Here is a 57,671-nt window from a genome sequence, read left to right on the forward strand (position 1 = left end):
ATTAACTCGGCGAGGAGAGGATGCGTGAAGGGAACTGGGAAGGGAGGCACTCAGCCTGGAGGGGCTTGGGAGCCCGGGGGGTGGGCTCCATGCATCAGCAGGTCGATGAACTGGCGGACGAAGACGGGGGCGCTGCGCGTACGGGCCTCGGCGCTCGGGAGGCGGAGAATCTGACCCATCACGTAGTTCATCACCCCGCCGATGAGGGCGTGGGCGAAGAGGGCGGGGTCCATGGGGCGCACGCGTCCGCGCTCCACCTCGCCTCGGATGTAGTCGGTGACGGCCTGGGAGACCTTGGTGCCGGGGTGCTCGCCCCGCTCGATGGCCACCGGGAGGCCGCTCGGCCCGGGGTTGGACCAGGCCATCATCATGTAGGGCACCCGCACCTTCAGGAAGCCGATGAGGGCCACGCAGGCGTCGTGGAGGTTGTCCGCCACCGTGCCCTGGCCCACGCGCGACGGCAGCTCCACCACCTCCAGCGGCTCCTCCAGCTCCAGCTGGAGCGCGGCGCGGAACAGGCCCTCCTTGGTCTTGAAGCGGCGGAAGATGATGCCCTCGGACACCCGCGCCCGCTCGGCCACCGCGGCCGTGGTGGCCCTCACCCCCTGCGCGAGGAAGACCTCACGGGCGGCCCCGAGGATGTCTTCGTCACGGATGGAGGGTGGACGCGCCATGTCATTCCTGAGTGGGGACTCAATTTCCGCGCAAAGTGATAGCCCTTCGCTTGCGAGGGCACAAGAGCGCGACCCCCGCCCAAATATTTCTTAATCCTGGCTTCATGCTCACCCGGGAAGTCAGGAAGGATTTCCGAGCAAGAAATGAACTTCCGTAAATAACCGTGGGTGGCTGGTCTTTCGCGTCCATCCGGATGCCGGTGTAGATTCTCGGGTTCCGATGGCTGGGACGACGTTGCCGCTCGCGCTGGAGGGATTCCAGGGCCGGCAGTTGGGCAAGTATGAGGTGCTCTGCCGCCTGTCCACGGGCGGGATGGCGGAGATTTTCCTCGCGTCCCTGCGAGGTCTGGGCGGCTTCCGCAAGCTGGTGGTGCTCAAGCAGATCCTCCCGGACATCCGCGGCGAGGAGGAGTTCGTCCGGATGTTCCTGGACGAGGCGAAGGTCACCGGCGCCTTCAACCAGCCGCACATCGCGCAGGTCTATGACCTGGACGTGGCGGAGGGGGAGCTGTTCCTCGCCATGGAGTTCGTGCCGGGCGCCACGCTGGTGGAGGTGGCCCGCGCGGTGCGCGGCGTGAACGAGTCCATCCCCATGGGGTTCAGCCTCATGGCGGTGCGAGACACGGCGGTGGCGCTGCACTACGCGCACACCTTCACGGACCCGCTGGGTCACCCCTCGCCCGTCATCCACCGGGACATCGCCGAGAAGAACATCATGGTGACGTACGAGGGCGTCACCAAGCTGCTCGACTTCGGCATCGCCAAGAGCCTGGCGAGCGCCAGCCGCACCGCGGTGGGCATGGTGAAGGGCACCAGCGGCTACATGTCCCCCGAGCAAGTGTTGGGCGAGCCGCTCGATGCGCGCAGCGACCTGTTCAGCCTGGGCGTGGTGCTGCACGAGTGCCTCACCGGCATGCGGCTGTTCTACGCGAAGCAGGCGGACGCCATGCTCAACGCGGTGCTGCGCTGCGAGGTGACCGCCCCCTCGCGCATCAACCGCGCCGTGCCGCCGGAGCTGGACGCCATCGTCCTCAAGGCCCTGTCCAAGCGCCGGGAGGACCGCTACGCCACCACGCTCGAGTTCGCCCGCGCCCTGGAGCGCGCGGTGGGCCCGCTCATCTGGCACCCGGAGCAGAGCAGCGAGCTGATGCGGCGGCTGTTCGCGGACCGGCGTGAGCAGACCCGCCAGCTCCTCGCCAGCGGCACGCCCGCCGAAGGTGGAGAAACGAGCGTGGTGCAGCGGCTCACCCAGGGCAACGTGGAGAGCCCGGAGCCGGGCAGCGCCTCCGGGCGCCCCCCCACGCCTCGCCCTCCCGCCGCCGCGACGAAGTCCGCCCCTCCTTCTCGCCCGCCCGCGCCTCGCCGGCCGTCCCTGCAGACCCCCAGCGTGGACGCGGCGGCGCACCAGCCCGTGCTGTCCCCGCCGGGCAAGCGCGTGCGTCCCCCGGCACCGCCCGCGGAGCCCGCCGCCCCGCCTCAGCCGACTCCGGAGTCGCTGGCTCGCACGCAGCCCAACACCCCTGCCCTGAACTCCGAGCCGCATCCTCGGACACAGGGCAACGGCGCGGGAGCCCCGGCCCATCGAGAGGGTGAGACGGTGCTCGCGCCGCGTCCCCGCGCGCCGACTCGCGAGGTCAGCTCGGTCTCCGCTTCCGAGCCTCCCCCGCCGCCTCGCGCCGCGCGCGCCCCCACCTCGGACTCCGTGCGCGTGGCCGCGCCTCCCGAGCCACGCAACGACCACACCGCCGTGGTGCGGCTGCCCTCGTCGCCTCCGGGTGAGCTGCCTCCCGAGTCGCCGTCGGGCGTGCGCCGGCCCGCGCCCAAGCGCCGGCCCACGATGTCCGTGGAAGTGGCGCCCGAGCCTGGCAACGGACGCGTCACCGAGCCCATGCGCCCTCCGTCCCGCTACGCGGGAGAAGAGCCCGCGCAGGCCTCCCCCTCGGGCGCGAACAACCCTCGCAGCAACCACACGCACGCACGCATCCCGGTCCCCCGTCCTCCCCCGCCTCGGCGCTTCCCCTGGCTCGTCGTGGGGGGCGTGGTCGTAGCCCTCCTGGTGCTCGGAGGCGTGGCCCTGCGGATGAGTGGGGACGGAGACGCCGCGGCCTCTCCCGAGGCGGGCGCACCCCCGACTTCCCAGGTGGCACCGAAGACCGCGCGCGCCGCCAAGCCCCCTCCTCCCGAGGACTCGGCCGCCCACCCCACGCCTCCGGACGCGCCGGTTCCCGACTCAGCTACCGTGGTGGCCGTGGTGGCCACCGCGGCCACGCCCACCCAGGGCAATGCGGCGGAAGCGCCCACTCCCGAGTCCGCTCCCGCCGAGCCGCCCCCTTCGGAGCCCGTTGCTGGCGCAGCGCCCGTGGAGCCCGTCGCGGAGGCAGTGCCCGTGGAGCCCGTCGCGGAGGCGGAGTCGCGGACCGCGAAGAAGCCTAGGATTCCGGTCCGCCGAGCGAAGGCCCGGGACTCGGAGCCCGTCGCGGACCCGGACGCGCCCCCCGGCTTCCTGACGCTCGTCACCGAGCCCTCCGCCACGGTGTACCTGGGCGGTCGCTCGCTGGGAGAGACGCCGCTGTTCAAGCTGTCCCTGCCCGCCGGGAAGCACAGCCTGAAGCTGGTGAACGGCGCGGGCCGGCCGCTCAAGCTGGCGGTGGAAATCAAGTCGGGGGACACCACCGCGGTGCGCGTCCCCCTGGGCATGCTCGAGACCCAATAGACGGGCGCAATCGGCTGGCGCGACCTCCGTAGACAAGGCATTCCAGGGCCGTCGCCCTCCTTCCTACCCAGGGGTCCCCATGCTCACCGCCCGCGCTTCCCTCGTCGCCGCCTTGCTCGCCTGCGCCTGTGCCCATGCGGAGGACCGGGCCAAGCCCGACAGCTCCTCCCGAGGCGACACCCGCGAGGTGTCCGACTTCCGAGGCGTGGCCATCAACAGCGGGATGAAGGCCGAGGTGAAGGTGGGCCCCAAGTCCGTGCGCATCGAGGGGGACCCGGAGGCCGTGTCCCGCGTCCTCCTCGAGGTGAAGGACGGCATCCTGGAGGCGCGCGCGGAGCGCAACGGCCACTTCTTCTCCTCCGGAATGCGCGGCAAGGTGCGCCTCTACATCAGCAGCCCCAAGGTGACGAGCCTCGAGGCCAACGGCGGCAGCAGCATCACCGCCGAGGCCACCTCCTCCAGTGAGTTCACCGTGGAGGCCACGGGTGGCTCGGAGGTCGACGTGCGCGGCGTGGACACCGACGAGCTCAAGGCCGAGGCCAGCGGCGGCTCCAACATGACGGTGCGCGGCCGCGCCACGGAGATGGACGCCGAGGCCAGCGGCGGCTCGGAGGTGCACGCCCGTGAGGTCCGCGGCATCTCCCGGCTGGAGGCGGAGATCAGCGGCGGCTCGAGCGTGGAGGCGGACGCGCCCAAGCACGTCAAGGGCGAGGCCTCGGGCGGAAGCACGCTGTCGCTCACGGCGCGGCCGGATCACTCGAAGTTCGAGACGAGCGGCGGCTCGCGCATGACCTACTGAGCGTTTCGGCTCACCTCCGGAGAACAGTCCGGAGGTGGGCGCCAGGTGTGAAGCACCTCCGCGCCCGCGCCGAGCACGCTCGGGTCCGGAGGCAGCACGGCAGGGCACCCTTCATGGAAGGTCGAGTCCGCCGCCAGCAGCAGGTTTCGCGCGTGAACCTCTCCCACCGCGGAGGGCAGCGAGTACACCAGCGTTCCGGAGTAGGGACTCGCCACGCCGGGGACGAACCAGCGCCACGCCACCCGCGTCTGGTCCGTGGCGCCGCCCACGACCCCGCTCATCCTCCCCGTGCGCTCCCAGCCCCCGTCCTTCCACCACGTCACGGCGAAGTCCGCGGGGATGGGCACGCGCCACACGTCCGCGTGCACGTCCGCGCGCACCTCGTGGGACAGCACGAGCATCCAGGTCAGCTCGCGCAGCCGCTCCACCTCCGTCCGCCCCGCCACCACCGTCGCTTGCCCCGAAGGTTCCTTCGCGGCTCGCACGAGGTACGTGGCGCCGGTGCCCAGGTGGAGCACCTCCATCCGCCCCCGGCCTGATTCGTCGGCGCGTCCCTGGAGGACCAGCCAGCCCCCGGTGGGCGTGCGCAGGTTCCCCAGGGGCAGCACGTCGCGTTGCGGCCTCAAGTCCCCGAAGTCCGTCAGGCAGTAGCGCCAGGCCATGTAGCGCAGCGCGGCTGGCTTCGCGCGCGCCAGGCCCTCGCAGTCCGCCACGCTCCGCGGGACTCCAGGCTCCGGCGACTCCTCCGTCGCGGTGTCCCCGGAGCGCTCCCGTTCCTGCTTCCGCTCGCGAACGAAGGCCTCCTCGGCACGTGCGCGCCAGACCTCGGTCTGCGTGCCGCAGTCGCCGCTTCGCGCGGGGCACAGCAGCGCCGCCAGGGGATGCCCCGAAGCCCGCTCGGGCGTGAGCACCGGCTCGCGCAGCTCCGGCGGAATCACCGCCGTGTGAGGACCCGGCCGCCCCAGCTCCAGATAGGACTCCAGCCACGCGCGCCCACCGTCGCGCCACCAGGTCCTCAGCGCGAGCGCGGACACCTCACGTGCCGCCTTGGCACTTCGCGAGCCGGTGCTCACGCCCGCCGCCGGCGCGTCCCACTCCAGCGGCCATTCTCCCGCTCGCTCCTCACGGGCCAGCGCGAAGCAGCCGAGGCGCACGAGCGACTTCATCTCCAAGCGCGCGGCCCGCGTGTCCCCGTCCTCGGGCAGCGCGTCCAGCCGGTTCGAGTACGCGGTGAGCGCCTCCCGAGCCTTGCGCCACGCGGAGGAATCGGGCGCGCAGGGCACCTGGGGACTGCCAGTGGGAGGAGCCGCCGCCAGGAGGACTCCCAACGCGGCGGTGACGAGCAGGGGCGCGGACATGGGCGGGCCATGGCACCGTCCCGGGCCCGGGAGCGTCAAGCCTTCACGACAGGGCTTCACGCTCCGGGCCTCGGCTGAATCCATACATGTGGGCAACACATCGTGGGAGGACGAGGACACTCGGGCCCCGGGTCGCTAGTCCCCCGGGACCCGAGCGGGCCCCCCACGTTGCAACGGAGCCGCCGCACACCGGACCTCCAAGGTCATCCGGGCGACTGCCGCACTCCTTCCACGTGAGAGCCGGAGGCGCGGGGGCATCTCCGAGCGACCTGCACGTGGGCACCGTGGAACACGTTCACCTGAGCGAACGCTTCGCGGGGCGGAGAATATCGAGACGGAGCCAGAGGACAAATGTCTCGTGCGGGCTTTTGCCCTTCGTGACAGGTCGGTCCTGGATTTCCCCACACCGTGAGGCCCACCTGACCCAGGGCCCCTCCGACGCATGACGTAACAGGTCGGATGGCATCCGAGCGGGCGTCCTCTTCGGCCGGGCTTGCGCCTCGAGGACATTCCAGGAGGGGAAGCCACACCCGGGTGTGACTCCCCCTCCCAGCCTCTCCCGGGAAGCATGAGCGGGACTGGCTCTCATGCACCCGGACGAAGACGACGTCGTGGCGTTCCCCAGGACGCCCAGCGCGGGCGATCTTCCCGGGTGAGACCGACGGAATCCGTTACTTCGACGCGGGGACGCGGTCCGCGCCCTGCCGCTCCAGCATCCAGGCCGGGTACTCGGGGGTGAGCTTGGAGACGGCATCCAGCTTCGCGAGCTGCTCGGCGGACAGCTTGAGCGTGGTGGCCGCCAGGTTGTCGTCGAGCTGGGCCTCCGTCTTCGCGCCCATGATGACGGTGGTGACGTGCGGCTGGTGCAGCAGCCACGCCAGGGCGACGCGGGCCACGGAGGTCTGGTGCTCCTTCGCGACGCCATCCATCACGTCGATGACGTCGTAGGCGCGCTCGCGGTTGATGGGCGGGAAGTCGAAGGTGACGCGGCGGGCGCCCTCGGGGCCCTGGGCGCCACGGCGGTACTTGCCGGAGAGGAAGCCGCCGGCCAGCGGGCTCCACACCATGAGGCCCAGGCGCTGGTCGTTCATCAGCGGCACCAGCTCACGCTCCAGGTCGCGGCCGGCGATGGAGTAGTAGGCCTGGAGCGACTCGAAGCGGGACAGGTGCCGCGACTCGCTGATGCCCAGCGCCTTCATGAGCTGCCACGCGGCCAGGTTGGACGCGCCCAGGTAGCGCACCTTGCCCTGACGGACCAGGTCGTCCAGCGCGCGCAGCGTCTCGTCCAGCGGCGTGACGGCGTCGTACCCATGGATTTGGTACAGGTCGATGTAGTCGGTGCCCAGCCGCTTCAGGCTGTTGTGCACCGAGTCCATGATGTGCCCGCGCGACAGGCCAATGTCGTTGACGCCCGGGCTCATCCGGCCGCGCACCTTGGTGGCCAGCACCACCTGCGAGCGCTTCGCGCCCAGCGCCTTGCCGAGGATCGTCTCCGAGGCGCCGAACGAATAGATATCCGCGGTGTCGAAGAAGTTGACGCCCGCGTCCAGGCACTTGCCCACGAGCTTGTTCGCCTCGTCCTGGCCCTGCTGGCCAATGGCCTGCCAGTAGCCCTCGCCGCCGAACGTCATGGCCCCGAAGCACAGCTCCGAAACGTACAGGCCAGTGCGGCCGAGCTGACGGTAGTTCATGTGGGAATCACCCTTGGAAATCCTGCGATGTGAGGCCGCCCATCTAACGTCCGGGCGGCGGAATCGCATGATGGACCGCGCCTCCGACCCGCGCGGTTCCGCTCCGCGGGTCACCTCACCGGACGCCTTGGGAACGGGCCTGGACGGGGTTCTCGTGGTGGCTGTGCCCCGGCCCTCCGAAGGTCCCCGGCCACGGCTCGGAGGCGGGGCGGATGCCCGGCATCGTGAAGCGCTGGAAGCGCGCGCGGCTGTAGGCGAACGGCGGATCGCAGTCCCCGCACGTGGTCGTCCCATCGAGCAGCACCAGTTGGTCCGGCCCCAGCTCCATGAGGATCTCCGAGCCTCCGCGCGCCAGCGGCGGCGACGCGAGCGCGCACCGGAAGGCCTCGCTGCCATCGCGCGTCCGCACGCCCAGCAGCGCCGGCGTGCCCGAGTCCTGGTGGGCAAACCCCAGCGCCAGCGTCTCGGGCGGCGCGCCCACCTGCTCGGGCCAGGTCGCCAGCCGCAGCTCGCGCGAGATGAAGCTCACGTTGGCGGGCGCGGTGTAGCGCCACGTCGGGCCCAGCCCCGCCAGCCGATGCCCCTCCAAGGCCCAGCCGGACGCGCCGTTCGTCTGCGCCGTCGGCGCGGGCAGGCTCACCAGCACCTCGGAGGTCGCCACCGGCCGCCCCAGCCCCGAGGGGAAGGACGCGACATCCACCGCCGCGCCGTCCTGGGTGCGCAGCACCTGCGTGCCGCGCTCGTTGAGGAGCATGCCGTTGACCACCGCCAGCTCGCCCGCGGTGAAGGCCTCCGTCTTGCGCCAGCGCGGCACCCCGTCCTGGGAGAAGGCCATCAGCAGCGTGGGCGCCCCCGGCTGGAGCGGCGCGCCCTGGTTCAGCGTCTGGGAGAACGCGATGTACAGGTCGCCCACCGCGTCCGAGACCACGCCGAAGGGATGCGGGTGGTTGCACTCCGACAGCAGCGGATCCTCCAGCCGCTGCGCGGACACCATGTGCCCCAGGGCATCCAGCACGATGAGGAAGTAGCGGCGGCACAGCGAGTTGCGGTCCTGCCCCTCGGGATAGGCCTCGAAGAGCGCCGCCAGGCGATCCGGCTGGATCACCGCCAGCCGCGCCATGAACAGGGTGGAGGCCAGCGCCGCGAAGTCCGGCCGGTTCGTCGACAGGTCGAACGTCCACCGCGGCAGCCCGAAGCTCCGGTCCAAGAGCGACACCTGCCCGGAGGCCGGCAGGTCCATGCACAGCAGCCGGTCGTTCCACAGCATGCAGCGGCGGCCCGCTCGGCTCCCCAGCACCGGCTGCGTTCCCGCCGCGTCCATGATGGGGAACGCGAAGAAGCCCACCAGCGTGAAGTCGCCCTCGGGTCCGACGAGCACGTCGTGCAGGTCCTCGCCGGTGATGTTCGCGTCGTAGGTCCAGTCCGGCTTCAGGGCCAGCGCGGGCGGGCGCTCGCAGACGGGACCGCGGCAGTGGCCCGCGCCCTGGCAGGGGCTGGCCGGCGCGCACGTGAAGCCATCCGGCAGGTCGCGCCGCAGGCACGCGCCCTCGATGCACACGTCCGCGGCATCACAGCCGCGCGCGCTCCCACAGAAGGTGCCGTCCGGCGCCGGCGCGAGACCGCAGCCGAGCTTGGGGTCGCACGCGCCCACCTGACACAGGCCATCCCCGGGGCACGGCGGCGCGGGCACCGCCGTGCATCCATCCAGCGGATGACAGAGGTCCGTGGTGCACGCGTTCCCGTCGTCGCACACGCGCTCGATGCCCTTGCACCGGCCCTGCTGGCAGGTGGCCTGGGCGAGGCACGCGTTGCCCGGGTCGCACGCGGTGCCGTCCGGCAACAGGTCCTCGACGCACAGCTCGCTCGCCACGTCGAAGTGGGCCAGGTGGCAGGCCGTGGACACGGGGCAGGTGGGCACGGGCCGCGACTCGCCCTCGAGGACCAGCGTCACCGTGCCGCCCCCCGGCGCCGTTCCCGTGAGCGTGGCGGTGAAGCGGCCCTCGCCTTCGGGGAGGAAGCGCAGCGTCACGGGCGCATCCCCCGGGGCCAGCCGCGCGGGCAGTCCCTCCGCGGAGAAGGGCGCCTCCAGCGTTGACCAGGTGATGTCCAGCGAGGCGCGGCCGGCGTTCTCCACGCGGACCTCCACCTCGCGAGCCAGCCGCGGGTACGAAGGGGAGAAGGTGACGCGCTCCTGCGACAGCCGCAGCCGGGCCGAGGCGTTCGTCAGCGGCGGCGTCTCTCGGCACGCCGTCACCAGCACCAGGCCCAAGGTGAGGAGCAGGCCCGCGCGCGCTGCCTTCCCTGCGTTCGTCCCGTGAGACATGACGGCCTCCCTCCCCTGCTCGGTCGCGTATAGCCCTGGGACTCATGGGACGCGAGGGGCCCATCTTGAGGCATCCCGCTTCCCGCGGTGGGTTCCGTCCTTCCCATTCGGTCGGCTTGTGCGTTCCAAGGCCCCAGGGCGGATTCAAATGTCGAGGGTATGCTTCTGGCAGTGCCCGGGCGGCATGGGCCTCGTCGCATCCCTCCCATTCGCTCCGGCACCTGCCTTCTCGGTCCTCATCCCGCGCGCGCTCCAGGACGCCCTGGAGGCCCTGCCCGCGGAGGTCCGCCGCTCCCTGCTCGCCGCGCTGGTGGGCCTCGCCTCGCGGGAGGCCCGGCGCGACGGCCCGCCCACGGACCTGGAATCGATGACGCTGGAGGTCGCGGGGCATCGGGCCTTCGTCACGGCGGACCGCGAACGTGCCCGCTGGCGGCTCACCGGCCTCGTCCGTGCCCGACTCCAGCCCTGACACCCCGGCCTCGCCCACCTCGGTGCGGTCGCACTCGGAGTGGACCTGTTTCCCGGAGGCGGGGGGCGGAACCCCTTTTCGGCATCCGGTGGCCGTGCCGGCCCGCCTCGCGTTCGCGAGGGAGCAGGACGCAGGCTGGGCCGGGTGAGGTGGCTTTCGTCGCTCCTGGCTGCCTTGGCGGCCCTGGAGGCTGCTCACGCGGGTGGGGGTGCCTGATGCGGGTCGGTTCCTCTGTCCCGTGGGAAGCGCATTCCACAGCCAGGTGCCGAGCCCATGATGTTCTTCCAGAAGGTATTGAGAGTGTTGATCAAGTGGTGGAAGAGATAGGCGGCGCGGAGTTGGGGACAAGTCAGCAAGCTCCCGAAACGCTTCAGGAATTCGAGATCTGCTACATGTGGGCAACTTGGCGCTTTCCCACGGGCATCCACAAGCCAGGCCTTGGGTCCCCATTTCTCCACACCCCTCCCCCCGCTATCCACAGGTGATCCACAGGCTTCTGTGGGGGATGTGGAGCGAGCGGGCGAAATCGCTCCAGATTCACGGGACGTCCGCGCCCTACAGGCCTGTTATCGTCGCGCACCGTTTCGGGCGCCACGGGCGCTGGAGGGTTTCCCCATCGACTTCCATCGGGGAGAGCGCATCGGGAAGTACGAGGTCCTGACCCAGTTGTCCGTCGGCGGTATGGCGGAGCTGTTCCTCGGCTACACGTCGGGCCCGGGTGGCTTCCGCAAGTACGTGGTCATCAAGCGCATCCTTCCGGACGCGCGAGAGAACGCGCAGTTCAAGCGCATGTTCTTGGATGAGGCGCGCATCACGGCGGCCTTCAACCACCCCAACATCGCGCAGGTGTTCGACCTGGGAGAGGAGGATGACGGCCTCTACCTGGCCATGGAGTTCATCGCCGGACAGAACCTCAACCAGGTGACGAGCGCGTGCCTGCGCAAGCGCCAGCAAGTGCCGCTGGGCTTCACGCTGTCCGTGGCCCGCGACGTGTGCCTGGCGCTGCACTACGCCCACGCGTTCACCACGCCCGGCGGCGAGCCCAGCCCCGTCATCCACCGGGACGTGGCGCAGAAGAACATCATGGTGACGTACGACGGCGTGGTGAAGCTGCTCGACTTTGGCATCGCCAAGGCCAAGGGCAGCTTGGAGCGCACGCACGTCGGCACCGTGAAGGGCACCACGGGCTACATGTCCCCGGAGCAGGTGCGCGGCGAGTCACTCGACGGCCGCAGCGACCTGTTCTCCGTGGGCGTGGTGCTGCACGAACTCGTCACGGGCGCGCGGCTGTTCGCCGGCCGCACCGAGCGCGACGAGATGGTGAAGATCCTCGAGGACACCATTCCGTGGCCCTCGGTGCTGGTGCCGCACGTGTCCGAGGACGTGTCCCGGGCCATCATGAAGGCGCTGGAGCGCGGCGTGTCGCGGCGCTACCCGAACGGCCGGGACATGGCGCGCGCCATCGAGAAGGCCGCGGGCAAGCAGCTGATGGACGCGGACCAGCGCGCGGCGCTGATGAGGGACTTGTTCGCCGAGCGCCTCGCGGCCACGCGCGCGCTCCTGGAGAGCGTGGACGCCAGCACCAGCGACCTCGTGCTGGAGTCCGCGCGCCGGGCCCTCCAGAAGGACGAAGGCCCCTACCTGCCGGAGCGCAAGGACGCGCTGCGCGTCATCGAGGAGCGGAAGAAGGCGGAGGCCGCGGCCGCGCGCGCGGCGGACACCGACCCCGTGCGGCAGGACCCGGTCCCGATTCCGCCCCGGCAGAAGAAGCAGAAGTCCGGCTCGAGCTGGATCTGGACGTTCCTGGTGCTCGCCCTCCTGGGCGGCAGCGGCTACGGCGTCTTCCTGTTCCTCAAGGCGCTGGACGCCTCGGCGACGCCGGAGCAGCCCCAGGACCCGCTCGCCGTGCCCGTCCCGGCGAACGGCGGCAACCCGCGGCTCGCGGTGTTCCGGGAGCCCGGGTCCCTGATGCCCGACGCGGGCGTGGTGAAGGCGACGAAGGTGGAGCCGCCGCCCAGCAAGGACACCACCAAGGAGCCCGAGGAGACGCCGGAGGAGGCCCGCAACGCCCGGCGCGCGGAGGGCAAGCTGACGCTCGTGGTGCTGCCCGAGGCGGACGTGTACCGAGGCAAGAAGAAGCTCGGCCGCACGCCGCTGTTCAACGTCCCCATCCCGGTGGGCACGCACGTGCTGCGCATCGTGGGTCCGGACAAGAAGGAGCGGACCCTCACGGTCCCCGTCCAGGTGGGCAAGCCCGCGGTGTTCAAGCTGGCACTCCAGAACATCCCCGAGGGGTGAGTCGCTCGAGGGCGCGCTGTGAAGCGCTCCGTGAATCGAATGAGGAGCGGGGGCCCCACGCCTCCGCTATCTTCGGGCACCAACCCCCGGACCCCTTCGATCGCGATGGCGCTGACTCTCGGCTTCCTGATGGACCCGCTCGAAACGGTGCGGGTGGACCACGACTCGACCTTCGCGTTGATGCTGGAGGCGCAGCGTCGAGGGCACCAGGTCCTGTACTTCGAACAGGGCTGGCTGCGCTTCAACGGCACGTGCGCCGAGGCCCGCATGCGCCACGTCCAGGTGCGCCGCGAGCCAGGCCACCACTTCGACGTGCTGGATGAGCGCGTGGTGCCGCTGTCGCGCCTGGACGTGCTGTTCCTGCGCAAGGATCCGCCGGTGGACGCGGACTACCTGCACGCCACGCAGCTCGTGGAGCTGTGCGGAGACAGCGCGCCCCTCTTCATCAACGACCCGCGCGGCATCCGCGACGCGAACGAGAAGCTCTTCGCGCTGCGCTTCCCGGACCTGATGCCGGACACGCGCATCTCGGGCGAGCTGCCGGTGCTGCTGGACTTCATCGCGAGCAACGCGCGGGGCACCATCCTCAAGCCCATCGACGGCTTCGGTGGCAAGGGCATCCTCTTCCTCGCGCCGGGGGACCGGAACGCGCGCTCGGCGGTGGAGCTGCTCACGCGCGGGGGCCGCGAGCCCATTGTCGCGCAGGCCTACGTCCCCGAGAGTCGACTGGGCGACAAACGCATCCTCCTGGTGGATGGCGAGCCCGCGGGCGCGGTGATGCGCGTGCCGTCCGAGCAGGACCACCGCGGGAACATGGCCGCGGGCGGCACGCCGGTGAAGGCGGAGCTGACGGCGCGCGACCTGTTCATTTGTGAGCGGCTGAAGCCCTCGCTTCGAGAGAAGGGCCTGACGCTGGTGGGCATCGACGTGCTCGGGGACTACCTCACCGAGATAAACGTCACGAGCCCCACCGGACTGGTGGAGGCCGACCATCTGGACGGCGTGTCCATCGAGGGCCGCGTGCTGGACGTGGCCGAGCGGATGCGCGGTGCGCGCTGAAGCGCGCGGCATGGGGCTTCCCAGGACTTGTGGCTCCGGGTCAGATGGATGGCCGTCGCCCTCACTGCGGAGTTCTCCATGCGCGTGAAGACGTATCCGTTCGTGCCCCTCGTCTGGAATCAGCCCACCCCGGAGGAGTCGCGCGCCCGCGCGAAGGACTTCCGCGAGTCCATGGCGAAGCGCCGATCCGTGCGCCACTTCTCCTCCGAGCCCATTCCGGACGGCGTGCTGGAGGATGCCATCGGCTGCGCTGCCAGCGCGCCCAGTGGTGCCAACCAGCAGCCCTGGACGTTCGTGGTGGTGAGGGACCCCGAGCTCAAGCAGAAGCTGCGCGAGGCGGCCGAGGCCGAGGAGCGCGAGTCCTATACGAACCGCATGAGCCAGGAGTGGCTGGAGGCGCTCGCGCCGCTCGGCACGGATTGGACGAAGCCTCACTTCACGGACGCGCCGGCCATCCTGGTGGTGTTCGAGCAGATCTACGGCGTGCAGTCCCTGCCGGACGGCACCGTGAAGAAGGTGAAGCACTACTACGTGCAGGAGTCGGTGGGCATCGCGGTGGGGTTCCTCATCGCCGCGCTCACGCAGGCGGGCATCGCGACGCTCACGCACACGCCCTCGCCCATGGGGTTCCTGCGCGAGCTGCTCGGGCGGCCGGAGAACGAGCGCGCCTTCGCGGTGCTCCCCGTGGGTTATCCCGCCGCGGGCGCGCTGGTGCCGGACATCGGCAAGAAGCCGCTGGATGGGGTGCTGGTGCGCAAGTGAAGGGTGTTGCTGGGGCATGAGCGTGTGGGACGTCACCGGGCCGGACGAGACCCTCGATTCCATCGGCACGTCGGGGGTGCGCGTGTTGCAGCGGCGCGGCGGCTACCGCTTCACGCTGGACGCGGTGCTGCTGGCGCACTTCGCGGCCACGGAGGGCGCGGGCACGCGCGGCGCGGTGCTGGAGCTGGGCGCGGGCAGCGGCGTGGTGTCGTTCCTGCTCGTGAAGCAGTTCGGGTTGGAGCGCGTGGACGCGCTGGAGCTGCAGCCCGCGGTGCACGCGCGGATGCTGCGCGCGGTGACGCTCAATGGCTGCGAGGGCCGGGTGAATCCCCTGCTCGGGGATTTGCGCGAGGCGCGGACGTTGATGGCCTCCGGCACCTATGGGCACGTGGTGTCCAACCCGCCCTTTCGCAAGGCGGAGGCGGGCGTGCGCAGCCCGGATGACGAGCGCGCCATCTCCAAGTCCGAGCAGTCCTGTGATGCGCCCGCGGTGGTGGCGGCGGCTCGGCACGCGCTCATGCCCGGTGGCGGGGTGAGCCTCGTGTATCCGGCGGCCCGTGCGGCCGAGGTGCTGGAGCTGCTGATGCGGGCGCGGCTGTTTCCTCGGGCGCTGCGGTTCGTGCACGCGCGCGTGGAGGAGCCGGCCACGCGCTTCTTGGTGCACGCGGTGCGGGACAAGGACCGAGGGCTCGTGGTGCGCGCGCCGCTCATCGTTCACGGCGAAGGGCCCGGAGGCTATGCGCCCGAGGTGGCCGCGCTGATGGATGTGCCGCTGGCGGAGCAGTGAGGGCACGGGGCCGGTCCCTCGTGCGCCTGCTCGTCGCCGTGGGGTGCCGGGGTGGCTGCTCGGGTGCAACGTAAGGGGCACCTTCACCCGGAATCCGCAGGAGGAGACGCCATGAACCAGGCGATGCTGGAGGGGCGACCGTCGCTGCTGAAGGCCGCGGCCCTGTTGCCCCCGCGTCTGTCGCTCGGGGCGACGATGATCAATCACGGGCTGGCGAAGCTGAACAAGGAAGGCCAGGCCCAGAGCGCGGGCTTCTTCGAGCAGCTCGGCATCCGGCCCGCTCGGCCGTGGGTGATTGCCACGGGGGTGACGGAGCTGGTGTCAGGAGTGAGCGCGATCCTCGGCTTCGCCACGCGCTTCACCGCCTTGGGAGTGATTGCCACGCAGGCGGTGGCCATCGCGAAGGTGCACCGGAAGAATGGGTTCGACGTGACGAAGGGCGGCTACGAGTTCAACCTCGCGCTCATCGCCATCTCGCTCGCGACGCTGCTGCGAGGACCCGGGCCGTTGTCCCTGAGTGGCGCGCTGGAGCGAGGGATGCGGCGTCGCGAGCGGAGGCGCTTGCGCTTGCTGCCTCGTCAGCGGCGTGGGTCTCGGCTGCTCGAAGCCCTGGGCTGAGCCCCAGCCGTCCCCCGTGCCCGAGTGGGAGCGGGCACGGGGAGACTGAGCAGAGCCATCACGCGCCTGTCCGGTCGGGGATGGGCCGAGCCTGTGGGAAGCACCCCCTCTGGCGAGCGCTGCCCGTAAGATGCGTGCTCCATGGCTTCGTCCGCGCTTCTGCTGTTGCTCCTCGCTGCTCGCGAGCCCGTTTCCCCCAACAACTTCTCCACAGCGAATCGCTCTCCCGCGGCCCTCGTGGCCGAGGTGGGCGCCGCGTCGGTGAGCGCCGCATCGGACGACGTCCGCTTCGAGGCCCACAGGGCGGGAGCTGCCTCGGTCATCGCGGCGGCGGAGACGGGCTCTGCGCGAAGCGTGTCGGCCCGGCGGAGCACGAAGTCGAAGCAGCGCGCCGCGACTGCCGCGCGCTCGAAGGTGTCCGCGCATGGGGGGACGGCAGGTGAGGCCCGCGCGTCCAAGGCACCCGCACAGGATGCAGACTCCCGCGCCGCCGCGCCCGGAGGCGCAGGCGTGGTGACAGTGTCCACCGCCACGAGCGAGTCGACACCAACGACGTCCTCAACCGCTGACGAAAACGGATCATCCTCCGCGCTGAGCGCGTCGCCTTCGGCGACGTCCCCGACTGCCGCTCCGAACGGAGTGACGGATCCGACGACCGCATCGAACGGGATGACGGCTGTGTCCCCGAACACTGCACCCCCGACCTCTGCGCCAAGCACGTCGGCGTCGGCCGCGCCTCCGACTGCGGCATCGAGCGCATCACCGCTGACCGCGCCTCCTGCCGCCGCTCCGAGCGGATCGATGTCCGCGTCTCCAATCTCCGCGACCAGCGCGAAGTCGGAAACATCTCCGACGGCATCCCCACCCGACACTCCGAACGGGATGCCGGCTGCGTCCCCGACCATCGCTCCGAGCACGTTGTCAGCCGAGGACGTGGGCCGCATCGCGGCCGAAGCGGGCATCGCGGCCCTTCGCGCCGCCGCGGTGGCCATACAGGTCCCCGAGAGTGAAGTGCAGGCGCGCTACACACGCGGCCTGACCGCCCTCCAGGCGAAGGACACGCGCACCGCCATCGGCGAGCTGTCCTCCTGCGTGGCGGCCTCGCCCTCGCGCGCGGACTGCCGCTGGGAGCTGGGCTGGGCCTACTCGCTGGAAAACCGCTGGGCGGATGCGCTCGAACAGTGGACGCAGGTGCAGCGCCTGAACCCGCAGCAGCCGGAGCTGGAGGCCGCGCTCACCCAGGCTCGGGGCCAGGCCGCGCTCCAGGCCCGTCTGGCCCAGTGGACGGACGGCACGCCTCGCCCCCCGCCCCCGCTGGGCGCGAAGGTGCGCATCCGTGCCACCGGAGACGTGATGCTCGGCACCACCGTGCCGGAGGGCAACCTCCCACCCGAGGGCGGCGGCAGCGTCATCGCCAACGTGCGCTCGCTGCTGGAGGATGCGGACCTCACCTTCGTGAACCTGGAGGGACCGCTGTGCGACAACGGCATCACCACCAAGTGCCGCTCGCCCAAGCACTGCTACGCGTTCCGCTCCCCCACGTCCTTCGGTCAGTTCCTCCAGGAGGCGGGAGTGGACGTGGCGGGCACGGCGAACAACCACTCGGGTGACTTCGGTGAGTCGTGCCGCCGCGAGACCGAGGCCACGCTCGATGCCCACGGCATCGCGTGGAGCGGCCCGCCGGGCTCGGTGGCCACGATGGACCGCAATGGCCTGCGCATCGGGTTGGTGGCCTTCCACACGTCGGCCTCGTGCAACTTCCTCAACGACCTGCCCACCGCCACGGCGTTGGTGCGCTCCGTGGCCGCGACGCATGACATCGTCGTCGTGTCGTTCCACGGAGGCGCCGAGGGCGGCAAGGCCCTCCACGTCCCCGCCGGCCGAGAGCTGTTCTTCGGCGAGGACCGAGGCAACCTGCGCGTCTTCACGCACGCGGTGGTGGACGCCGGCGCGCACCTCGTCATCGGCCACGGGCCCCACGTCGCGCGCGCGATGGAGTTCTACCAGGGGCGACTCATCGCCTACTCGATGGGGAACTTCGCCACCTACGGCCGCTTCAACCTGAAGGGCCCCCAGGGCCTGGGCATGGTGCTGGAGGTGGAGCTGGACCGCGAGGGCCACTTCACCACCGGCCGCATCCTCCCCACGAAGCAGGTGGGCGAGGGCATCACGATGCCGGACCCCGCCGGAGGCGTCATCAAGCAGGTGCGCCAGCTCACCCGCGAGGATTTCCCAGAAACGGGCGCCCAGGTGGCCGAGGACGGCACGCTGTCCCCGCGCACCACGTCGCTCCCCGCCGTGGGCAGCATGCCGTAACACACACGCGACTTTCCGACAGTCTCACACCCCCGCGCGCGGAGGCTGTCGAGTCAGTCACACCCACCCGGAACGCACGGCGTGTGTGACTCAAGAACGCGTGGGCTCGCGCGTCTCTCCCTGCGAATTCCGCGTGACTGAAAACACGCGTGAATCCCAGACAAACCGCGCCCTCATTGCTGCCCAAATCATACAAAAAAATGGGGCCGAGCGCGCGTCTGGGTCATGCGCTAGAAAGACAGACGCCGTGCCCGCGCTCCGACTCCCTCGACTCGCTTCGCTTCGTCCCTTCGACCATCCGGGATTCTTCGCGGTGTGGTTGGGCGCCCTGGTCTCCAACGTCGGCACGTGGATGGAGACGGTGGCGATGGGCGTCTACGTCACCGAGACCACGGGCAAGGCGGGCTGGACCGGCGCCGTCGTCGCGCTGTCCTTCCTCCCCGCGGTGGTGCTGGCCCCGTTGGGCGGCGCGCTCGCGGATCGCTTCGACCGCCGCACCTATGCCGCGGTGGGAGCCGTGCTCCAGGCGCTGCTGGCGGGGGTGCTCACGCTGCTGGCGTTCCGCAATCAGCTCAGCCTCGGGGCCATCGGCGTCATCTCGTTCCTCAACGGCAGCGTCAGCACGCTGACCAACCCCGCGTTCTCCGCGCTGCTCGCGGAGCTGGTGCCGCCGCACGAGCTGCACCTGGCCACCAGCCTCAACTCCGCTCAGTTCAACCTGGGCCGCATCATGGGGCCCACGCTGGCCGCGCTGGTGCTGGCCTCGGGCGGTCCTCCGTGGGCGCTGCTGGCCAACACGCTCTCCTTCTTCGCGGTCATCGTCGCGCTGTCCCGCGTGACGCCGCCGCCGCGCGAGGCGAAGGCCGCACGCGAGGAGCTGTGGGCCGGCATCGTGCGAGGCATCTCCGTGGCCCGCGAGGACAAGGACATCTCGCTGGTGCTCCTGGGCACGGCGCTCGTCGCGGCGCTGGTGGCGCCGTTCATCGGCTTGGTGCCCGTGTTCGCCATCCGCGAGCTGGGCCAGGGCGCGGCGGCCACCTCGCTGCTGGTGAGCTGCCAGGGCGCGGGAGCCGTGGCGGCCGCGCTCGTGGTGGGCACGCTGTCGGAAGTCCTGGGGCAGCGCCGCCTGCGAGGCTTCGCGGCGCTCTCCATCGGCGTGCTCGCGGTCGCCTACTGGCTGACGCCTTCACTGCCTCTGGCCGCGGGCTGCATCTTCCTGCTCGGCGCCAACTACCTGACGCTGATGAGCGGGCTGAGCGCCTCATGCCAGAACCGCGTGCCGCGTGACCTCCAGGCGCGGATGAACAGCCTCTACAGCATGGTGCTCGGCGTGGGGTACTCGCTGGGCGTGTGGCTGCAAGGCGAGCTGGCCGACGTGCTGGGTCTGCGACTCGTCACGGTGGCCTGTGCCTTCATGTTCTTCGCGCTGGTGCTCACCGCGCGCCTGCTCCGGCCGCACAGCTTCGAGAACGAGGCGAACCCCTCGTCCGCCGTGGCGGTGCAGCCCTTCTCCGACGGCTCGCACTGACGTCGGGAGGGGCGCGGTTCCACCCGATTCCGCCATCTCCCGGCGGCGCGAAAATCACGCATGTCGATTTCCGCCCGCGTGGTTCGACGCCAGGGAGAAGGCTCGCGGGGCCCGATGAACGGAGCCCTGAGCCCTCCCGAGGTGGAACGAACATGCGCGTCATGGTGCTCATCAAGGCGGACTCCCACTCCGAGGCCGGCAAGCTCCCGAGCCAGGAGCTGCTGACCCAGATGGGGCAGTTCAACGAGGAGCTGGTGAAGGCCGGGGTCATGCTCTCCGGCGAGGGGCTTCACCCCAGCGCGAAGGGCCGAAGGGTGCGGTTCTCGGGGGACCAGCGCACCGTCACCGACGGGCCCTTCGCCGGCGCGAAGGACCTCGTCGCGGGCTTCTGGATCTGGCGGGTGGGCTCGATGGACGAGGCCGTTGAGTGGGTGAAGCGCATGCCCCACCCGATGCAGGGAGAGGCCGAGGTCGAGCTGCGCCCGCTGTTCGACCCGGAGGACTTTGGTCCGGAACTGACGCCCGAGCTGAAGGCCAACGCCGAGAAGCTCCAGGTCATCATCGATTCGTGGCGCGGATGAGGGCGCGCCGGACTTGTGGACAACTTGGGGACGGCGCCCACGCGATGCGTGAAGGTGCCGTCCCTGGAGTGAGGCTCAAGCTGGGCCGCGGCAGACGGCCTCGACGTTGTTGCCATCGGGGTCGATGACGAACGCGCCGAAGTAGTCCGGGTGGTAGTGCGGTCGCGGACCGGCCGCGCCGTTGTCCTTGCCACCGGCCTGGAGTCCCGCGCGATGGAATGCCTCCACCGCGGCGCGGTCCTGCGCCGAGAACGCCGTGTGGCGAGGCGTGACGGCGGTCTTCGTCTCCATGATCCACAGGATGGGCTTGCCCGGAGGCCCGAACGCGCACATGCGCCGCGTGGGGTAGTCCGGGTCCCACGTGGAGGTCATCTCCATCACCAGCCCATGGCCCAGCGCCGCGAGCGTCGCGGCGTAGAAGGCCTTCGTGGCGGGATAGTCCGTGGCATAGAAGCTCAGATGGTCGATCATGCGGCCCGTCGTAGCAGAGGGCCGCGCGGGCCGCGCGCTTCGCTCGACGCGTGGTGGGGGGCGTGACACGCTCGTGGCTCTTCACGACGGGGGGAACCACATGAAGCTGTTGCTCGGCCCGGTGCTGTACGCCAAGGAGCGCACGCACGCGGACACCTGGGGCTTCTGCGTCCAGCTCTTCCTCGACACGGTGGATGTCTCTCGGCCCCCTCCCCTGCGCTTGTCCATCCTGGACTCCGCGGGCGCGGAGCTGTTCTCCACCCAGGACGCGATGCCCGCGGCGGACTTCTCCGCGCTGCCCGAGGACACCCGCGGCGTGGTGTGGCGCTGGGAGGTGGTGCTGTCGCGCCGGGACACGCACCAGCGCGTCCGCTATCGCTTCGAGTCCCCCGACGCGCCCGGCCGAGCCCTCGCCTTCGAGTCCCCCGCGAATCCCCGCGACGCCATCACGGTCGACGTGTCGGACGTGGTGGTGCCCGCGAAGGGCGCGCTGCCGCGACTGGCGTTCTTCTCCTGCAACGGCGCCAGCGACACGCGGGCCTGGAACGCGCTGTCCGAGCCCTTCGCCCTCTGGGAGGAGATGCGCCGCCAACACGAAGACCCGAGCGAAGCGGGCTTCCAACTCCTCGTGGGCGGAGGAGACCAGCTCTACGCGGACTCACTCTGGGAGACCGTCGCGTCGCTGGCGCGGTTCCGCAAGCAGTCGAAGCGGGCGAAGCTCACCCTGCCGCTGGAGGAGGGCTTCGCGGACCAGATGCTCGCGGCCTACGTGCGGCTGTACCGCGAGCGCTGGGGCGGTGAGCACGGCATCGCGCCCATGCTGGCGCGAGTGCCCGGCCTCTTCACCTGGGATGACCACGACATCTTCGACGGCTGGGGTTCGCACGAGGACCTTCAGGAGACGCCCTGGTTCCGCGCCGTGTATGGCGCGGCGGCCATCACCTACGAGGCCTTCCAGCTCGGTGGACTGAAGGCGGACGCGCGGGAGCAGCGACTGCCGGGTGATGCGCCCGTCCCGCGGCACTACCTGCACACGGCCTCGTTCTCCACGCCAGACTGCGACCTGGACGTGGTGATGCTGGACCTGCGCAGCGGGCGCACCAGCCACACGCGGGCGAACAAGAAGGTCGAGCACGGCGTGATGAGCGATGCGCAGTGGCGCGCGCTCGACGCGTGGCGCTGCGCGCACAGAGAGCGTCCCGAGTGCGCGCGCAAGGCTCGGCACGTGCTGGTGGTGTCCTCGGTGCCGCTGGTGCATCTGCGCTTCGGGCCGGGCATGGAGCGGCTGGCGGGCGCGATACACCTGCGCGACGACATGCTGGACCAGTGGGAGTCCCTCGTGCACCGAGGCGAGCGCTCTCGGCTCATCATGGACCTGTTCACGTTGGCGAAGGAGTCCTGCTGCGCGGTGACGGTGGTGTCGGGCGACGTGCACGTGGGCGCGCGGGCCATCCTTCGCTCGGTCAACCCGGACCACCTGCGCGACGAGCGAGGCGAGGCCATCATCGACCAGGTGACGTCCTCGGCCATCGTCCACCCGCCGCCGAGCGCGCTGGAGTTCGCCGGCATGCTCGCGATGGGGCGTGATGGCGCGGAGGACCTGCCCGGCTTCCTGCGCACGGAGATGTTGCCGGTGGGCGCGGGCACCTACTTGCGGGAGCGCAACTGGTTGTCGCTGCGCGTGGAGACGTCGCGGCTGGATCCGCCTCGGCCCAAGCTGTGGATCCGCTGGGAGGCGGAGCACAGCAGCCTCACCACGCAGGTGGTGGTGGAACCCCCTTCCCCGCCCCGAGCAAGGGAAGACGCTCCCGTCCGCTTGCCCGTGGGTGCCTGACGCTCTGTCTTTGGATCCGGAGGCGCCGGGCGGGCGCCCTGCTCCGGTGATGCTCGGGCGGACGCCCTGCTCTGGTGACGCTCGGGCGGGCGCCCTGCCCCATGGCGGGAGCTTGGTGCCGGGGGACTGCGCTGCCGACATTCCTCATGAACTGGCGCGCGCCCTCTCGCCGCGCCTTCGACGAGGAGCGACCCATGAGCACGGGCAGCAGGAAGAGCGAACCCTCGAAGGGCGGCCGAGGAGGCCACCCGCGAGCGCACTTCGCCAAGGACCGCGTGGAGGGAGGGCTGGAAGCGGACGACACCAAGCCCCTCTTCGCGGACGACTCCATCCGCTCGACGCGCGAGGAGAAGTTCGCCCTCGACAGCGACGCGCCGGTAGGCGGCGACGTGCCGGACATCCGCAGCCCCATCGACGAAGCCGACGAACTGGAGCGAGAGCGCCGAGGACGCGAGCGCGTCGAGAGCCGGCAAGTCGAAGAAGAGGACTGAGGCACCGAGGCCCGCGCGACGCGCGAGCGGGCCTCGGATTGCTTTCTACGGGCGCGGCTTGGCGGGCTGCGCGGCCGGCGTCATCCCCGGGGGCTCGACGGGCGTGAGCTTGCCGAGGTTCTGCGGCTCCACCTGCTCCTGGATGACGAGCGGATCCCCCACGAGGACGATCTGCATCGTCGCGGGCGCCAGGTAGGACTCAGCCACGCGCTGCACGTCGGCGGCGGTCGCGGCGCGGAGGCCGGCCACGGTGCGCTCGAACTCGTCCAGCGGCCGGTGCTGGTAGTAGAGCGACGCGGCGCTCGAGCCCAGCCCCTCCACCGTCTCGAAGGCGCCGGGGAAGCCTCGGATGAGGCCCTCACGCGCGGCCTCCAGCTCCTTCTCGGTGATGGGGCGGGACTTCAGGTCGGTCAGCTCCTTCATGAACTCGCTCACCGCGGGGCCCGTCACGTCCTGGCGGACAGCGGCGTAGGCGGTGAGCGGACCCACGCCCAGACGCGGGCTGAGCTGCGCGCCCGCGCCGTAGCTGTAGCCCTTGTCCTCGCGGAGGTTCATGTTGAGCCGGCTGCCGAAGAAGCCGCCGAACACGGTGGTGGCCAGCTCCAGCGGGAACTCGTCCGGGTTGCCCGCGGCCAGGCCAGGGCGCCCCACCAGCACCATGGTCTGATCCAGACCCGGCTTGGGCACCAGCCGCACGAGCTGCCGCGCGGGCACCGGAGGCGCGGCGGGCGCGGCGGGCGGCACGGCATTGCCCTTCCACTTGCCGAAGTACTGCTTCGCCCAGGCCACCGCCTGAGGCAGCGTCACGTCTCCCGCCATCACCAGCGCGGCGGCCCGAGGGCCGGTGTTGCGCTGATAGAAGCCCTTCGCGTCCGCGAGCGTGAGCGCCTGCACGGTCTCGGGCGTGCCGCCGCCCACGTGACCGTACGGGTGCGTGGGCCCGAAGACGGCCGGGAAGTACGTGGCCTGCGCGAGGAAGCTGGGGTTGCCCAGCCGGCGCACCAGGTCCGCGAGCTGCTGCTTCTTGCGCCGCTCGAAGGCCTTCGCGTCGAACGTGGGCCGCAGCACCACGTCCGACAGCAGCGCCAGCGCCGGGTCCACATTGCGCGTCAGCACGCGCACGCCCACGAAGGCACCGTCGGGCTCCACGGAGACCGCGGGCGACACGCCCAGGTCCGCGAAGGCGTTGTCCAACGTCACCGTGTCTCGCGTGCCCGCGCCCTCCAGCAGCATGCGGTACGAGAGGTCCGCCACGCCCAACTGCTTGAGGGGCTCGCGCGACGAGCCCACCGCGTAGGCGATGCCGGCGAACACCAGCGGCAATTCCTTGCGAGTGCTCACCAGCACGGTGAGCCCGTTGTCCAGCGTCGCGCTCTGGAAGGTGGGCAGCACCAGCTCCGGAGGCTTGCCCGGCGTGGGCGCATGGTCGCGGAAGGACTCCGCGCGAGCGGCGGGCTCCGCCGCGGGCGGCGGCGTGGGCGCCTCAGGTGCGGCGGGCGGCGGCTTGGGCGTACTGGCGCACGCGGACAGCGTCAGCACGAGGAGGGCGGAGAGGATTCGGCGCGACATCACTTGGCCTCCTGCTTCGAGGGCGGAACGGCGTGCAGGGTGACGCGCGCGTCGGGGCGCAGCACGTCGCGAGCGAACTGCTTCACCTTCTCGGGAGTCACGTCCTGGTAGCGCGCCAGGTCCTGCGCCACGTAGTTGGGCTCGCCGATGAAGTGGTTGTAGTTCTGGAGCACGTCCGCCTTGCCACCCGAGCCGCCCACGGCCTGGAGGCCCGAGAGCATGCGCGTGTCAAAGCGGGTGCGGACGCGTTGGATCTCCTCGGGCGTGACGCTGTCTTTGCGCACCTCCTCGAGGATGGCGTCCACTTCGTTCTTGATGGCATCCGTGGAGACGCCGGGGCGGGCCACCACGTCGATGCTGAAGACGGACTGCGCGCCCAGGCTCTGCTGGGTGGCGTCCACGCTCTGCGCCAACTGCTTCTCCAGCACGAGCCGGCGATAGAGCCGACTGGCCTTGCCCGTGCCGAGCGCGGTGGCGAGCACGTCCGCCGTGGCGTCCCCCGGCTTCAGGTACGGCGCGGTGAGCCAGGACATGGACAGCAGGGGCAGCGTGGCCACGCGCTCGTCGTGGCGGATGACCTTCTCCTGCGTGAGCTTCACCGGCGCCACGTCCGGCCGCTTCGGCTTGGGCGTGCTGGACAGCGTGCCGAAGTACTTCTCCACCAGGGCCTTGGTGGAGGGCACGTCGAAGTCGCCCACGATGGCGAGCGTGGCGTTGGCCGGCGCGTACCACGTGCGGAAGAAGGCCTTCACGTCGTCCAGGGTGGCCGCGTCCAGGTCCTTCATGGAGCCGATGATGTTGCCGAAGTACGGATGCGGCGCGGGGAAGAGGGCCTGCCAGGCCTTCTCGTGCGCCTCGCCATAGGGCGCGGTCTCCACGTCCTGGCGGCGCTCGTTCTTGACGACCTCGCGCTGCGTATCGAGCTTCTTCTGGCTGAGCGCATCGAGCAGGAAGCCCATGCGATCGCTCTCCAGCCAGAGCGCGGTCTCCAGGTAGTTGCTGGGGACGGTCTGGTAGTAGTTCGTGCGATCGAACGTGGTGCTGCCGTTGAGGTCGGTGGCTCCGGCCTGCTCCATGAGGCTGATGTGCACGTCATCCGGCACGTGCGCCGAGCCCTGGAACATCATGTGCTCGAACAGGTGCGCGAAGCCCGTGCGCCCGGGCTGCTCGTCATACGCGCCCACGTGGTACCAGACGTTGACGGCGACCACGGGCAACTTGCGGTCGACGGAGAGAATGACCTCCATGCCGTTGGGCAGGGTGTACTTCTCATAGGGAATCGCGAGCGCTTCGCGGCCGGGCTCGGACGGCTTCGCCTCGGGCTTCTGCTGGGCGAGCGCCGGGAACCCCGCGAGGAGAGCGGCGGCGACGAGGGCCTTCACAAGGGACAAGGTGCCTCCACGGAACGGAAGGCCCTGCGCTTAGCACGGGGCTCGAAGCCGGTGGATGGGAAGCCATCGCGGGAAGAACAGGGGACGTCCGGTGTTGAGCCGTGCACGTCCGCGCGCCGGGTTCTCCATGCGACACTGCACCCATGTCCATGGATGTCTCCGCCCAGGCCATGCCTCGCTGCGCCGTCCATCCCGAGGTACTCGCGGGCGCGACGTGCTCGCGCTGCGGAAGCTTCCTCTGCGCCGAGTGCACGACGTGGATCGACGGGCGCCTCTTCTGCCCGACCTGTGCCCAGCGTCCGGAGATCAACTACCTGGAGCAGTTCCGCCTGAAGCTCTGGGGCCGTCGAGACGGCTGGGCCTACATCATCGCGGGCTGCACGGCGTTGATGCTCGTGGCCGGCGCGCTGTCCGCGTCCGAGTCAGGCTGGCTGGGCGCAATCGTGGCGCTCGCCTTCGTCCCCGTGGGCGTGGGCTTCTTCCTGGGCCAGTCCTGGGCGCGGCTGGCCCTGGTGGTGTCGCCCCTGCTCGGCGCGGTCGCGATGTCGCGGGACTTCGGCCCAGGGCTCATCGCGCTGGGCCTCGTCCCCACGTTGGCGGCCTTCGGCATCATCCGAGACCCACGCAACCAGCTCTTCTTCCGTCGGACCATTCCGTCCAAGGCGCTGCACCGGCTCTGGGACCTGTACGCCAACAACCCGCTCGCGCGTCACGCGTTTGGCTTGGGACTGAATGGACTGTTCGTCCCGTTGCTCGCGCCCGTCGCCATCATCTGCGGCGCCATCGCGCTGACCCGCGTGAACACACGAGCCCATCCGCCCATCGGTCGGCGAGGACAGGCCCTCGCGGCCATCGTGCTGGGCGTGGCGTCCCTGGCGGGCTGGGCCTACTTCCTCAGCAAGTTCTTCATCTGGCCCGCCGAGGGGGATTGAGGCCTCAGCCCTTGGCGCTGAAGGCCAGCGCGGAGAGGCTGCCCACGATGGGAGCGAGCACCGCGATGCTGTCCTGCAACACCTTCAGCGCGTTGTCCTCCAGGCCCAGATAGGCGCGGATGGCCTGACGCTCCGTCATCCAGTCCGACCAACGCCGACGCTCGCCGAGCGAGGCCTGCAACAACTCCTCCGCCAGGGATTCGCCCACCGCTGTCAGCGATCGCGCGGCGGGGAGGAACATGAGGGCCAGCAGCGCGGAGAAGAACGCGCCATAGGCCATGACGAGCGCGGCGGAGAAGCGCGCCCCCGGCATCTCTCCGAGGATGAGGTTGCGCAGCGAGCCCGTGCTCAAGGTCGCGATGCCGATGATGGCCGCCGCGTAGCCGAGGAACCGGCGGAGCTGTTCGCGCAGCCGCTGATACTCCCGCACGCGCGCATCGCTCGTCGTTGATCCGGGCAGGGTCACCAGCTCGTACAAGCGGGCCTGCACGCAGAGGATGCCGAAGGCATGCACCGTGGCGGCGGCGGTGCCCACCGCGCTGAGGGTGGGCATCTTCCACAGGAAGCCGGGCATGCGCGTGGCTTGCGCGGCCTCGGGGGGCAGCAGCGAGGTGTGGGTCAGCAGCTGGATGACGATGGGCAGCGCGGCCGCGAACAACGTCAAGGCGAAGCACGCCAATGCCCCCGCGCGGTAGGGCGTCCGCCTGGGCAGCACGGAGCGCTCGGGGTCTCGGAAGTCGCTCGCCACGGCCAGGAACGAGGCCAGCCAGAGCACCGGCTGCGCCGCGAGGAACAGGTGCCACAGCCGCGCCTCGGGCAGCGTCCAGAAGGCCGTGGCCTCGGCGCCGGAGAGCCCTCCGAGGAAGGCCGCCGTCACCAGGAACGTGGCCACGCAGATCAGGAATGATCCGAACGGAGGTCCCCGCAGCGGAATCACCGGCGAGAGCGTCACGGGGCGAAGCGGCTCGTTCAGGCGAAGCGGCTCGTTTGGTGAGGGGGACTCAGGGGCGGGCAAGGGTGCGCTCATGACAGGCAGCGCCTTCCCGCCGGAGCGGTCCATCCGTCGTGTCGCATGTCGTCCCCTCCCCTCGAGCCGTGGGCTCGCGCCGAGCACAGCGGCCCGGTGGAGCGTCAGCATGCCCGGCTCCTCCCACGGCCTCCACTTCCGGTGAAGTCCGCGCGGAGGCGGGCGAGCGGGGTCCGGTTCACCCTCCGACCCATCCCCCGGGCGTCCGCCGAGCAAGGGCGAGGGTCCGACTGCCGATGCCCCCGAGGATGCGCACGCTGATGGGAGCGACACTGCACGGGAGGCACGGCCATGGCGGAAGCGCGAGACGAACAGGGACAGGACGTTCAGGGCGCGGAGTCCACCACCGACGTGCGAGCGCAGCAGCGCCACGCCTCGCGCACGGCGCGCACCTACGGCTTCTTCCTCAAGGACCTCCAGAAACGCGCCGGAGTGGACGCGGCCCGAGCCGAGCAAGCAGCCCAGTCCGTGCTCTGCCTCATCGAGCAGCGACTCATGGGCGGCGAAGTGAAGGACCTGGAGGCCCAGCTCCCGCAGAAGCTGCGCGACGTGCTCCAGCGCTGCCCCCGGCACGAGGGCAAACCTCCACGGAAGTTCGGCCTGCTGGCGTTCCTCGCGCAGGTGGCCGAGGACCTGGACATCACGACCAACGAAGCCGAGCGGCTATCGCGCGCGGTGCTCGTCACGGTGCGAGAGCACATCTCCGAGGGCGAAGCCGAAGACGTCATCGGACAGCTCCCCGCCGACCTGCAGGCGCTCTGGGCCCGCGAGGCGTGAAGCGACCGAGGCCCGGCACTAACCGCTGAGGCGCGCTTCCAACTCGACCAACTCGCGGTGCACGGTGGGATCCGACTCGCGCAGACCCTCCACCTTGCGCACCGCGGAAATGACGGTGGAGTGATCCTTGCCGAAGCGCGCGCCAATCTCCGGGAAGGAGCTCTTGGTCAGCTTGCGGCTCAGGTACATGGCCACCTGGCGCGCGTGCGCGAGCTGCTTGTGGCGGCGGTCTTCCTTCAGGGACTCCACGGTGACCTTGTAGAAGCGGGCCACCTCGCGCTGGATGGCCTCCACATCCACCACGCGCTGCGCCGGGAGGATGTCCTTCAGCACCTGCGCGGCGAAGTCCTCCGTCACCGGCTGCCGCGTGAGGCTGTGCATGGCGGACAGCTTCACGAGCGCGCCCTCCAGCTCGCGCACGTTCTTCTGGATGTGCTTGGCGATGAAGTGCGCCACCGCGTCCGGGAGATCCAACCCCTCGGCCTCCGCCTTCTTCTGGAGGATGGCCACGCGCGTCTCGTAGGTGGGCTCGCGGATGTCCGTCATCAGCCCCATGGTGAAGCGGCTGCGCAGTCGCTCCTCCAGGCCGGGAATCTCGGCGGGCACCGTGTCGCTGGTGAGGACGATGGCCTTGTTCAGCTCGTAGAGCGTGTTGAAGGTGTAGAAAAACTCCTTCTGTGTCTCCTCGCGCTTGCCCAGGAACTGGATGTCGTCGATGAGCAGCACATCGCATTCCTCACGGAACTTCCGGCGGAAGTCCGTCATGCGGTGCTCGCGCACGCTCTCCACGTACTCGTTCGTGAACTGCTCGCTGGACAGGTACACCACGCGCTGGGTGGGGTCCTTCTCCCAGATGTGGTTGCCCACCGCCTGGAGCAGGTGCGTCTTCCCCAGGCCCGTGCCGCCGTAGATGTAGAGCGGGTTGTAGTGATGCCCCGGCTTCTCGGCCACCGCCGCCGCCGCTGCCGCGGGGAGCTGGTTGCTGTCCGCCACCACATAGGTGCCGAAGGTGAAGCGACCCGTCAGCCGGGGAGGCCGCGCCGGGTTGGCCTTCACAGTGGGTGTGGGGGGAAGGTTCGCGGAAGCGGGCGGTCCCTCCACCACTTCGTAGGCCAGCTTGGACAGTCCCTCGCCCAACCGGGCCAGGTGGGACTCGAGCAGCGCGCGGTAGTGGTCATCCACCCAATCGCGGAAGAAGCGATCGGGAACGCCGAGCACCAACGAGCCCTCGCGCAGATCCAAAGGGCGCATCCGCTCCAGCCACGTGAGCGCGTAGCCACGGCCCTCCTGGCGGATGGCTTCCAGGATTCGCGCCCAGAGAATTCCGGCACTTGGCAACGAGGGAGCGACTTGAGCGAGGGCGTTCACGCGGGTCTCAACAGTGCAAAAACGGGGAGTCGGCGAGGGTTCGGCCGTGCTAACAGACGCTCCCAGGTCGATCAAGGATCCGACCCAAAGTGGCGGAAGTCCTCGCGGTTCTTGCCCTCGGAATGATCGGATCCACGCGCGCGGAACCTGGGCGGTTGTGGGCCCTTGCTCCCCTCCCCCCAACCGCTGGGGGGCCGATCAGGACAGCCGCACGGGGAGTGCGGAATGCGAAGGTCTCGGGGGCGTGCAAACGAGGTCCTTCGTTGACTTGTCCTGGAAATGGAGTTACGGACGCCCCCCTTTACTCAGTTTGGTCGCGCCGGGAGACCAGGCGCCGCCTTCATCCAGGGAGTTCGAGCCGTGTCCAAGCGCACGTACCAGCCGTCGAAGATTCGGCGCAACCGCACCCACGGGTTCCGCAAGCGCAACGCCACCAAGGGTGGCCGGGATGTCCTCAAGCGCCGCCGGGCGAAGGGCCGCAAGCGGCTCGTGGTGTCCGCCCCGAAGAAGTAACCGGGCTCGCGAGTGACGGCCGAGGGTGTCGCGCCAGAGGTGCCGGCGGTTGTCGGCGAGCGCTTCCCCAAGGCCCTGCGCCTGTTGCAGCGGCGCGAGTTCCTCGAGGTCCAGGACGGCGGTCAGAAGGTTCCTTCCGACTGTCTCCTGGCCCTCATTCAACGCAATGGCCGGGCGTACTCTCGTGTGGGGCTCACCGTTTCCAGCAAGGTGGGCAACGCGGTGGTGCGCGCCCGGCTTCGTCGCGTCTTGCGCGAGCTGTTTCGCAAGCGTCGCACGCAATGGCCGCCTGGATTGGACGTCGTGTTGGTCGTCCGCTCCTCGGCGAAGGAGGCTTCCTTCGCGGAAGTTTCGCGTGCGTTCGACGGCGTCACCCGTAAGCTGCAAAGGCTCTTCCCGGCACCGCCTCCGCCGAAAGCGCCCGTTCCATGAGTCCGCTCGCCTTCCTCATCGCCCTGCCCATCCGCTTCTACCGGAGGTTCTTGGGGCCGTTGCTTCCGAAGGCGTGCCGGTTCCACCCCTCGTGCTCCACCTACGCCATGCTGGCGCTGGAGAAGCACGGCGGTTTGAAGGGCAGCGCGCTCATCGTCTGGCGCCTGCTGCGCTGCCAGCCATTCCACCCCGGCGGATTCGATCCCGTTCCTTGACGGTTTGCTTCCGCCCTCCCTCCGGCCCTCTGCCGCCGGCAGAGGGAACCCTATGACGAACGATCCGCTCTCGCCCCAGTCGAACGATTCGCAGAAGCGGCTGATGGTCGCGCTCGCGCTGTCCTTCGCTGCCACCGCGGCCTACACCTTCTTCTTTGCTCCCAAGCCGCAGCCTCCCGGTGCCGAGGGCGCCGACGCAGGCGTGGTCCTCGCCCAGGGCGCCGATGCCGGCACCGCCGAGGTCGCGGTGCCGCCGCCCGGAAACGGTGGCACGGCGGAGAGCACGCTGACGGCCGAGGCTCCCCCGCCCCCCCTCCGCAAGCTGGACGTGGCGCGCCAGGAGGCCAAGTACGCGTTCTCCTCCGAGGGCGCGGGCCTGACCTCCGCGGAGCTGCAGGGCCGCAAGATGCGTGAGCAGCAGACGCTCAGCATCCGCGAGGGCTTCGACAAGCTCTTCGGCAAGCCCGTGCCGACCGCGCCGCAGATGAACCTGGCGCACCCGGTGGCCGGCCAGCCGCTGCCGCTGTCCATCTCCATCGAGGGGAACTCGCCGCTTCCGGCCACCACCCGCTACGCGGTGGAGGAAGGCACCACGCCCAAGGGCGGTGGCACCCTCGCCTTCACCGGACGCCAGGGCCCGTGGGAGGTGACCAAGTCGTTCCTGTGGCCGCACGAGGGCTTCGAGCTCGTCTACACCGTGACGGTGCGCAACACGTCCACGCAGCCGCAGAGCGGCGAGCTGCGGGTGCACTACAGCCGCGCCATCGACCCGGAGTTCGAGCACGCGCCGTCCTTCTTCGGCGGCGTGGGCAACCTGAGCCGCTCGGCGTGCTGGATTGACGACAAGCTCCACAAGCTGAGCCCCGGCGACAAGCCGCCCGAGGACACGCGCGGGCAGGTGAGCTTCTTCGGCATCGACCAGCAGTACTTCCTGTCCGCGCTCTATCCGCTGGACGGGCCCATCGCCGGGCACTGCGTGCTGACGGCCACGCCCACCGCGCGCGAGGTCGCCGCGGGCTTCCCGCTCAACGTGGGCCCTGGCCAGACGGCCACGTTCCGCTTCGGTGGCTACCTGGGCCCCAAGGACCTGGACCTGCTGCGCACCGTGCCGGGCGTGGCGCTGCGTGACGCCGCGGGCCTGTCCACCGCCGCCGCGTTCCACCCCAAGCTGGAGGACACGGTCGACTTCGGCATCTGGGCGGTCATCTGCAAGATGCTGCTGGCCATCATGAAGTTCTTCCACGGCCTCGTGGGGAACTGGGGCGTGGCCATCATCCTGCTCACCGTGCTGGTGAAGCTGGTGCTGCTGCCGCTCACCTACCGCTCGATGGTCAGCATGGAGCAGGTGAAGAAGCTCCAGCCGCGCCTGGAGGAGATCAAGAATAAGTTCGCGGACGACCGTGAGCGGCAGAACCTGGAGACGATGAAGCTCTACCAGGAGGCCAAGGTGAACCCGCTGGGCGGGTGCCTCCCGATGCTCATCCAGATGCCGGTGTGGATCGCCCTGTTCACGTCGCTGCGCAACAGCTTCGACATCTACGGCGAGCCCTTCTTCGGGCCGGTGTGGACGGACCTGACCTACAAGGACCCCACGTACATCCTGCCGCTGGCGCTGGGTGTGTCGATGATCATCACCCAGAAGATGCAGCCGCAGATGATGGATGCGCAGCAGGCGAAGATGATGACCTGGGTGCTGCCGGTCATCTTCACCTTCACGCTGCTCCAGTATCCCGCCGGTCTGTCGCTCTACATCTTCACCAACAACGTGCTCTCCATCGCGCAGCAGTACGGCCTGCGGAAGTGGCTGGCGCGCAAGGGCGGGAACCCGACGGGTGAAGGGACGGCGGCCGTCTCCGCCACGGGAGGCAAGCGCAAGTGAGCGAGCCGCAGGGGACGACGCAGCAGGGCGTGGCGGGCGGCGCGGACTTCCGCGCCCGCGTGGAGCGACTGCTCACCGACATCCTCGGGCTGATGGGCTTCCCGGCCCGGTTGGAGATGCAGGACGCCTCGGACGGCAGCCTGTCCGTGGCGCTTCACTTCGACGCCGGCCTTCCGGCGGGCGTCGAGGTGGGCAAGCGCAGCCAGGTGGTGGACTCACTCCAGTTCCTGCTCAACAAGATGCTGCACCGCCCAGGCGTGGACCGACGCTGGGTGATGCTGGGCGCGGGTGTCCACCCGGAGCCCCGTCCTCGTCGCGAGGCGCAGCAGGCTCCCGCGGCGCCCGCTCCGGCTCCTGCCGCGCGTGCCCAGCCGGCTCCGGCTGCGGCTCCCGCGGCTCGGCAGGCGGCGGCGCCCAAGGCCGCGGCGGCTGCGGCTCCCGCGCGGGCTCCCGCGGCGCCTCGGGGTGACGTGGATGAGCGCTCGGTCGCGGTCGATGAGGACGCGGCCTTGCGAGAGGCCGTGCGCCGGATCGCCGAGAAGTCCGCCGGGCTGGGGCGCTTCTACGCGCTGGCCGCGATGAAGATGGAGGACCGCGCGCGGGCCCTCAAGGCGGTAGAAGGAGTGTCCGGGGTGAAGGTGACGGCCGAGGGTGAGGGCCGCAATCGCCGGGTGGTGTTCACCCCCGACAAGCCGGCGCCGCTGCCCAAGCGGAGCCTGCTCCCTGACGATGACGAGGACGACCTCGACGAGTAGGCATGGCCCCGACGCGCGGGGGCTCGTCGGGTTGCCTGGAGAAAGAGAAGAGGTTCATGGGCAAGGCGAAGGGACTGAAGGACAAGCTGTACGGCGCCGCCGTGGTGAAGATGAGCTTCCGCCTCCGCGGAGATGAGGAGTCCACGGCCTTCCGAGTCGTCTACCCCGGTGTGCTGCGAGACCTGGAGATCGACGACGCCGCCGTGGAGAAGTACATCGAGGAGAACCGCGAGGCCGTGGAGCGCGCCGCGCGGGGCTCCACTCCGCCGCCGGGAGTCCGGTAGGCCGCTCGTCTCAGGAGCTGGCGCGGTGAGGACCTCCCGCGCTTCGTCACCATGACGTCCGGTTCCGTCACCATCGTCGCGCTCGCCACCGCGCCCGCCGCCGGCGCCGTGGGCATCCTGAGGCTGTCCGGACCGGATGCGCTGGAGGTGGGCCGTCGGCTCGCCCCCAGCGTCCCCGCCGAGCCCACGCCGCGTCACGCCTACCTGGCCTCCTTCGTGGACGCCGAGGGGCGGATGCTCGACGAGGGTCTGTTCCTCTACTTCCGAGGGCCGCGGTCCTTCACGGGCGAGGACGTGGTGGAGTTGCACGCGCACGGCAGTCCGCGCCTGCTGCGCTTGCTGCTGGGGCGCGTGCTCGAGGATGCGCGCGTGCGGCTCGCGCTGCCGGGTGAGTTCACCAAGCGCGCCTTCCTGCAGGGACGCATCGACCTGACGCGCGCCGAGGCGGTGGCGGACCTCGTGGCGGCGGACTCGGAAGCGGCCGTGCGCGCCGCCGCCGCGGGCTTGTCCGGAGCGCTCGCCAGTCGCGTGCGCGCGCTGGAAGAGCCCCTGCGCGCGCTGCACGTGGACCTGGAGGGCGTGCTCAACTTTCCGGACGAAGCCGAGGGCGCGGACGAGGATGCCGCCGCGCGCGTCGTGCCGCTGAAGGCGCAGGCAGAGGCCTTGCTGGCCGAGGCGGGACGCGGCCGACTGGTGCGAAGTGGCGCGCGGGTGGCGCTCTTCGGCCCGGTGAACGCGGGCAAGTCCACCCTCTTCAATCGACTGGTCGGCGAGGCGCGCGCGCTCGTGGACGCGGAGCCTGGGACTACGCGAGACACGCTGGAGGCCCGTGTCGAGTGGGACGGGCTGGGCATCACGCTCTACGACTCGGCGGGACTGCGCGAGGCGCCTGGGCGCGTGGAAGCGCTCGGCATCGCGCGCACGCGGGAGTTGCTCGCCGCGGTGGATCTCGCGGTGCTCGTGCTGCCCCCGGATGCGAGCTCCGAGGAGGCGCATGCGTGGGAGCGCGAGGCCGGAGCGACACCCGTGCTGCGGTTGATGGGCAAGTGCGATGTCGCCGTTCGTCCGCGTGACGTGGATCCGCGCGGGAGCGATGCGACGAGCGTGAGCGGATCCGACTTGGAGCGGGTTGGATCCGAGAGTCACGCGAGTGGCGTGATGAACGTGCGCGAGGCCGACTCGCCTCCGCTCGTTCGGGTGCCTCGCGCGAGCGATGTGACCAGCACGGGCGAGGGCAACATGCGCATCCACGGTTCAGCGCTGCGCGCGAACGATGCGACGAACTTGGGCCCTGGTGACGCGCTTCCGCTCGTGTCGGAGCTGCGCGTGAGTGGGCTCACGGGCGAGGGCGTCGAGGCGCTGCGCGCCGCCATGGTGACGCGGCTGTGGGGGGCGGGCACTCCGTCCGCGGTTGCCCTCGTCTCCGAGCGCCATGCGGATGCCCTGCGTCGCGCGTCCGAGGCGTTGGGCCGCGCACTCGAGGCCTCGCGCGTGTCCACCCTCGAGGTCCTCTCCGGTGAGCTGGGACTCGCGCTGGAGGCACTGGGAGAAGTGTCCGGAACCACCGTTTCCGAGGCGCTCCTGGATGCACTCTTTCAGCGATTCTGCATCGGCAAGTAGCACCCGCGCGGCGTCGCGGGACATGTCAGACCCGTCCCTAGAATGCCCCGCCTCAACCGGTATTCACGGAGGCGCCGTGACGGCACTCAGCACCCACTCGCATCCCTATTCTCTGCTTTCGGCGCTGCCTTCGGGCTGGGTGGGGGAAATCCTCGACGAAGAGCTGGTGGCGTCCCCACGCCCCGGTCTGCCGCAGTCGCGCGCGGCCTTCATGTTGGGCGTGGAACTGGGGGAGGCGCTCGACAAGCGCCGCGGCGGCACGGGCCGCTGGTGCTTCCTCCGCGCGCCAGAGCTGCACCTGGGCCATGACTTGCTCGTGCCAGACCTCGCGGGCTGGCGGCGCGAGCGCATCAGCGAGCCGCTGGACCCCGGTGTGTCCTTCCTCACGCTGACGCCCGACTGGGTCTGCGAGGTGCTCGCGCCCGCCACCACGGGGCTGGACCGCACGCGCAAGTTGCCGCTCTACGCGCGCGAGGGCGTGTCGAATGTGTGGCTGGTGGACCCGGACGCGCGCACGCTGGAGACCTACCAGCGCGTGAAGCGCGGGTGGCTCCTCACAGGAAGCTACGAAGGCGACGCCTGGGTTCGCGCCGAACCCTTCTCCTCAGTGGCGCTGGAGCTGGGCTCGCTGTGGCTGCCGGATGTCCCCGAGGAGACTTCCTTCCTGCACGCCGCTCCCTGAGAGGGCATCGCTCCAGCGGGCGCGCTTGTCCGTGGCATCGTCAGCGGAGGCAGCCAGTCGGCGCACCGCCCGCAGAAGCAGATCCGGATCCACCGGCGCCGCGAGGAACCCGCGAGCGCCGACGGCCTGAGCCCGAGGGAGATCCAACTCGGGCGTCTTGCCCGCCACCAACACCTGCGCACGCACGCGTCGGCCCAGCGCTTCCATGGACGGCAGCGGCGCCACCACGACCTGCGCCTCGTCCGCGGCGAGCACCTCGTCGGTGCGAGCCACGCGCGCCAGCAGCCCCTCGTCGCTCAGCACGCGCACCAACCCCACCGCGGCGGCCGCGCCCCACCCGTACACGAGCACCTGGCCCATGGCCGTCACCGGCTCCAACGGCTGCGGCGTCACCCGCGCCAGCGCTGGCAGCGGAGCACGCGGTGCCCGAGCCTCCAGCGGCGCGAGCAGCGGCAACCCCGTGGCGCCCTCATGGGCGGAGGTCTCCATGTTCGTCAGCTCCGCCATGGTCTCGCCCATCACCACGGGCATGGCGTCATCGGCCTCGGGCAGGGAGAAGCCCTCGAAGCCTGGACGGCGCGGGGCGGGGCCCACTTCGCCTCGGTACAGCCGACCAATGGCCCGGCGAATGGCGGCATCCGTGGCCAGCCGAGCCACCACCCTCCCCTTCCCCGACACGCTCTTCACCACGTCCAGCGACGCCATGCTCGCCGGCGCGGCGATGGCCACCACCAGCACCGTGTCGCGAGGCCCCTGCCCTTCCATCCGCAGCGGCACCACGCGGTGCGCCTCGGCCACCTTCTCCGGGATGAGGCGCGTCAGGACGGACTCGGGTGCCACGGTGTCCAGGTCCACGGTCTGCAGCCCCGCCTGTTCAGCCAGCGCGGCGAACACGACATCGGCGGTGCAGAAGCGCTGGTCCACCACCACCTGGCCCAGCGGAACGCCCCACTTGCGCTGGTAGGCGAGCGCGGACTGGAGCTGCAAGGTGTCCAGCACGCCCCGAGCCAGAAGGATGTCCCCCAAACGCTTCTTCATGATGTCGACTCCTCCGGCCCCCCTACCACGTGGCACGGTGCGCCACTGGGTGGCGCTCGGTCTCCGGGGTGAAACGCGAGCGGTGTCCCCATGGCCCCGGGAAGCTGTGCTTCTTTCCAGGCGATTGGGCTGCTCTTGAACTGTTTCAACGGACTGAGCGCCAATCCTTGAGGCCACCGAGTGTGTGGGCCTCCAAGGGTGGACCCAAGGGCCATGCGACACACCCGCTTTGCGGGCCTTGGTGGGTGGAGGCTAGGCCCACGCGACACACCCACGTGTTGTCGGGGACCCAGTTTGGTCGGCTCGGGTGTGGGCCTGTCATGGGTAGAGCCAGGGTCGCGATTCCCTCCCGCGCGCAGGCCTTGCGTGGCGCATCGCGGAGTTGGCTGAGAGATGGGCCCAAGAGGCGCGCGCCCTCCCCTCGCGCCGCGTGTCGCCGAGCCACGGCCCGTGCACCGCGCCCGCAGGCGGGCCGTACATCGTGGACCTACGGGGTGGGCGCATGCACCGCGGCTCATGGCCTGAGTCGTCACGAGGCACACGGCGCGAGCTTCACCCTCGCGCGAGTGAGAGACCGGGGAACGTGAGCGCCCCGGTCTCTCGTGCTGCGCACTACCAGCGGATCGCGGGCGGCGGCGCGTAGAGCGCGCTCGAGCGCGCGTTGCCTCGCGTCAGTCCCAACTGCTCACCGAGCTGGTACACGGCGCGAGCCTGCTCCATCACGGGCGCCCAGGTCGCGGCGCGCGCGGTGACGTCGTCCTCGCTGTTGTCTCCGTTGCGCTCACCGAACAGCTCGGCGAGGACCTGCGCGGTCGGCTTGGGACGCGGGAACTCCTCGATGTTGATGGGCGCATCCTTGGGCAGCTTCGCGGCCTCCTTCGCCAGCTCGATGGCCTTCGCATATCCGCCCAGCGCATCCACCAGGCCCCGCGTCGATGCGTCCTCGCCGGTCCACACGCGGCCGCGGGCCACGTCGCGCAGCTTCTCCACGGGGAGCTTCCGTCCAGCGGCGGCGCGCGCGGTGAAGTCGGCGTAGATCTGATCCAACGAGTTCTCGAAGCGCTGCTTCTCCTCGGGCGTGAAGTCCGAGTCGGAGCTGTACATGTTCGCGTTGCGGCCCTGGCTGACGGCGTCGAAGTTCACGCCGAGCCTCGCCCAGAAGTCCGCCGTCACGAACTTGCCGCTGTACACGCCGATGCTGCCCGTCAGCGTGCCGGGCTGCGCGACGATCTTGTCCGCGTCCATGGACACGAAGTACCCGCCGCTGGCCGCATAGGTGCCCATGGTGACGATGACGGGCTTGCCCGCCTCGCGAGCGCGCTGCACTTCGCGGCGCACGGTGTCGCTGGCCACGTAGCTGCCTCCGGGGCTGTCCACGCGGAAGAGGATCGCCTTCACGCGCGGATCCTCCACTGCCTTGCGGAACGCCGAGGCCACGCTGTCACCGCCCATCGCCTGTCCACCGCTGAGCGGATTGGACTGGCTCTTGCCGCGCACCAGCTCGCCCACGCCGTAGATGAGCGCGAGGGTGTCGCCGCGCGTATGCGGCCGCCCCGCGCGCTCCAGATACTTGTCCGCGTAGAGGAGCTGAGCGCCCTCCCCGGCCTGCTTCTTCAGGTCGTCGTAGACCTCGTCCCGGTAGCGCAGACCGTCCACGAGCTTGGCCTCCAGCGCCTCCTTGCCGAAGTACGGCGCGTGGTCGATGAGGTCGCGCACCTGGGCCTCGGTCATCTTCCGGCCCTCGGCGACGCCGCGGACAATCTGTCCGTAGAGGCTGCTGGTGAAGCCATCGGTGGCCTCGCGGTGGGGCGCGGTGTAGTCCTGCTCCGTGTAGGTATCGACGGCGTTCTTGTACTCGGCGCGCTTGCTGAAGCGCGGCACCACGCCGAACTTCGCGAAGGCGTCGCGCGCGAAAGGCGTCTCGATGGAGATGCCCGTCAGCGCCACGTCGCCCGAGGGCTGGATGTAGATTTCGTCGAAGGCGCTGGCCAGGTAGTACGCGCCGGTTCCGTTCCCGGACTCGCCCAGGCTGTCCGCGTAGGCCACGGCGCGCTTGCCCTTGGCCCGGAAGGCCTGGACCGCGTCGCGCAGCTCCTGCGCCTGGGCCGCGCTGCCGGGCGAGCCCACGCGCGCCACCACCGACTTCACCCGAGGGTCACTGCCCGCCTTCTCCAGTGCCTCCACCACGTCCCGCACGGTGGTGGGCCGCTTGCCGAAGGCTCCCGCGAAGGACTCGTCGAGCACGTGCTCGGGCAGGGGCTGGTCCAGGTCCAGTTCCAGGACGAGGTTGGAGGGGACGCTCGGCTTGCTGGAGGACGCGAGCACCAGCAGTCCCACGATGCCGATGAAGAAGAGAATGGACAGCGCGCCGATGCAGGCGAGCGCGCCGATGAAGAAGCGTTTCATCCGGAAGGACTCCTGGTGCCCGAGTATCCGAGGGAAGACCCCGGCAGGCGGTGCTTACTACTAACGCGCCTGAGCGACGATGCTTGCCATGCGGGGTGCGCCGCGGATGTCGTGTGGCAACAGGGGCGGGTCCAGCTTGCCCGCCCTCCCGCGGAGCGCGGGCTGTCTCTGCGGGAGAGGGGCCGGACGCTCAGGCGTTTGCGAGTTCTTCGATGCGCAAGGCGTGGGCGTTCAGGCGAATCTCGAGTTCATCCTGCGTCTCGGCGAACTTCACGATGACGCGATGGAGGTTCTTCAGTTGCCACGTGTACTGGGTCTTGAATTGAGAGACCTCTTTCACGAGCTTGTCCAACTCCGTGACGACCATGGACTGCGTCTGGTTCACGCCTGTCACGGACCGCTCCAGGATGGAAATCTGGAGGCTCAGTCGATCGACAGACCGATCCACGAGGATGAGGCGCTCCTCGACCTTCGTCATCCGCACTTCCACGAGGATGAGGCGCTCCTCGACTCTTGCCATCCTGACTTCGAGGTCCGCGAGCCGCTGCGCGACGTTTGCCATCCTGACTTCGAGGTCCGCGAGCCGCTGCGCGACGTTTGCCATCCTGACTTCGAGGTCTGTGAGCCTCCTTTCGATATCAGTGAGACGGTATTCGACCGCTTCGAGCCTCCGATCGATCCGTGCGATGTCTTGTTTGAGTTCCGCGACCCCCTGCTCAAGTCGTGTGAAGCGCTGCTCCGTTCGCTCGTGATGCGCCGATACCTGCTGCCGGAAGTCTCGGAACTCGTGCAGCAGCACCTGCATCACATCCCCGCCCACCATCTCCATGACCATTCCTCCTCCTGGCCCCGGTTCGGCCAGTCACCTCGCTCTACCAAACCCACCTGACACGGCGGATAGGGGGCATCCGCCTCCATACATCCTGTCATGGGACCTTTGAAGTGATCAACGTGGGGAAGAACCTGTCAGGTCGTGTCGAGACAGGGGCTGAACACACCCGCCGCCGCCGCCGCCAAGCCAGGTCGCTCGGGATGGCGGGCACCTCGTGGGTGGTTCAAAGTCCCGTGCACTCTCTGAAAGGTCGCGAGGACCGCATGCCGCGCCGCACCCCGCTCTTCCTGCTGGCCACCCTGCTCGTCGCCTCCACTCCTGGGTGGGCGAAGGGGCCTGCCCCCGCGCAGAAACCGGCCGCCACGGCCTCCGCTCGGGCAGCGACCAAGGAGCCGGCGCTGTCGCCCGTGACGAGCGTGGAAGGCATCACCGAGTACCGCCTGCCCAATGGCCTGCGCGTGCTCCTCTTCCCGGATCCGACCAAGCCCACCGTGACGGTCAACGTCACCTACTTCGTGGGCAGCAAGCACGAGGGCTACGGCGAGACGGGCATGGCCCACCTGCTCGAACACCTCATGTTCAAGGGCACGCCCACCACGACCAACGTGCCGCAGGCCCTCACCGAGCGCGGCGCGCGTCCCAACGGCACCACCTGGTTGGATCGCACCAACTACTACGAGACCCTGCCCGCCTCGGACGACAACCTGCGCTGGGCGCTCGGCTTCGAGGCCGACCGCATGGTCCACAGCTTCATCGCGAAGAAGGACCTCGACAGCGAGATGACGGTGGTCCGCAACGAGCTGGAGTCGGGCGAGAACAACCCGCGCGGCATCCTCTTCGCGCGCGTGATGAGCACCGCGTACCTCTGGCACAACTACGGCAAGTCGACCATTGGCGCGCGCGCCGACCTGGAGCACGTCCCCATCGATCGCCTCCAGGCCTTCTACCGGCGCTACTACCGGCCCGATAACGCGATGGTCGTGGTGGCGGGTCGCTTCGATGAAGCGAAGGCCCTCGCCATGGTGCGCGACACGCTCGGCAAGGTGCCGCGTCCCTCCACGCCAGTCCCAGCCACCTATACGCAAGAGCCCACGCAGGACGGCGAGCGCGAGGTGACGCTGCGACGCGTGGGCGACACGCAGCTGCTCACCAGCGTCTACCACGTGCCCGAGGGCGCCCACCCTGAGTTCGCCACCATCGACGTGCTGACCGAGGTCCTCGGCGACGTGCCGTCGGGTCGCCTCTACAAGTCGCTCGTGGAGACGAAGCAGGCCTCGCGCGCGAGCGCGTTCAACTTCCAGCTCCGCGACCCCGGCGTCATTGGCTTCTCCACCGAGCTGCGGCAGGACCAACCCCTCGCGCCCGCGCGCGACACGCTGCTCAAGGAGGTCGAAGAGGCCGCGCGGCGCCCGTTCACGGCGGACGAGGTGACGCGCGCGAAGACGAGCCTGCTGAAGCAGGTGGATCTGCTGCTCAACAACTCGGAGCGCGCCGCCATCCTGTTGTCCGAGTGGGCCGCCATCGGTGACTGGCGCCTGCTCTTCCTGCATCGCGACCGCATCTCCGAGGTGAAGCCCGAGGACGTCACGCGCGTGGCGGCCGCCTACCTCAAGCCCTCCAACCGCACGTTGGGGGCCTTCCTCCCCACGCCCCAGCCCGACCGCGCCGAGCTGCCTTCGCCCGTGGACGTGGCGAAGATGGTGGACGGCTACCAGGGCCGCGCGAAGGTGGCGCAAGGCGAGGCGTTCGACCCCTCCCCCGCCAACGTGGAGGCGCGCGTCGAGCGCGGCGAACTGCCCGGAGGACTGCGCTACGCCGTGCTGCCGAAGAAGACGCGCGGCGAGATGGTGAACGTGGTGCTCGAGCTGCACTGGGGCACCGAGGAGACCGTGCGGGGCCGAGTGGACGCGGCGCAGTACGCGAGCCGCATGCTCCTGCGCGGCACCGCGAAGCACTCGCGTCAGCAGCTCATGGACGCGCTGGACACCTTGAAGGCGCGCGTGTCCGTCGATGGATCCGCCATCGGAGCGAGCGTCTCCATCGAGTGTCCGCGCGACCACCTCTCCGAGGTGCTGAAGCTCATCGCCGAAGTGTTTCGCGAGCCCTCTTTCGACGCCAACGAGTTCGCCCTGCTGAAGCAGGAGCGCCTCACCGCGCTCGAAGCGCAGCGCAGCACTCCCGAGACCCAGGGCGGCATCGCGTTCTGGCGCGCGATGTCACCGCAGTACCTGAAGGGGCACCCGTACTACGTGCCCACGATGGACGAGCGGCTGACCGGGGTGAAGGGCACGACGCTGGACGAGGCGCGGGCCTTCTACCGAGACTTCTACGGCGCCTCGCACGGCGAGCTCGCGGTGGTGGGCGACTTCGACAAGCAAGAGGTGCTCGCGCAGGTGCAGTCCCTGTTGGGGGATTGGAAGAGCCGCGCTCCCTACGCGCGTGTCCCCTACTCCTACGTGGACGTGGGCGCCAAGGCCGTGACGCTGGAGACGCCAGACAAGGCCAACGCGTACTTCCTCGCGGGGCAATCCCTCTCCTTGCGCGACGATGACGCGGACTGGCCCGCGCTGACGCTGGGCAACTTCATGCTCGGCGGGGGCTTCCTCAACTCACGCCTGGCCACGCGCGTGCGCCAGCAGGAAGGCCTCTCATACGGCGTGGGCAGCAGTGTCCACGCGAACGAGCTGGACGCGGTGGGCAGCTTCGTCACCTATGCCATCTACGCCCCGGAGAACGCGGCGAAGCTGGAGTCCGCGATGCGCGAGGAGATCTCCCGCGCGACGCAGCAAGGCTTCTCCTCCGAGGAGCTGACCAAGGCGCGCGCGGGCCTCTTGGAGTATCGGCAGACGTCGCGAGCCCAGGACGGGAACCTCGCGCGGCAGCTCGCCAGCTACCTGTACTTCGGCCGCACACTCGCCTTCGACGCGGAGCTGGAGCGCAAGCTCGCGAAGCTGACGCCAGACGAGGTCCGCCGGGTCATGGCGGCGCGTCTGAGCTGGGACCGCGTCTCCACCGTGAAGGCCGGCGACTTCGCCGGGGCGCGCAAGAAGGCGCCCGCGTCGGACTCGCTCCCCGCCGCGCCGTAATGGCAGACACGCCACGGTGTCGGGCATGCGGGTTATGTTCCTCGCATGCCCGTCGCCGTGATGGATGGAGACCTGCTCGAACAGCCGGTGGATGCGATTGTCAATGCGTGGAATCGCAACATCATCCCCTGGTGGTTGTTGTTGCCCCAGGGTGTGTCCGGCGCCATCAAACGCCGCGGCGGCACCGAGCCCTTTCGTGAGCTGGCCCGCGTGGGGCCCATGCCGCTCGGCTCGGCGGTGGTGACGGGGCCGGGACGTCTGCCTTTTCGCGGCATCATCCACGTCGCCGGAATCGACCTGCTGTGGCGCGCCTCAACGCGCTCCATCCAGGACTCGGTCCGCAATGCCTTGGCCCGCGCGCGTGAGCATGGCTTTGGCTCGGTGGCGTTCCCCGTCATCGGCTCGGGTTCGGGCCGCTTCGATGAGGCGCGTGCGCTCGCGCTCATGCAGGAGGCGATGCGGGACGCGGACACCGCGTCGCTCGACACGCGCATCATCCGCTACCGCGCGCCGTGACTCGGGGAGGCCCATTCCTTCCGCCCAGGCGTTCCACCGATGATGCGTGGGGCGGGGGGATGGACCTGGGAACACGGGAGTGGATGCGATGAAGGCTGGCGGCTGGATGCGGGGATTCGTGGTGGGTGTCGCGGTGCTGGGGCTCGGGGCGTGCGCGGCGGGGAAGGGGGATGGAACGAAGTCCACCTCCGAGGCCCTCGCGGTGGCGCCCGCGACGGTGACTCGGGATGCCGGCACCGGGCAGACCTGTGAGCCGGCGACCTGCTCCTCCCTGAAGCTGCGCTGCGGCCGGGCCGACGATGGCTGCGGCGGACAGGTGGACTGCGGGGCGTGCGCCTCCTCCGCCTGCGGACCCGACGAGATGTCCTGCTGCGGCGCCTGCGTGCCGAAATCGGAGGGGCGCTGCCCGGAAAATGTGCACTGCCCCGCGCCCGCTCCGCTGCTTTGACCCGGGGCCGGAGGGGCTCTGAGCCCAGTGATTTCCACCGGTTCGGAGCCTCGGGCGGGTCGCGCGAGGAATCTTTGGCGGGCATGTAGAGAATTCGTGCTCGGCTCCGACCTATGCGTGACCGCGCCTCATCACGGGGCGCCGGTGACAACCGACGGAGTCGACCATGAAGTACATCCTGATGATGAACACCCCCGGCAATGGCCCGTACCAGGTGGCGAACTGGCCGCAGCAGGACATCAAGGCGCACATCGCCTTCATGATGGGGTTCGCCAAGAAGCTCAAGGGGACGGGCGAGCTGGTGGCCGCCGAGGGACTCGCGGGGCCCGACCAGGCCAAGCGCGTGCGCGCGGGCGCGGACGGCAAGCCCATCACCGACGGCGTGTTCCCCGAGTCCAAGGAGTTCCTCGCCGGCTACTGGATGATCGAGGTGGAGAACCCGGAGCGCGCCTACGCCATCGCCGCCGAGGCCTCCGCCGCCCCGGGCCCGGGTGGCAAGCCGCTCAACATGGCCATCGAAGTGCGCCAGGTGATGAGCGGCCCTCCGCCTGAACTGATGTGATGCACGCGGCCTCCGCCCAGATGGAGGACCTGCTCCGGACGCTCGCGCCGCAGGTGCTCGGCGCGGTGATCCGAAGGTTCCGCGACTTCAGCGCCTCCGAGGACGCCGTCCAGGAGGCGTTGATCGCCGCGGCCGAGCAGTGGCCCCGTCTGGGCGTGCCGCAAGAGCCGCGCGCGTGGCTCATCCAGGTGGCCGCGCGCCGCCTCTCGGATCAGGTCCGCGCCGAGACCGCGCGCCGGCGCCGCGAGGAGCTCGTGGTGAGCCTGGTGCCGCCCGAGGAGCAGCTCGCGCTGGCGCTCGACGAGGACGAGACCGCGGGGCGGGATGACACGCTCGTGCTGCTCTTCATGTGCTGTCACCCCGCGCTCTCCACGGCCTCGGCCATCGCGCTGACCTTGCGTGCGGTGGGAGGGCTCACCACGGCGGAGATCGCGCGGGCGTTCCTGGTCCCCGAGGCGACGATGGCGCAGCGGATCAGCCGCGCCAAGCAGCGCATCCAGGACTCGGGCGTTCCCTTCCAGATGCCCACGGCGGAGGAGGGGACGCGGCGCCTGGGAACCGTGCTGCACGTGCTGTATTTGATTTTCAGCGAGGGCTACACCGCGAGCTTCGGATCCGAGCTGCGCCGCGGCGACCTGTCCGGTGAAGCCCTGCGCCTGACGCGACTGCTCTACGGCCTCCTCCCAGAGGACGGCGAAGTGGCGGGGCTGCTCGCGCTGATGCTCCTGACGGACGCGCGGCGCGCGGCGCGCACGGGTCCCTCGGGCGAGCTGATTCCGCTCGAGGAGCAGGACCGCCGCCTGTGGAACGCGGCCGAGATTGCCGAGGGCATCGCGCTCGTCACCGCGACGCTGTCCCGAGGCGCAGTGGGACCGTATCCACTCCAGGCCGCCATCGCCGCGGTGCACGACGAGGCCCCCTGCACCGAGGCCACGGACTGGCCGCAGATTGTCGCGCTGTACGAAGTCCTGATGGGCTTCTCGGACAACCCGATGGTGACGCTCAACCACGCCATCGCGGTCGCCATGGTGCAGGGACCTCAAGCGGGCCTGCACCTCTTGAAGCGCCTGGACGCGGATGCCCGCCTCGCGGAGCACCACCGGCTGGATGCGGTGCGAGCCCACCTGCTGGAGCGCGCGGGCGAGCGCGACGCGGCCATCGCGCACTACCTGAAGGCGTCCCAGCGCACCACCAGCCTCCCCGAACGCGACTACCTGCTCGTGCGCGCCGCGCGGCTGCGAGACACCGGCGCCTGAGCCGGGATGTCAGACCCATTGGCTATACCTTCACGTGTCGCGCACACGGGGGCCGCGCCGTCCTCTCGGCTTCGGGTCCCCACACCGTTGCGCCCTCACCGCACGGAGGAGATCGCCCCCCGTGTGCGCGACAGCAGTTCGGCAGCACGCGAGGACGGGGGCCTCGCGGTCGCGCCCAAGGGCGCGGGTTCCACGGCGAATCGGGGCGCCGGTGAACGGACGAAGAGGGGGATGCCGAGCGCGCCGAGGGGGACGCGCGAGAGGGGGAGAGTGGCGCGGGGGGCGCCTGGCGGCCGAGGGGGACGCCGTTCCAAGACCAAGACAGACATCTGGAGTGCCACCTGTCCGGTGGGGTTGGCTGCCGTGAGCGTCCGGCCCACCCGCTGGAGAGGTGACCGGTGCGCGCGAGGCGGGCAGCGTTTCAACCCCTCCCACTGTCCGCCTCGCGCTGCTCCCGTCCCCGGAAGAGGGGAGGGGAGGGCGCCTGGGTGTTCGCTCGCGTGGGCCTTTGCTTGCCAAGGGCCCGGGCCGGGGACATAGGGAAGCGCAAGGCCGCAGCGCGCGGGGCTCGGTGCCCGGCGTGACGAAGCGGGCCCGCGCTCAGGTGTCGGACGCGGGTGGCGCGTGGCCCTCGCGAGCGATGGGACTCCGGTACGACGTCATCGTGGTGGGGCTGGGCCATGCGGGCTGCGAGGCCGCGCTGGCCTGTGCGCGCTTGGGCGTGTCCACGCTCGGCGTGACGCTCAAGCGGGACCGCGCCGCGGTGATGAGCTGCAACCCCGCCGTGGGCGGCACGGCCAAGGGCCACCTGGTGCGCGAACTGGATGCGCTCGGCGGCGAGATGGGCCGCGTGGCGGACCTGGCGGGCACGCACTTCAAGACGCTCAACGAATCCAAGGGCCCCGCCGTGCAGGCGACGCGCGTGCTCTGCGACCGCGAGGCCTACGCCGCCGCCATGCAGTCGGTGCTCTTCTCGCAGCCGAACCTGGACGTGCGCGAGGCCGAGGTGTCCTCGCTCGTCGTCGAGGGTGGCCGCGTGGCGGGCGTGGTGCTGGGCGATGGCACGCAGGTGCTCGCCCGCGCGGTGCTGCTCACCACGGGCACCTTCCTTCAGGCGCTCATGCACGTGGGCGAGAAGAAGGAAGTGGGCGGCCGGCTCGGTGACGACGCGGCGCGCGGGTTGTCGGATTCGCTGCGCGCGGCGGGCTTCTCGCTCGGGCGCTTCAAGACGGGGACGCCGGCGCGACTCGCGCGCGCGAGCATCGACTGGGACGCGGTGACGCCGCAGCCCGGAGACTTTCCGCCGCGCCCGTTCTCCTGGCGCACGCGCGGCGAGCTGTCCTCGGGCGAGGTGTTCCCCCGTCAGCCGCCGGTGACGTGCGGCCTCACGGCGACGACGGCCGAGACGCATCGGCTGCTGCGCGACAACCTGCACCGCTCGCCGCTCTTCCAGGGGGACATCGTGGGGCGAGGGCCGCGGTACTGTCCCTCGCTGGAGGACAAGGTGGTGCGCTTCGCCGCGCGCGAGCGTCACCAGGTCTTCCTCGAGCCCGAGGGACCGAGCTCTCCGCTGGTGTACCCGGCGGGGTTGTCCACCAGCATGCCGGCGGACGTGCAGCTCGCCTTCCTGCGCACGGTGCCGGGGCTGGAGCGGGTGGAGGTGGTCCGCTTCGGCTACGCGGTGGAGTACGACTACGCGCCCCCCACGCAGCTGCGCGCCACGCTGGAGACGAAGGCGGTGTCGGGCCTCTTCTTCGCGGGGCAGCTCAACGGCACGTCGGGGTACGAGGAGGCGGCCTTCCAAGGACTGTGGGCGGGCCTCAACGCGGCCCTCCAGGTGAAGGGCGAGCCGCCGCTCCTCTTGGGCCGAGACGAGGCCCACGGCGCGGTGCTGGTGGACGACCTGGTGACGAAGGGCGTGGACGAGCCGTTCCGCATGTTCACCAGCCGCTCCGAGCATCGGCTCAAGCTGCGTGAAGGGAACGCGGACCTGCGACTGGCGAAGCACGGGCACCGGGTGGGGCTCCTCCCGCGCGAGGCCCTGGAGCGCGCCGAGGCCCGAGCCCACGCGGTGACGGACGAGGTGGCGCGGCTGAAGCGCGGCGGCCTCGCGCTGCGCCTGAAGCGTCCGGAGATGAGCCACGCCCAACTGGGCGAGGGGCGAGAGGACTGGCCGACGCTGCCTCCAGACGTGGTGGAGGAGGTGGAGGTGGAGGTGAAGTACGAGGGCTACATTGCCCAGGCCGAGCGAGCGGCGGCGCGCGAAGCAGAGGCCACGGACCGGTGGCGGATCCCCGAAGGGTTCCGCTTCGATGCGGTGCGGGGACTGAGCGCCGAGGCGGTGGAGAAGCTGTCGGCGCATCAGCCGGGGACGGTGGGGCAGGCTCGGCGAATTCCGGGGCTGACGCCCGCGGCGGTGTCGCTGTTGCTGGTGGCGCTGAAGCGGGGACCGGGGCCGGTGAGTGGCTGTGCGCTGCCCCCGGAGTGATCAGAACCCGGGGTGTGGACAACGTGTGGGCAACTCTGGGGACAGAGAGTCCATGAATGATTCCAGCGGTTTAGGGACCGCTTGGACAGGGAGACGCTGTGGATAACGCGCGGTTCTCAGATCAGCTCGCGGTGGGATGCCGAGCCTTGGGCGTGTCGGTGGGGGAGGACGTGGGGCCTCGGCTGTTCCGGCTGATGGGCGAGCTCCTCAAGTGGAACGCCAAGGTGAACCTCACGGCCATCACCGCGCCGGACGAGGTGCTGGAGAAGCACTTCCTGGACTCGCTCGCGGTGCTGCCCGAGGTGACGGGGGCGACCTCGTTGTTGGACCTGGGCGCGGGCGCGGGCTTCCCGGGGTTGCCGTTGCGAGTGACCTTGCCGACCTTGGGCGTGACGTTGGTGGACGCGGTGGGGAAGAAGGTCGCGTTCATCAAGGCGGCCTCGGCGACATTGGGGTTGGGCGTGCGGGGACTGCACGCGCGCGCGGAGGGCAAGCCCGAGGCGGAGGGGATTCCCCGCGCGCAGGTCCTGATTGCGCGAGCGTTCATGGACTTGCCGGACTGGTTGGCGCTCGCGCCCGCGTATGTGGAGCCGGGAGGTCGCGTGGTGGCGATGCTCGGCAAGGCGCAGACGGACGCGGAGCTGGCGGCGCGCGCGGCGGAGCGGAACCTGAAGGTGGTGTCGGCGCGGGCCTATCGGCTCCCGTTCTCCGGAGCGGAGCGGCAGGTGGCGGTGTTCGCGAAGGAGTAGGGGAGGGCGCGCCTCGCTCTCAACCGAGAGCGAGCGCTCCAATCTGTTGGAGTTCCGTTGGTCCCTTGCGGCGATGCGTCCACGCCGCGAGCCGAGCCCGATACCCTCCGCGCGAGCCATCCATGGCGCCGCGGAGGCGCGACGGGAGTCGACGGTGGAGCACTTCAAGCTGCGGGTCGCGAGGCCGACGCGAGACCTGGACGCGGTGGTTCGCTTCTACGAGGGAGCGCTGGGCTTCTCGCTCCTGGGAGGCTTTCGGGACCACGAGGGCTTCGACGGGGTGATGCTCGGGCACTCGGGAGCGCCGTACCACCTGGAGTTCACGGTGGAGCACGGCCACGAGGCGCCGCGCTCACCCTCCGAGGACAACCTGCTGATCTTCTACGTCCCGGACCGAGCGCAGTGGGATGCGTGGGTCGCGAAGGTGGAAGCCGCGGGACACCGAGCCGTGGTGTCGCGGAATCCCTACTGGGACGCGGGGGGGAAGACCTTCGAGGATCCAGATGGCTACCGCGTGGTGCTCTACCAAGGAGACTGGAAGCGCTGACGCAAGGCCGCGGAACGCGCGAGCCGCGAGCGGATGCCCGTGAAGTGCGATGAGGGCGCTCCTCCCGAGTCCTTCGCCCGCGACGTGGGCACGAAGGTCGAAGCGGGAGTTGATCCGCTCCGACGGAGCAACGTGACCCGGCGATAGCGCGGACGTCTTCGCATGAAGACGTGGTCCGTCGAGGCACGCGTACGAAGTCATCTGTCAGCCGCGCTTCGAGAAGTCGGGTCCGTTCCTGACTCGGACGTGGTCTGCGCGTGGCAGAGGGCACCTCAATCCCGAAGGTCCAGCGCCAGTGATGTCTCAGCGGTTCGAGTCGCCGAGCGCATCGGCTCCGCGCGTGGAACCTCTCCATGGGGCATCGGCTGACGAGGACTCATCGCCAACAAGGATGGCCGGTCAGCGGCAACTGATCCGCAGGCAGGAGCAGGCCGCGCTTCCATCCACAGGTTCGCAAGAGTCCTCGGAGAGGAGGGCTGACGGACTGAGAGGCGCGAGCACGACTGAAGCGCGCAGCGACATCGAGGGCATCGAAGTGTGTCGCCGTTCGACATCCCCAGAACGGGGGAGGGCGGGTTCTCGGAAGGGGAGGGGAGGGGACACCAGGTGCTGAAGAGGCGAACTCCCCAGGCCACCACCGACCGGTGCCAGCCGAGACACGACCGCATCGCGGCTCAGCGGATTCACGGCGCGGAGCCCCGCTCGATTCACAGGAGGGCATGCCCGAGCCTGCCTCACTCCAGGCTCATCACCGCGAGCCCCTGGAGCCCTTCCTCAGTCCAGGTGGAAGAGGCGCGCTCGGAGCATCGGCGCGTCAGGAGCCGATGCTCTGAGCCGCGCCACGCTGAGCCCAGCCCACCATGTCGCGCTTGCGCCATTCGGACCTCAATCATCCCTGAGGAATGACGACCTGGGAGTGGAGCGACAGGGCGCGCACGAGAGTCATCAGCACCCAGCGAGACTGCTCACGCGATGCTCGCTGTCAGCGTCTCCGTTCGGATCCATGGGGTGGCGACGCGGCCCATGCACGTTCCACAGGGAACCCACATGAGCGCTCGGAGTCAGTCACGGTTGGCCGCCTCCCGAATGCGATGAGGAGACTGTGAGGTCGACACGCGAACCCTCATCGCAGTGACCGACCGCAGCCGAACGGCGCCACTTCGGTTCCCCATGGAACGCGTCGCAGTCCCGCCAGTCTCGGCAGAGTGAATCGCGCCAGCCGCAACTCAGGTCTGGGTGGGCGATCCCAGGTTCTCGAACCATCCGTCGAGAGCGCGAGGGGTCCATCCGTCGAATGCAGACCGTCAGCCCGAAGGTGCGGATGCGAGTGTCTCGTGCCTGAGCCACTCAAGCATCAGGCCCGCATCACCACCGAGTCCTCAGCCGCCAAGCAGCTTCTCGACACGACCCCCATGTTTCGCGACGCGAGCGCATCCGGCGGAGTCGTTGCACATGCGCCGAGGATGGGGACCTGCAGTCGTGCTGCGCTGTGCACATTGGGGACGCCACGCCACGGCGGCACGTGGATGAAGGCAAGGCCGAGGAGACTGCTCCGAGAGCCATGCCTCATGGCGCTCGAAGCGACGCGGACGAGGCCGATGAGGAACAGCCCGAAGCACATCCATCACAGCCCTGTTGGGGACCGGCGATGCCCCATGGACTGCACCGCCAGGGACAGGTTCCGACGGGATGCGAAGCCTTCCAATCTGCGCTCACCCGCGAGGGGCGTGACACCGCATCGGATGTGCCGTGCCCATGACGCCCAGCGAGTAGCGAGGTGGATGGACGTCATGCACGCCACCATGCCGAGCCGATGCTCCGCGAGAGCGGCGGATGACGCCGAGCTTCATCACAGGCGAGCTCGCGCAATCACCCGGCCGGTTCAGGCCATGTGCCGCTGACATGAGCAGCAAGTCGCCGCCGGGTTCGCAGCAGCCCGAGCCTGCGCGAGGCAGTGCGCAAGTCGTCGATGCGGTTCCACACGGAACGCCGCGAAGCGCGCAGCGACTTCGTGGCCCAAGGGAAGTCAGCAGCGTCAGAGACGGACTCAGGACCGGAGCGCGACGCCTCTCCAGCAGGTGACGTCGATGGACTCGGAGGTGCGCTGCATCCGGTCCGAAGAGTCGTTCCCCTGGAGTGCGGAGGCTCACCCGCGGACCCCATGATGAACCGAAGTGAGGCAGCACTTGGGTGCCACCGTGACCAGCAAGGCATGCAGGGCACCGATGCCTGAAGTGCGGTGACACCGAACCCGAAGCGCAGGAACGGAGCGCCTCTGCGTCGCGAGGACGACAGGCCAGTCCTCACCACCCAATCCGCGCAGGGCAACGACATGGATGGCCTTCCACACGGGGCAACGCTGTGCCCAAGACGCTGATGCGTGCGAGTCGCCGAGACCTGCTCCGGCTTCGACGACATGACGGGTGAAGTTGGTAGGCCACGTCGTGGCACCGAACCCGCCCGAAGCAGTGCCCACGAATGCGGCTCGACCTGGACCATGGCTGCTGACCTACGAGCCCTGTGATGAACCGAAGTGAGTCAGGTCTCGAGTTTCATCATGGCCAATCCGGCCATCTTCGTTCCCCCATGAGCCATGGCCCTGACGCCTGGAGGAGTGGGCGCTGGTTCCCAAGTCAAAGCGTGAGCCAGAGTTCTTCGGCTCGATGAGGTGGGCGTGCCCGGTCACACCATTGGACCGCACGAAGCAACGGCTCATGGGTGCCAAGCGATGGTGCACCGTGGAGCCGATGAGTGGCCCGCGTGGCGGGCTGACGAGAGTCGGGTCGCAGGTCCACAGGGTGGTCCGTGAGCCTGACCATCGCTCCAGTTGGACCCGTGGTGAGCGCCTCGCCCGATGCTTGTCGAACGACGAGGCCCGCCGAGTTCGAAGCGGACGGATGGGGAAGCCACCTCGCTGCGCGGTGCGCTCGGCATGCCCGGTCATGCACCGGACTCGCGCGGAGCAACACCGCTCGGAGCCGTTCCACGTGGAACACGACGGTCCATCCGTGCGCCTGAGTTGAGCGGGCTCACCGGTCCGATGGGTGGCTGATGAGGCCCGCCTTCGTTCGAGATGGAACCGTGCCCGACGCATCACCTCGATGCTTCATGGTGGGTGATGCGTGTTCCGGATCCGGGGCCGAAAGCTGGTGAGCGAGAGGCGCTGCTTTGTGGGCCTCACGTGCCCGGACTCGCTACCAAGCCTGCACGAAGCAGTGACTCACGAAGCCGTTCCACGTGGAACACGGAGGCTCACCAACGAGCCCGAGGTGACTCGGTTCGTGGAGGCGCTGCGCGGTCAGCGAGGTTCGTCAGCGTTCCACGTGGAACAGCACTGAGGCGCGGATTGAGCGCGAGCCTCCAACGACCGTGGGATGGATCCAGCTCCCTGCAAGGGTCGTCGAGACCTGTTCCGTCCATCCCTGCAGCGAGGCTTGGCTGAGCCACGAGACAGGCCCGAAGTGCTGCTCCACGTGGAACCCGGAAGTGCATCCACGAGCCCCGAAGTGAGTTCGTTCTCCATTCCAACGGGGTCGCCGATGAGGCCATCCACGTTCCACGTGGAACAGCGCTGAGCAGGTGTCAGCGCGAAGCACGAACAAGGGTGAGAGTTGGATCCGAAGCCGTGGAAGGGGCGGGGAGCGTCTCGCCATCCAACGTGACCGAGTGGCTCAGGCCGTCCTCAACCTGTGCTCGAACTGCTGTTCCACGTGGAACACGGAAGCCCATCCACACGCCCGAACGGCGGCTGGTCGTCGGTCCTTTGCAAGGTCGATGAGGCCCGTCGGTGTTCCACGTGGAACAGCCCATTCACATCGCCCCAGCGCTTGAAGGTCAGCGCACTGACCTCGGATCCGAAGCCAGAAGAGGTGGCGATGGACGGTTCGTCCGGGAGTGTTCCTGGGTTCGGATGGGTCGCGCGAGATGGGTGCGAACTGTCGAAACAGGTGAAGCACGAAGGCACATCGGCGAACCCCAAGTGGGTCCCTTCGCCGGTCAGTTCCATGGCCCGTGAGGCCCGTGCTTGTTCCACGTGGAACAGCGCCGCACGCATCCCGCCGATGCTTGAAGTGCCGTGCACGGGCTCCGGATCCGCGGTCGAAGGACGCGGCAATCAGTGGCTGAGCGAAGTGCCGTCCCGCGGTTTCGAAGGGTCACGCGTTGAGGTCGAAGTGCTGTTCCACGTGGAAGAAACACGGGCCGCACTCTCCACGAAACCGACCGTCGAAGGGACCCACTTGGGGCTCGCGGATTCGGCTTCGTGTTCCACGTGGAACACGAAGCCGAATCGGCGAGCCCCAAGTGGGTCCCTTCGACGGTCGGTTTCGTGGACTGTGCGGCCCGTGTTTGTTCCACGTGGAACAGCGCTGCGCGCATCACTCCGATGCTTGAAGTGCCCGTGCACCGGCTCCGGATCCGCGGTCGAAGGTTGCGGCAAGCGATGGCTGAGCGAAGTGCCGTCCCGCGGTTTCGAAGGGTCACGAGTTGAGGTCGAAGTGCTGTTCCACGTGGAACACGAAGCCGAATCGGCGAGCCCCAAGTGGGTCCCTTCGACGGTCGGTTTCGTGGACTGTGCGGCCCGTGTTTGTTCCACGTGGAACAGCGCTGCGCGCATCACTCCGATGCTTGAAGTGCCCGTGCACCGGCTCCGGATCCGCGGTCGAAGGTTGCGGCAAGCGATGGCTGAGCGAAGTGCCGTCCCGCGGTTTCGAAGGGTCACGAGTTGAGGTCGAAGTGCTGTTCCACGTGGAACACGAAGCCGAATCGGCGAGCCCCAAGTGGGTCCCTTCGACGGTCGGTTTCGTGGACTGTGCGGCCCGTGTTTGTTCCACGTGGAACAGCGCTGCGCGCATCACTCCGATGCTTGAAGTGCCCGTGCACCGGCTCCGGATCCGCGGTCGAAGGTTGCGGCAAGCGATGGCTGAGCGAAGTGCCGTCCCGCGGTTTCGAAGGGTCACGAGTTGAGGTCGAAGTGCTGTTCCACGTGGAACACGAAGACGCATCAGCGAGACCGAAGTGAGCCCGTGCGCGGGACCGATGAGGCCTGCCGTTGTTCCACGTGGAACAGCGCTGCCTGCGTCGCGCTGAGGATGGAGGGGCCTCACGCCGGCTCCGGATCCGTAGCCGAAGGAAGCAGTCAGCGGTGGGGTTGTGAAGTGCTGCCTCGCGGTTTCGGGGAGCCACGAGTTGAGGTCGAAGCGCCGCACCACGTGGAACACGAAGACGCATCCATGGGCTCGCGATGGGCCGGATGTGAATTGGGTCTCGGCCTTGTTCGGCTGCTGGTGAGGCTCATCAACGTTCCACGTGGAACAGCGCTGCGTGCATCACGTGGAGGGTTGATGGACCACGCGCCAGTCCTTGGAGCCGCGGCTGGGTGAGGAGGCCATCGACGGCTTCACCAGGGCTCGCGTTCTGCGGGGGCCGCGAGTTGAGGTCGAAGCGCCGTTCCACGTGGAACACGAGGCGCATCGCTGAACCGGAAGTGAGCCCGGTCGCGGAACCCGTGGGCGCCCATGAGGCCCGCGCTTGTTTCACGTGGAACGGCGCTGGGCGTGTCGCCCTGAGGGTTGAAGTGCCGCGCGGCCTCGGATCCTTGGCCGAGGGACGGGCCACCGATGACTTCAATGAGTGAGGCCGTTGGGCTCGTGGTGCGCCCGAAGTGCGTGGGGTCCCAACTGCGGTCCGGCGCCAGTGAGGACCGTCAGCGTTCCACGTGGAACAGCGAAGAGGAGGTCTCGGCCTGAGGCTTGAAGTGACCGCGACGGAAGCCGAGGTCGAAGCCAAGGAGCCGAGGTCGATGGCGTCGGTGTGTCGCGAACTCGGCCGAGGTGATGTGGCGGAACGGAGGTCCTTCGTGAGCCATGGATGCGAGTGCACAGACCTCGCGACGGGCCACCTGAGCTAGGTCGCACGTCCACGTGGATGACTGGTGCGGTCTGCTTCATTCCACCTGGAACCGTGCCAGTCGCACACCGGTCGGATGCTTGAGGGCTGACCAAGCACTGGCCTCGAAGATCAACGGCGAGAGCATCCGCAGACCTGCGTGGATGAACCGAACACGCCCGAGAGGTCGTGGGCGAGCTGGATGAAAAGTGGCTCGAAGGTGGAGGCGCTCAGCCCCACTGAGTTCCACCTGGACCGGCGCAGGTCGTGCGCATGAGCGCGCGGTTGAGCAGGAGAGGTTGCGAGGTCCGTCATCCCGTGCGGAGCAATGCCGACGGAGTTCCACGTGAAACTCCAGGGACCGCCCACCGAGGTCTGGATGCGGGTGCTCGGTGACGCGGCACGCTCAATCCATGAATCGTGAGCCTCGGTGTTCGGCCCGCGGACCATGCGCCGGAGTCGAGTCAGCGCATCGCGAACCGCTCGAACCTCAGGTGCTGTCAGTGACGGGCCCGCGCAGTGAGGCATCCTGGTCGCAGGACATGTCGAGTCACAGGGAGCCGCCCTGTTCGCCCCCGCGATGAATCCACGGTGACCGTCGTTGCTTCATGAGGAACGAGGGCCGCCGCGAATCCGCATCCGATGCGTCGCGTGGGTGCGGCGTCGCCATGGGCGGAACACGTGCTCGACCTCAGGCCAACCGGGGTGATGCGCATGGGTGGTCGACATCAACGGTCCAGTTGGAGCGCGTCTCACCTTCGCGGCGAAGTCGCCATGCAGGCAGGTGCCGGCCAGCAACCCAAGGAAGGGGACGAGTGGCCTGGGCGAAGTGCCACCGTCTTCGGAGAAGTCGCCATGCAGGCAGTTGCTGGCCAGCAACCCAAGGAAGGGGACGCGTAGCCTGGGCGAAGTGCCACCGCCGGCTTCACGAGCGAGGCAGATGCTGTAGTCAGGCTTCGAGATGGACCCGCGAGGCTCTCGGTCGAGGGTCGTGAAGACACGGTGCCGCCGCGACTCGTGGAGATGGAATACCAGGTGGTCGCCGCCTCGTGGCCCATGGACGCAGCAGTCCGGACCGATGGCTGGGCGGCGAATCCACGCAAGACGCCGCGAAGGACATCGCGAGGGCACGAAGCGCCGAATGCGTCGCGGTGCGAGATGCCTGCTACTCCACGCTCGCGACACGCCGAAGCCGGAGGCAGGGACGTGTCGCGAGTGGAGCCGATGAGGCGAACGGCTTCATCGAAGGCGCAAAGTGCACGAGGTGCTGCATGGCTCATCGGACGGCTGCTCGGACGGTCGCTGTGCTGACGTTGAGGATGAAGCCGAGCCTCACGAGTTGGTGTGCGAAGTAGGGCGACGAGATGAAGCTGAGCCCGCTGGCGAAGAGGGCTCCGCTGAAAGCACGCGGGGGACGAACGGGGTGGGGCGAGTGATGGCCAGGCTGCGCCTGACGCCGAAGCCAAGTCTCGGCGCGGAGTTGGTAGCGAAGTTGAGGCGCGAGGTGGGGCTCAGCCGCAGCTGAGTCGCAATCAGGGAACCATGCGGGACCGAGATGCTGCTGCACTCCGAACGGTCCGATGACGCGGGCTGAATGGTCCGGCCGCAGCGACAAGCAAAGGCATCGATCCCCCATGCTCA

At 69.6% G+C, this 57,671-nt stretch carries 44 protein-coding genes (1 of these 44 only partly in view); 31 read left to right on the forward strand and 13 right to left on the reverse strand.

What is annotated here, in order from left to right; all coding sequences use genetic code 11:
* Together JGU66_08235 and JGU66_08240 are read right to left on the reverse strand one after the other, a co-directional pair.
* Positions 1-2, reverse strand: a 2-nt sliver of a protein-coding gene (locus JGU66_08235; GenBank protein ID MBJ6760750.1) for a TolC family protein. The gene continues 1,321 nt to the left of window position 1, outside the view; just 2 of its 1,323 coding nucleotides fall inside the window; the start codon is cut by the window's left edge — 2 of its three bases fall inside, at positions 1-2; its stop codon lies off the left edge, out of view.
* Positions 3-50: 48 nt separating this feature from the next.
* On the reverse strand, positions 51-674 hold the full coding sequence (locus JGU66_08240) for a TetR/AcrR family transcriptional regulator (GenBank protein ID MBJ6760751.1): 624 nt from the start codon (positions 672-674) through the stop codon (positions 51-53).
* Between the two features lie 220 nt (positions 675-894).
* On the opposite strand from JGU66_08240, the gene JGU66_08245 reads away from it, so the two are divergent.
* Together JGU66_08245 and JGU66_08250 are read left to right on the forward strand one after the other, a co-directional pair.
* Entirely contained in the window at positions 895-3,387 is a 2,493-nt protein-coding gene (locus JGU66_08245; GenBank protein ID MBJ6760752.1) for a protein kinase, read from the forward strand.
* Between the two features lie 79 nt (positions 3,388-3,466).
* Complete coding sequence (locus tag JGU66_08250) at positions 3,467-4,186, forward strand: DUF2807 domain-containing protein (GenBank protein ID MBJ6760753.1); 720 nt, start codon at positions 3,467-3,469, stop codon at positions 4,184-4,186.
* On the opposite strand, the gene JGU66_08255 is transcribed toward JGU66_08250, so the two are convergent.
* The 3 genes from JGU66_08255 to JGU66_08265 form a co-directional block, all read right to left on the reverse strand.
* Positions 4,180-5,544, reverse strand: coding sequence for a hypothetical protein (locus JGU66_08255; protein ID MBJ6760754.1), 1,365 nt, complete (start codon positions 5,542-5,544; stop codon positions 4,180-4,182). The genes JGU66_08250 and JGU66_08255 overlap by 7 nt on opposite strands.
* Positions 5,545-6,215: 671 nt before the next feature.
* Positions 6,216-7,235 carry an aldo/keto reductase gene (locus JGU66_08260; protein MBJ6760755.1) on the reverse strand — a complete coding sequence of 340 codons (1,020 nt, stop codon included), beginning with the start codon at positions 7,233-7,235 and terminating at the stop codon, positions 6,216-6,218.
* A gap of 115 nt (positions 7,236-7,350) precedes the next feature.
* Entirely contained in the window at positions 7,351-9,558 is a 2,208-nt protein-coding gene (locus JGU66_08265; GenBank protein ID MBJ6760756.1) for a tenascin-X, read from the reverse strand.
* Between the two features lie 184 nt (positions 9,559-9,742).
* Between JGU66_08265 and JGU66_08270 the strand changes: the two genes are divergently transcribed.
* From JGU66_08270 to JGU66_08310, 9 genes are all read left to right on the forward strand, one after another.
* On the forward strand, positions 9,743-10,027 hold the full coding sequence (locus JGU66_08270; protein ID MBJ6760757.1) for a hypothetical protein: 285 nt from the start codon (positions 9,743-9,745) through the stop codon (positions 10,025-10,027).
* A 681-nt stretch (positions 10,028-10,708) separates the two neighbouring features.
* The gene (locus JGU66_08275; GenBank protein ID MBJ6760758.1) at positions 10,709-12,325 is read left to right on the forward strand and encodes a serine/threonine protein kinase; all 1,617 of its coding nucleotides are present in this window, start codon (positions 10,709-10,711) and stop codon (positions 12,323-12,325) included.
* 105 nt (positions 12,326-12,430) lie between these two features.
* Positions 12,431-13,384, forward strand: a complete 954-nt coding sequence (gene gshB / locus JGU66_08280; GenBank protein MBJ6760759.1) for a glutathione synthase — start codon at positions 12,431-12,433, stop codon at positions 13,382-13,384.
* 78 nt (positions 13,385-13,462) lie between these two features.
* On the forward strand, positions 13,463-14,146 hold the full coding sequence (locus JGU66_08285; GenBank protein MBJ6760760.1) for a nitroreductase family protein: 684 nt from the start codon (positions 13,463-13,465) through the stop codon (positions 14,144-14,146).
* 16 nt (positions 14,147-14,162) lie between these two features.
* Positions 14,163-14,933, forward strand: coding sequence for a methyltransferase (locus JGU66_08290; GenBank protein ID MBJ6760761.1), 771 nt, complete (start codon positions 14,163-14,165; stop codon positions 14,931-14,933).
* A gap of 111 nt (positions 14,934-15,044) precedes the next feature.
* The gene (locus JGU66_08295; GenBank protein MBJ6760762.1) at positions 15,045-15,551 is read left to right on the forward strand and encodes a DoxX family protein; all 507 of its coding nucleotides are present in this window, start codon (positions 15,045-15,047) and stop codon (positions 15,549-15,551) included.
* 141 nt (positions 15,552-15,692) lie between these two features.
* Positions 15,693-17,867, forward strand: coding sequence for a CapA family protein (locus JGU66_08300; protein MBJ6760763.1), 2,175 nt, complete (start codon positions 15,693-15,695; stop codon positions 17,865-17,867).
* 247 nt (positions 17,868-18,114) lie between these two features.
* Complete coding sequence (locus JGU66_08305) at positions 18,115-19,395, forward strand: MFS transporter (protein MBJ6760764.1); 1,281 nt, start codon at positions 18,115-18,117, stop codon at positions 19,393-19,395.
* Positions 19,396-19,547: 152 nt separating this feature from the next.
* Positions 19,548-19,976, forward strand: coding sequence for a YciI family protein (locus JGU66_08310; GenBank protein MBJ6760765.1), 429 nt, complete (start codon positions 19,548-19,550; stop codon positions 19,974-19,976).
* Positions 19,977-20,051: 75 nt separating this feature from the next.
* On the opposite strand, the gene JGU66_08315 is transcribed toward JGU66_08310, so the two are convergent.
* Complete coding sequence (locus tag JGU66_08315) at positions 20,052-20,447, reverse strand: VOC family protein (GenBank protein MBJ6760766.1); 396 nt, start codon at positions 20,445-20,447, stop codon at positions 20,052-20,054.
* A gap of 100 nt (positions 20,448-20,547) precedes the next feature.
* On the opposite strand from JGU66_08315, the gene JGU66_08320 reads away from it, so the two are divergent.
* Complete coding sequence (locus JGU66_08320) at positions 20,548-22,281, forward strand: alkaline phosphatase D family protein (GenBank protein ID MBJ6760767.1); 1,734 nt, start codon at positions 20,548-20,550, stop codon at positions 22,279-22,281.
* 194 nt (positions 22,282-22,475) lie between these two features.
* Positions 22,476-22,772: a hypothetical protein gene (locus JGU66_08325; GenBank protein ID MBJ6760768.1), complete on the forward strand. Its 297-nt coding sequence runs from the start codon at positions 22,476-22,478 to the stop codon at positions 22,770-22,772.
* Between the two features lie 45 nt (positions 22,773-22,817).
* Here the strand turns inward: JGU66_08325 and JGU66_08330 are convergent, their stop codons facing one another.
* A complete protein-coding gene (locus tag JGU66_08330; protein MBJ6760769.1) occupies positions 22,818-24,341 on the reverse strand; it encodes an insulinase family protein in 1,524 nt (507 codons plus the stop codon).
* Entirely contained in the window at positions 24,341-25,723 is a 1,383-nt protein-coding gene (locus JGU66_08335) for an insulinase family protein (GenBank protein MBJ6760770.1), read from the reverse strand. Before JGU66_08335 ends, JGU66_08330 begins: the two co-directional genes overlap by 1 nt.
* Before the next feature lie 152 nt (positions 25,724-25,875).
* On the opposite strand from JGU66_08335, the gene JGU66_08340 reads away from it, so the two are divergent.
* Positions 25,876-26,664: a DUF4190 domain-containing protein gene (locus tag JGU66_08340; protein ID MBJ6760771.1), complete on the forward strand. Its 789-nt coding sequence runs from the start codon at positions 25,876-25,878 to the stop codon at positions 26,662-26,664.
* A 4-nt stretch (positions 26,665-26,668) separates the two neighbouring features.
* Here JGU66_08340 and JGU66_08345 read toward each other — a convergent pair whose 3' ends face one another.
* Complete coding sequence (locus tag JGU66_08345; protein MBJ6760772.1) at positions 26,669-27,691, reverse strand: hypothetical protein; 1,023 nt, start codon at positions 27,689-27,691, stop codon at positions 26,669-26,671.
* Between the two features lie 291 nt (positions 27,692-27,982).
* On the opposite strand from JGU66_08345, the gene JGU66_08350 reads away from it, so the two are divergent.
* Positions 27,983-28,468: a DUF2267 domain-containing protein gene (locus JGU66_08350; GenBank protein MBJ6760773.1), complete on the forward strand. Its 486-nt coding sequence runs from the start codon at positions 27,983-27,985 to the stop codon at positions 28,466-28,468.
* Between the two features lie 18 nt (positions 28,469-28,486).
* On the opposite strand, the gene dnaA is transcribed toward JGU66_08350, so the two are convergent.
* Complete coding sequence (dnaA, locus tag JGU66_08355) at positions 28,487-29,836, reverse strand: chromosomal replication initiator protein DnaA (GenBank protein ID MBJ6760774.1); 1,350 nt, start codon at positions 29,834-29,836, stop codon at positions 28,487-28,489.
* A gap of 360 nt (positions 29,837-30,196) precedes the next feature.
* On the opposite strand from dnaA, the gene rpmH reads away from it, so the two are divergent.
* From rpmH to JGU66_08395, 8 genes are read left to right on the forward strand one after another with little or no spacing between them, the layout of a single operon-like run.
* Positions 30,197-30,349: a 50S ribosomal protein L34 gene (gene rpmH / locus JGU66_08360; protein ID MBJ6760775.1), complete on the forward strand. Its 153-nt coding sequence runs from the start codon at positions 30,197-30,199 to the stop codon at positions 30,347-30,349.
* Positions 30,350-30,361: 12 nt separating this feature from the next.
* A complete protein-coding gene (gene rnpA / locus JGU66_08365; protein ID MBJ6760776.1) occupies positions 30,362-30,781 on the forward strand; it encodes a ribonuclease P protein component in 420 nt (139 codons plus the stop codon).
* Positions 30,778-30,996 carry a membrane protein insertion efficiency factor YidD gene (gene yidD / locus JGU66_08370; protein ID MBJ6760777.1) on the forward strand — a complete coding sequence of 73 codons (219 nt, stop codon included), beginning with the start codon at positions 30,778-30,780 and terminating at the stop codon, positions 30,994-30,996. Before rnpA ends, yidD begins: the two co-directional genes overlap by 4 nt.
* Positions 30,997-31,048: 52 nt before the next feature.
* Positions 31,049-32,875 (forward strand): membrane protein insertase YidC, encoded by a 1,827-nt coding sequence (yidC, locus tag JGU66_08375; GenBank protein ID MBJ6760778.1) that lies wholly within the window; start codon positions 31,049-31,051, stop codon positions 32,873-32,875.
* Complete coding sequence (locus JGU66_08380) at positions 32,872-33,630, forward strand: hypothetical protein (GenBank protein MBJ6760779.1); 759 nt, start codon at positions 32,872-32,874, stop codon at positions 33,628-33,630. The genes yidC and JGU66_08380 overlap by 4 nt, the downstream gene beginning before the upstream one ends.
* A 56-nt stretch (positions 33,631-33,686) precedes the next feature.
* Positions 33,687-33,914 carry a hypothetical protein gene (locus tag JGU66_08385; protein ID MBJ6760780.1) on the forward strand — a complete coding sequence of 76 codons (228 nt, stop codon included), beginning with the start codon at positions 33,687-33,689 and terminating at the stop codon, positions 33,912-33,914.
* Positions 33,915-33,965: 51 nt separating this feature from the next.
* Entirely contained in the window at positions 33,966-35,534 is a 1,569-nt protein-coding gene (locus JGU66_08390) for a 50S ribosome-binding GTPase (GenBank protein ID MBJ6760781.1), read from the forward strand.
* A 22-nt stretch (positions 35,535-35,556) separates the two neighbouring features.
* Positions 35,557-36,216, forward strand: a complete 660-nt coding sequence (locus JGU66_08395) for a Uma2 family endonuclease (protein MBJ6760782.1) — start codon at positions 35,557-35,559, stop codon at positions 36,214-36,216.
* Here JGU66_08395 and JGU66_08400 read toward each other — a convergent pair.
* From JGU66_08400 to JGU66_08410, 3 genes are all read right to left on the reverse strand, one after another.
* The gene (locus JGU66_08400; protein MBJ6760783.1) at positions 36,139-37,254 is read right to left on the reverse strand and encodes a general secretion pathway protein GspE; all 1,116 of its coding nucleotides are present in this window, start codon (positions 37,252-37,254) and stop codon (positions 36,139-36,141) included. The genes JGU66_08395 and JGU66_08400 overlap by 78 nt on opposite strands.
* Before the next feature lie 612 nt (positions 37,255-37,866).
* Positions 37,867-39,660 (reverse strand): signal peptide peptidase SppA, encoded by a 1,794-nt coding sequence (sppA, locus tag JGU66_08405; protein MBJ6760784.1) that lies wholly within the window; start codon positions 39,658-39,660, stop codon positions 37,867-37,869.
* 190 nt (positions 39,661-39,850) lie between these two features.
* A complete protein-coding gene (locus JGU66_08410; protein MBJ6760785.1) occupies positions 39,851-40,495 on the reverse strand; it encodes a hypothetical protein in 645 nt (214 codons plus the stop codon).
* Between the two features lie 260 nt (positions 40,496-40,755).
* On the opposite strand from JGU66_08410, the gene JGU66_08415 reads away from it, so the two are divergent.
* The 8 genes from JGU66_08415 (at position 40,756) to JGU66_08450 (ending at position 50,144) form a co-directional block, all read left to right on the forward strand.
* Positions 40,756-43,578, forward strand: a complete 2,823-nt coding sequence (locus JGU66_08415) for an insulinase family protein (protein MBJ6760786.1) — start codon at positions 40,756-40,758, stop codon at positions 43,576-43,578.
* Between the two features lie 45 nt (positions 43,579-43,623).
* A complete protein-coding gene (locus JGU66_08420) occupies positions 43,624-44,094 on the forward strand; it encodes a macro domain-containing protein (protein ID MBJ6760787.1) in 471 nt (156 codons plus the stop codon).
* An 88-nt stretch (positions 44,095-44,182) separates the two neighbouring features.
* Positions 44,183-44,542 (forward strand): hypothetical protein, encoded by a 360-nt coding sequence (locus tag JGU66_08425; protein ID MBJ6760788.1) that lies wholly within the window; start codon positions 44,183-44,185, stop codon positions 44,540-44,542.
* Between the two features lie 166 nt (positions 44,543-44,708).
* Positions 44,709-45,104, forward strand: coding sequence for a hypothetical protein (locus JGU66_08430; GenBank protein MBJ6760789.1), 396 nt, complete (start codon positions 44,709-44,711; stop codon positions 45,102-45,104).
* The gene (locus tag JGU66_08435) at positions 45,104-46,360 is read left to right on the forward strand and encodes a sigma-70 family RNA polymerase sigma factor (protein ID MBJ6760790.1); all 1,257 of its coding nucleotides are present in this window, start codon (positions 45,104-45,106) and stop codon (positions 46,358-46,360) included. Before JGU66_08430 ends, JGU66_08435 begins: the two co-directional genes overlap by 1 nt.
* 640 nt (positions 46,361-47,000) lie before the next feature.
* Positions 47,001-48,848, forward strand: a complete 1,848-nt coding sequence (mnmG, locus tag JGU66_08440) for a tRNA uridine-5-carboxymethylaminomethyl(34) synthesis enzyme MnmG (GenBank protein ID MBJ6760791.1) — start codon at positions 47,001-47,003, stop codon at positions 48,846-48,848.
* A 98-nt stretch (positions 48,849-48,946) separates the two neighbouring features.
* Positions 48,947-49,597: a 16S rRNA (guanine(527)-N(7))-methyltransferase RsmG gene (gene rsmG / locus JGU66_08445; GenBank protein MBJ6760792.1), complete on the forward strand. Its 651-nt coding sequence runs from the start codon at positions 48,947-48,949 to the stop codon at positions 49,595-49,597.
* Between the two features lie 154 nt (positions 49,598-49,751).
* Entirely contained in the window at positions 49,752-50,144 is a 393-nt protein-coding gene (locus JGU66_08450) for a VOC family protein (protein MBJ6760793.1), read from the forward strand.
* Positions 50,145-57,671 lie beyond the last annotated feature (7,527 nt).

The sequence above is a fragment of the Myxococcaceae bacterium JPH2 genome, from assembly GCA_016458225.1.
GTDB lineage: Bacteria > Myxococcota > Myxococcia > Myxococcales > Myxococcaceae > Citreicoccus.

Coding starts and splice junctions, on each gene's coding strand:
- JGU66_08310 (MBJ6760765.1), top strand. CDS start 19,548: ATGCGCGTCATGGTGCTCATCAAGGCGGACTCCCACTCCGAGGCCGGC.
- JGU66_08290 (MBJ6760761.1), top strand. CDS start 14,163: ATGAGCGTGTGGGACGTCACCGGGCCGGACGAGACCCTCGATTCCATC.
- JGU66_08315 (MBJ6760766.1), bottom strand. CDS start 20,447: ATGATCGACCATCTGAGCTTCTATGCCACGGACTATCCCGCCACGAAG.
- JGU66_08425 (MBJ6760788.1), top strand. CDS start 44,183: ATGAAGGCTGGCGGCTGGATGCGGGGATTCGTGGTGGGTGTCGCGGTG.
- JGU66_08325 (MBJ6760768.1), top strand. CDS start 22,476: ATGAGCACGGGCAGCAGGAAGAGCGAACCCTCGAAGGGCGGCCGAGGA.
- JGU66_08320 (MBJ6760767.1), top strand. CDS start 20,548: ATGAAGCTGTTGCTCGGCCCGGTGCTGTACGCCAAGGAGCGCACGCAC.
- JGU66_08250 (MBJ6760753.1), top strand. CDS start 3,467: ATGCTCACCGCCCGCGCTTCCCTCGTCGCCGCCTTGCTCGCCTGCGCC.
- JGU66_08410 (MBJ6760785.1), bottom strand. CDS start 40,495: ATGGTCATGGAGATGGTGGGCGGGGATGTGATGCAGGTGCTGCTGCAC.
- mnmG (MBJ6760791.1), top strand. CDS start 47,001: ATGGGACTCCGGTACGACGTCATCGTGGTGGGGCTGGGCCATGCGGGC.
- JGU66_08285 (MBJ6760760.1), top strand. CDS start 13,463: ATGCGCGTGAAGACGTATCCGTTCGTGCCCCTCGTCTGGAATCAGCCC.
- JGU66_08350 (MBJ6760773.1), top strand. CDS start 27,983: ATGGCGGAAGCGCGAGACGAACAGGGACAGGACGTTCAGGGCGCGGAG.
- JGU66_08415 (MBJ6760786.1), top strand. CDS start 40,756: ATGCCGCGCCGCACCCCGCTCTTCCTGCTGGCCACCCTGCTCGTCGCC.
- JGU66_08340 (MBJ6760771.1), top strand. CDS start 25,876: ATGTCCATGGATGTCTCCGCCCAGGCCATGCCTCGCTGCGCCGTCCAT.
- JGU66_08270 (MBJ6760757.1), top strand. CDS start 9,743: ATGGGCCTCGTCGCATCCCTCCCATTCGCTCCGGCACCTGCCTTCTCG.
- JGU66_08260 (MBJ6760755.1), bottom strand. CDS start 7,235: ATGAACTACCGTCAGCTCGGCCGCACTGGCCTGTACGTTTCGGAGCTG.
- JGU66_08265 (MBJ6760756.1), bottom strand. CDS start 9,558: ATGTCTCACGGGACGAACGCAGGGAAGGCAGCGCGCGCGGGCCTGCTC.
- JGU66_08240 (MBJ6760751.1), bottom strand. CDS start 674: ATGGCGCGTCCACCCTCCATCCGTGACGAAGACATCCTCGGGGCCGCC.
- yidC (MBJ6760778.1), top strand. CDS start 31,049: ATGACGAACGATCCGCTCTCGCCCCAGTCGAACGATTCGCAGAAGCGG.
- JGU66_08275 (MBJ6760758.1), top strand. CDS start 10,709: ATGGCGGAGCTGTTCCTCGGCTACACGTCGGGCCCGGGTGGCTTCCGC.
- yidD (MBJ6760777.1), top strand. CDS start 30,778: ATGAGTCCGCTCGCCTTCCTCATCGCCCTGCCCATCCGCTTCTACCGG.
- JGU66_08245 (MBJ6760752.1), top strand. CDS start 895: ATGGCTGGGACGACGTTGCCGCTCGCGCTGGAGGGATTCCAGGGCCGG.
- JGU66_08395 (MBJ6760782.1), top strand. CDS start 35,557: ATGTCAGACCCGTCCCTAGAATGCCCCGCCTCAACCGGTATTCACGGA.
- JGU66_08435 (MBJ6760790.1), top strand. CDS start 45,104: ATGCACGCGGCCTCCGCCCAGATGGAGGACCTGCTCCGGACGCTCGCG.
- gshB (MBJ6760759.1), top strand. CDS start 12,431: ATGGCGCTGACTCTCGGCTTCCTGATGGACCCGCTCGAAACGGTGCGG.
- JGU66_08295 (MBJ6760762.1), top strand. CDS start 15,045: ATGAACCAGGCGATGCTGGAGGGGCGACCGTCGCTGCTGAAGGCCGCG.
- JGU66_08420 (MBJ6760787.1), top strand. CDS start 43,624: ATGCCCGTCGCCGTGATGGATGGAGACCTGCTCGAACAGCCGGTGGAT.
- sppA (MBJ6760784.1), bottom strand. CDS start 39,660: ATGAAACGCTTCTTCATCGGCGCGCTCGCCTGCATCGGCGCGCTGTCC.
- JGU66_08385 (MBJ6760780.1), top strand. CDS start 33,687: ATGGGCAAGGCGAAGGGACTGAAGGACAAGCTGTACGGCGCCGCCGTG.
- JGU66_08330 (MBJ6760769.1), bottom strand. CDS start 24,341: ATGTCGCGCCGAATCCTCTCCGCCCTCCTCGTGCTGACGCTGTCCGCG.
- JGU66_08400 (MBJ6760783.1), bottom strand. CDS start 37,254: ATGAAGAAGCGTTTGGGGGACATCCTTCTGGCTCGGGGCGTGCTGGAC.
- JGU66_08300 (MBJ6760763.1), top strand. CDS start 15,693: ATGGCTTCGTCCGCGCTTCTGCTGTTGCTCCTCGCTGCTCGCGAGCCC.
- JGU66_08345 (MBJ6760772.1), bottom strand. CDS start 27,691: ATGAGCGCACCCTTGCCCGCCCCTGAGTCCCCCTCACCAAACGAGCCG.
- JGU66_08430 (MBJ6760789.1), top strand. CDS start 44,709: ATGAAGTACATCCTGATGATGAACACCCCCGGCAATGGCCCGTACCAG.
- JGU66_08390 (MBJ6760781.1), top strand. CDS start 33,966: ATGACGTCCGGTTCCGTCACCATCGTCGCGCTCGCCACCGCGCCCGCC.
- JGU66_08255 (MBJ6760754.1), bottom strand. CDS start 5,544: ATGTCCGCGCCCCTGCTCGTCACCGCCGCGTTGGGAGTCCTCCTGGCG.